The organism is Polaromonas sp. P1_F2 (genome assembly GCF_056405735.1).
On record NZ_JBFUBN010000019.1, the window covers coordinates 1 to 56,777 of the forward strand.

At 64.4% G+C, this 56,777-nt stretch carries 47 protein-coding genes (1 of these 47 running past the window's edge); 19 read left to right on the plus strand and 28 right to left on the minus strand.

The genetic code is table 11. The annotated features are described in order from the left end of the window. Positions 1–92 precede the first annotated feature (92 nt). From cheZ to AC1D0O_RS24250, 7 genes are all read right to left on the minus strand, one after another. Entirely contained in the window at positions 93–749 is a 657-nt protein-coding gene (gene cheZ / locus AC1D0O_RS24220) for a protein phosphatase CheZ (protein WP_477656036.1), read from the minus strand. A gap of 1 nt (position 750) precedes the next feature. Beyond that, on the minus strand, positions 751–1,149 hold the full coding sequence (gene cheY, locus AC1D0O_RS24225) for a chemotaxis response regulator CheY (RefSeq protein ID WP_436158038.1): 399 nt from the start codon (positions 1,147–1,149) through the stop codon (positions 751–753). Positions 1,150–1,245: 96 nt separating this feature from the next. After that, a complete protein-coding gene (locus tag AC1D0O_RS24230; RefSeq protein WP_477656037.1) occupies positions 1,246–2,325 on the minus strand; it encodes a protein-glutamate methylesterase/protein-glutamine glutaminase in 1,080 nt (359 codons plus the stop codon). Continuing rightward, positions 2,322–2,981: a chemoreceptor glutamine deamidase CheD gene (cheD, locus tag AC1D0O_RS24235; RefSeq protein WP_477656038.1), complete on the minus strand. Its 660-nt coding sequence runs from the start codon at positions 2,979–2,981 to the stop codon at positions 2,322–2,324. Before cheD ends, AC1D0O_RS24230 begins: the two co-directional genes overlap by 4 nt. Continuing rightward, on the minus strand, positions 2,978–3,880 hold the full coding sequence (locus AC1D0O_RS24240) for a CheR family methyltransferase (RefSeq protein WP_477656039.1): 903 nt from the start codon (positions 3,878–3,880) through the stop codon (positions 2,978–2,980). Before AC1D0O_RS24240 ends, cheD begins: the two co-directional genes overlap by 4 nt. Positions 3,881–4,562: 682 nt before the next feature. Continuing rightward, positions 4,563–5,753, minus strand: coding sequence for an EAL and HDOD domain-containing protein (locus AC1D0O_RS24245; protein WP_477656040.1), 1,191 nt, complete (start codon positions 5,751–5,753; stop codon positions 4,563–4,565). A 937-nt stretch (positions 5,754–6,690) separates the two neighbouring features. After that, the gene (locus AC1D0O_RS24250) at positions 6,691–7,524 is read right to left on the minus strand and encodes an IclR family transcriptional regulator (protein WP_477656041.1); all 834 of its coding nucleotides are present in this window, start codon (positions 7,522–7,524) and stop codon (positions 6,691–6,693) included. 154 nt (positions 7,525–7,678) lie between these two features. Between AC1D0O_RS24250 and AC1D0O_RS24255 the strand changes: the two genes are divergently transcribed. The 7 genes from AC1D0O_RS24255 (at position 7,679) to AC1D0O_RS24285 (ending at position 18,264) form a co-directional block, all read left to right on the plus strand. Beyond that, on the plus strand, positions 7,679–8,683 hold the full coding sequence (locus AC1D0O_RS24255) for a Bug family tripartite tricarboxylate transporter substrate binding protein (RefSeq protein ID WP_477656042.1): 1,005 nt from the start codon (positions 7,679–7,681) through the stop codon (positions 8,681–8,683). 23 nt (positions 8,684–8,706) lie between these two features. Further along, the gene (locus AC1D0O_RS24260; protein ID WP_477656043.1) at positions 8,707–10,233 is read left to right on the plus strand and encodes a class I adenylate-forming enzyme family protein; all 1,527 of its coding nucleotides are present in this window, start codon (positions 8,707–8,709) and stop codon (positions 10,231–10,233) included. Positions 10,234–10,249: 16 nt separating this feature from the next. Beyond that, on the plus strand, positions 10,250–11,056 hold the full coding sequence (locus tag AC1D0O_RS24265; protein WP_477656044.1) for a citryl-CoA lyase: 807 nt from the start codon (positions 10,250–10,252) through the stop codon (positions 11,054–11,056). Positions 11,057–11,157: 101 nt separating this feature from the next. Further along, positions 11,158–12,900: a type I restriction-modification system subunit M gene (locus tag AC1D0O_RS24270; RefSeq protein ID WP_477656045.1), complete on the plus strand. Its 1,743-nt coding sequence runs from the start codon at positions 11,158–11,160 to the stop codon at positions 12,898–12,900. Next, a complete protein-coding gene (locus tag AC1D0O_RS24275) occupies positions 12,897–14,258 on the plus strand; it encodes a restriction endonuclease subunit S (protein WP_477656046.1) in 1,362 nt (453 codons plus the stop codon). Before AC1D0O_RS24270 ends, AC1D0O_RS24275 begins: the two co-directional genes overlap by 4 nt. Positions 14,259–14,283: 25 nt before the next feature. Further along, entirely contained in the window at positions 14,284–15,099 is an 816-nt protein-coding gene (locus AC1D0O_RS24280; protein ID WP_477656047.1) for an NYN domain-containing protein, read from the plus strand. 54 nt (positions 15,100–15,153) lie between these two features. Further along, positions 15,154–18,264 (plus strand): type I restriction endonuclease subunit R, encoded by a 3,111-nt coding sequence (locus AC1D0O_RS24285; RefSeq protein ID WP_477656048.1) that lies wholly within the window; start codon positions 15,154–15,156, stop codon positions 18,262–18,264. A gap of 658 nt (positions 18,265–18,922) precedes the next feature. Here AC1D0O_RS24285 and paoC read toward each other — a convergent pair. From paoC to paoA, 3 genes are read right to left on the minus strand one after another with little or no spacing between them, the layout of a single operon-like run. Beyond that, the gene (gene paoC, locus AC1D0O_RS24290) at positions 18,923–21,133 is read right to left on the minus strand and encodes an aldehyde oxidoreductase molybdenum-binding subunit PaoC (protein WP_477656049.1); all 2,211 of its coding nucleotides are present in this window, start codon (positions 21,131–21,133) and stop codon (positions 18,923–18,925) included. Positions 21,134–21,138: 5 nt separating this feature from the next. Next, complete coding sequence (locus tag AC1D0O_RS24295) at positions 21,139–22,089, minus strand: FAD binding domain-containing protein (RefSeq protein WP_477656050.1); 951 nt, start codon at positions 22,087–22,089, stop codon at positions 21,139–21,141. Further along, on the minus strand, positions 22,086–22,733 hold the full coding sequence (paoA, locus tag AC1D0O_RS24300) for an aldehyde dehydrogenase iron-sulfur subunit PaoA (protein ID WP_477656051.1): 648 nt from the start codon (positions 22,731–22,733) through the stop codon (positions 22,086–22,088). Before paoA ends, AC1D0O_RS24295 begins: the two co-directional genes overlap by 4 nt. A gap of 891 nt (positions 22,734–23,624) precedes the next feature. Here paoA and AC1D0O_RS24305 point away from each other — a divergent pair. Then, complete coding sequence (locus AC1D0O_RS24305) at positions 23,625–24,632, plus strand: transporter (protein WP_477656052.1); 1,008 nt, start codon at positions 23,625–23,627, stop codon at positions 24,630–24,632. 25 nt (positions 24,633–24,657) lie between these two features. Here AC1D0O_RS24305 and AC1D0O_RS24310 read toward each other — a convergent pair whose 3' ends face one another. Beyond that, positions 24,658–25,362: a Crp/Fnr family transcriptional regulator gene (locus AC1D0O_RS24310; RefSeq protein WP_477656053.1), complete on the minus strand. Its 705-nt coding sequence runs from the start codon at positions 25,360–25,362 to the stop codon at positions 24,658–24,660. Positions 25,363–25,524: 162 nt separating this feature from the next. On the opposite strand from AC1D0O_RS24310, the gene AC1D0O_RS24315 reads away from it, so the two are divergent. Then, the gene (locus tag AC1D0O_RS24315) at positions 25,525–26,262 is read left to right on the plus strand and encodes a nitroreductase (RefSeq protein WP_477656054.1); all 738 of its coding nucleotides are present in this window, start codon (positions 25,525–25,527) and stop codon (positions 26,260–26,262) included. 153 nt (positions 26,263–26,415) lie between these two features. Then, positions 26,416–30,702, plus strand: a complete 4,287-nt coding sequence (locus AC1D0O_RS24320; protein WP_477656055.1) for a DEAD/DEAH box helicase — start codon at positions 26,416–26,418, stop codon at positions 30,700–30,702. A gap of 21 nt (positions 30,703–30,723) precedes the next feature. Here the strand turns inward: AC1D0O_RS24320 and AC1D0O_RS24325 are convergent, their stop codons facing one another. Beyond that, entirely contained in the window at positions 30,724–31,752 is a 1,029-nt protein-coding gene (locus tag AC1D0O_RS24325) for an alpha/beta hydrolase (RefSeq protein ID WP_477656056.1), read from the minus strand. Between the two features lie 191 nt (positions 31,753–31,943). Here AC1D0O_RS24325 and AC1D0O_RS24330 point away from each other — a divergent pair, with 191 nt between their 5' ends. Then, positions 31,944–32,885, plus strand: a complete 942-nt coding sequence (locus AC1D0O_RS24330; protein WP_477656057.1) for an AraC family transcriptional regulator — start codon at positions 31,944–31,946, stop codon at positions 32,883–32,885. An 11-nt stretch (positions 32,886–32,896) separates the two neighbouring features. Here the strand turns inward: AC1D0O_RS24330 and AC1D0O_RS24335 are convergent, their stop codons facing one another. Both AC1D0O_RS24335 and AC1D0O_RS24340 read right to left on the minus strand, forming a co-directional pair. Continuing rightward, on the minus strand, positions 32,897–33,133 hold the full coding sequence (locus AC1D0O_RS24335; protein ID WP_477656058.1) for a hypothetical protein: 237 nt from the start codon (positions 33,131–33,133) through the stop codon (positions 32,897–32,899). 26 nt (positions 33,134–33,159) lie between these two features. Next, positions 33,160–34,104, minus strand: coding sequence for a LysR family transcriptional regulator (locus AC1D0O_RS24340; RefSeq protein WP_477656059.1), 945 nt, complete (start codon positions 34,102–34,104; stop codon positions 33,160–33,162). A gap of 148 nt (positions 34,105–34,252) precedes the next feature. Between AC1D0O_RS24340 and AC1D0O_RS24345 the strand changes: the two genes are divergently transcribed. Then, complete coding sequence (locus tag AC1D0O_RS24345; protein WP_477656060.1) at positions 34,253–34,651, plus strand: RidA family protein; 399 nt, start codon at positions 34,253–34,255, stop codon at positions 34,649–34,651. Between the two features lie 30 nt (positions 34,652–34,681). On the opposite strand, the gene AC1D0O_RS24350 is transcribed toward AC1D0O_RS24345, so the two are convergent. The 3 genes from AC1D0O_RS24350 to AC1D0O_RS24360 all read right to left on the minus strand — a co-directional run bounded on the left by AC1D0O_RS24350 (position 34,682) and on the right by AC1D0O_RS24360 (position 36,691). Next, on the minus strand, positions 34,682–35,080 hold the full coding sequence (locus tag AC1D0O_RS24350; RefSeq protein WP_477656061.1) for a nuclear transport factor 2 family protein: 399 nt from the start codon (positions 35,078–35,080) through the stop codon (positions 34,682–34,684). A 4-nt stretch (positions 35,081–35,084) separates the two neighbouring features. Beyond that, positions 35,085–35,984 (minus strand): MBL fold metallo-hydrolase, encoded by a 900-nt coding sequence (locus AC1D0O_RS24355; protein ID WP_477656062.1) that lies wholly within the window; start codon positions 35,982–35,984, stop codon positions 35,085–35,087. A 68-nt stretch (positions 35,985–36,052) separates the two neighbouring features. Beyond that, on the minus strand, positions 36,053–36,691 hold the full coding sequence (locus tag AC1D0O_RS24360; RefSeq protein WP_477656063.1) for a DsbA family protein: 639 nt from the start codon (positions 36,689–36,691) through the stop codon (positions 36,053–36,055). A gap of 107 nt (positions 36,692–36,798) precedes the next feature. On the opposite strand from AC1D0O_RS24360, the gene AC1D0O_RS24365 reads away from it, so the two are divergent. Next, on the plus strand, positions 36,799–37,740 hold the full coding sequence (locus AC1D0O_RS24365) for a LysR family transcriptional regulator (protein ID WP_477656064.1): 942 nt from the start codon (positions 36,799–36,801) through the stop codon (positions 37,738–37,740). A gap of 20 nt (positions 37,741–37,760) precedes the next feature. On the opposite strand, the gene AC1D0O_RS24370 is transcribed toward AC1D0O_RS24365, so the two are convergent. After that, positions 37,761–38,333, minus strand: a complete 573-nt coding sequence (locus tag AC1D0O_RS24370; protein WP_477656065.1) for a TetR/AcrR family transcriptional regulator — start codon at positions 38,331–38,333, stop codon at positions 37,761–37,763. Positions 38,334–38,487: 154 nt separating this feature from the next. On the opposite strand from AC1D0O_RS24370, the gene AC1D0O_RS24375 reads away from it, so the two are divergent. The 4 genes from AC1D0O_RS24375 to AC1D0O_RS24390 all read left to right on the plus strand — a co-directional run bounded on the left by AC1D0O_RS24375 (position 38,488) and on the right by AC1D0O_RS24390 (position 44,293). Beyond that, positions 38,488–39,174 carry a glutathione S-transferase family protein gene (locus AC1D0O_RS24375; RefSeq protein ID WP_477656066.1) on the plus strand — a complete coding sequence of 229 codons (687 nt, stop codon included), beginning with the start codon at positions 38,488–38,490 and terminating at the stop codon, positions 39,172–39,174. Positions 39,175–39,219: 45 nt separating this feature from the next. Then, entirely contained in the window at positions 39,220–40,212 is a 993-nt protein-coding gene (locus tag AC1D0O_RS24380) for an alpha/beta fold hydrolase (protein ID WP_477656067.1), read from the plus strand. 291 nt (positions 40,213–40,503) lie between these two features. Beyond that, a complete protein-coding gene (nirK, locus tag AC1D0O_RS24385) occupies positions 40,504–41,976 on the plus strand; it encodes a copper-containing nitrite reductase (RefSeq protein ID WP_477656068.1) in 1,473 nt (490 codons plus the stop codon). A 34-nt stretch (positions 41,977–42,010) separates the two neighbouring features. Further along, positions 42,011–44,293 (plus strand): nitric-oxide reductase large subunit, encoded by a 2,283-nt coding sequence (locus AC1D0O_RS24390; RefSeq protein ID WP_477656069.1) that lies wholly within the window; start codon positions 42,011–42,013, stop codon positions 44,291–44,293. Positions 44,294–44,372: 79 nt separating this feature from the next. Here AC1D0O_RS24390 and AC1D0O_RS24395 read toward each other — a convergent pair whose 3' ends face one another. The 3 genes from AC1D0O_RS24395 to AC1D0O_RS24405 are packed head-to-tail and all read right to left on the minus strand — an operon-like array spanning position 44,373 to position 45,840. Then, positions 44,373–44,816: an ABC transporter substrate-binding protein gene (locus tag AC1D0O_RS24395; RefSeq protein ID WP_477656070.1), complete on the minus strand. Its 444-nt coding sequence runs from the start codon at positions 44,814–44,816 to the stop codon at positions 44,373–44,375. Between the two features lie 46 nt (positions 44,817–44,862). Beyond that, complete coding sequence (locus AC1D0O_RS24400; RefSeq protein ID WP_477656071.1) at positions 44,863–45,132, minus strand: TFIIB-type zinc ribbon-containing protein; 270 nt, start codon at positions 45,130–45,132, stop codon at positions 44,863–44,865. Positions 45,133–45,153: 21 nt separating this feature from the next. Next, entirely contained in the window at positions 45,154–45,840 is a 687-nt protein-coding gene (locus AC1D0O_RS24405; RefSeq protein ID WP_477656072.1) for a Bax inhibitor-1/YccA family protein, read from the minus strand. 112 nt (positions 45,841–45,952) lie between these two features. On the opposite strand from AC1D0O_RS24405, the gene AC1D0O_RS24410 reads away from it, so the two are divergent. Next, positions 45,953–46,834, plus strand: a complete 882-nt coding sequence (locus AC1D0O_RS24410; RefSeq protein WP_477656073.1) for a LysR family transcriptional regulator — start codon at positions 45,953–45,955, stop codon at positions 46,832–46,834. A gap of 429 nt (positions 46,835–47,263) precedes the next feature. After that, positions 47,264–47,686, plus strand: coding sequence for a GreA/GreB family elongation factor (locus tag AC1D0O_RS24415; protein WP_477656074.1), 423 nt, complete (start codon positions 47,264–47,266; stop codon positions 47,684–47,686). Positions 47,687–47,708: 22 nt separating this feature from the next. Here the strand turns inward: AC1D0O_RS24415 and AC1D0O_RS24420 are convergent, their stop codons facing one another. The 7 genes from AC1D0O_RS24420 to AC1D0O_RS24450 form a co-directional block, all read right to left on the minus strand. Then, a complete protein-coding gene (locus AC1D0O_RS24420; RefSeq protein ID WP_477656075.1) occupies positions 47,709–48,422 on the minus strand; it encodes an enoyl-CoA hydratase/isomerase family protein in 714 nt (237 codons plus the stop codon). 113 nt (positions 48,423–48,535) lie between these two features. Further along, the gene (locus tag AC1D0O_RS24425) at positions 48,536–49,834 is read right to left on the minus strand and encodes a D-amino acid dehydrogenase (RefSeq protein ID WP_477656076.1); all 1,299 of its coding nucleotides are present in this window, start codon (positions 49,832–49,834) and stop codon (positions 48,536–48,538) included. Then, positions 49,831–51,282 carry an NAD-dependent succinate-semialdehyde dehydrogenase gene (locus AC1D0O_RS24430; RefSeq protein WP_477656077.1) on the minus strand — a complete coding sequence of 484 codons (1,452 nt, stop codon included), beginning with the start codon at positions 51,280–51,282 and terminating at the stop codon, positions 49,831–49,833. Before AC1D0O_RS24430 ends, AC1D0O_RS24425 begins: the two co-directional genes overlap by 4 nt. Positions 51,283–51,379: 97 nt before the next feature. Next, positions 51,380–53,218 (minus strand): ABC transporter ATP-binding protein, encoded by a 1,839-nt coding sequence (locus AC1D0O_RS24435; protein ID WP_477656078.1) that lies wholly within the window; start codon positions 53,216–53,218, stop codon positions 51,380–51,382. Continuing rightward, a complete protein-coding gene (locus tag AC1D0O_RS24440) occupies positions 53,218–54,087 on the minus strand; it encodes an ABC transporter permease (protein WP_477656079.1) in 870 nt (289 codons plus the stop codon). The genes AC1D0O_RS24435 and AC1D0O_RS24440 overlap by 1 nt, the downstream gene beginning before the upstream one ends. A gap of 31 nt (positions 54,088–54,118) precedes the next feature. Then, positions 54,119–55,075, minus strand: coding sequence for an ABC transporter permease (locus AC1D0O_RS24445; protein WP_477656080.1), 957 nt, complete (start codon positions 55,073–55,075; stop codon positions 54,119–54,121). 100 nt (positions 55,076–55,175) lie between these two features. Further along, positions 55,176–56,777: the 3' portion of an ABC transporter substrate-binding protein gene (locus AC1D0O_RS24450; protein ID WP_477656081.1), read on the minus strand. Its footprint extends 24 nt past the window's final position; 1,602 of the gene's 1,626 nt are visible here — the last part of the coding sequence; its start codon lies beyond the right edge, outside the window; its stop codon occupies positions 55,176–55,178.

Below are 56,777 nucleotides of genomic sequence, written 5' to 3' on the forward strand. Positions count from 1 at the left end.
CAATGGGGGAGGGAGAAAGAGCGGCGCTGGCGGATTTGCTCCTTCCCCCGCTGGGGGAAGGTTGGGATGGGGGCCAGCGGCGCTTGAAGTGGCTAGAACCCGAGGCTGGCGAGCAGGTCGTCTACTTGCCCCTGTCCATCAACGGCATCCGCATTCCCAATCTTGATCTGCGGCCCATTCAGCAAGCCATGCCCCGCATCCTGCCGTTTCTCAGGCGGCGCGTTGTCGATCAGCAGCTGCAGCAGCTGCGTCTCCATGTCCTTGATCACGTCCATCATCTTCTTGATGACCTGGCCGGTCAGGTCCTGGAAGTCCTGGGCCATCATGATTTCCATGAGCTGGGCGTTGGTGGCGCTGGCCTGCGCCGGGGCCTCGGCCAGGTAGCCGCGCGTGTCCTTGACGAGTTCACGCGCGTCGTCGAGTTCCAGCGGGCTGTCGAACCAGACGTCCCAGCGCTTGCCCAGCGCCGTCGCCTGCTTGGACAGATTTTCCTGGATGGGCTGTGCCACATCGATGGCGTTGAGCGCCCTTTCGGCCGCGCGTTCGGTCATCTGCGCCACATAACTCAGCCGGTCACGCGCGTCGGGGATTGCTTCGGCGGCGCGGGCGATGCTTTTGTCCAGCCCGAGCTCGCGCATGCCCTCGCGCATCTGGCGCGTCAAATGGCCTATGCGGTTGACCAGCTGTTCGGCCGAATCGCTGGCCGCCGCCGCATGGAGCACGGGATGTTGATGTGCTTCTTGCGACATGTCAGGCGCCTTCCTTCTCGATCTTTTCAAAGATCTTGTTGATCTTCTCTTCGAGCGTGACGGCGGTGAAGGGCTTGACCACATAGCCGTTGGCGCCGGCCTGGGCCGCCGCGATGATGTTTTCCTTCTTCGCCTCGGCCGTCACCATGAGCACCGGCAGCTTCACGAACTGCGGGTCGGCGCGTATGGCCTGCAGCATGGCCAGGCCGTCCATGTTCGGCATGTTCCAGTCGGACACCACAAAGCCGTAGTTGCCGGCCTTGACCTTTTCCAGGCCCGCGGCGCCGTCCTCGGCTTCGTCGACGTTGACGAATTCCAGTTCCTTGAGCAGATTGCGGACAATCCGGCGCATGGTCGGGAAGTCATCCACGACCAGGATTTTGATGTTTTTATCAACCACTTCACTCACTCCAATATTCACGATCAACGCTCAAACACATGTCATCCGGACAGCACCCCGATCAAGGAAGCGCAAGCCGGAAGCCCCCAAAGACCACTACACCCGGTTCGCCCGCTCCCCGAAGGAGCGCAGGTGGGCCAGCACGCGCTGGCTCATCTCCTGCAGCGGCACCACCTCGTTCACCGCGCCCAGCGCGATCGCCTCGCGCGGCATGCCGAAGACCACGCAGCTGGCCTCGTCCTGCGCCAGCGTGTGCGCGCCGGCCTGGCGCATGCGCAGCAGGCCCTCGGCGCCGTCACGGCCCATGCCGGTCAGGATCACGCCGATGGCGTTCTTGCCGGCATGGCGCGCGGCCGAATCAAACAACACATCGACCGAAGGCCGGTGCCGGTTCACCGGCGGCTCCTGGTCGACCTGGGCCATGTAGTTGGCGCCGCTGCGCGTGAGCGACAGATGGAAACCGCCCGGCGCGATATAGGCATGGCCGGGCAGCACACGCTCGCCGTGCACCGCCTCGGACACCTTGATGCGGCACAGGCCGTTGAGGCGCTGCGCGAAGGAATTGGTAAACCCCGCCGGCATGTGCTGGGCGATCAGGATCGCCGGGCTGTCGGGTGGCAGAGGCTGCAAGACTTCGCGTATCGCCTCGGTGCCGCCGGTCGACGCGCCGATGATGATGAGTTTTTCGGTGCTCAGCAGCGGGCTGTGCAGCATGGGGGCATCGCCGCCCGCACCGTTGGCAGGCGCGGGGCGCCGGGCCGGCAGCAGCTTGGCGGCCGCCGCGATGCGGATCTTGCCGGCGATCAGGTCGGTATAGGACAGCAGGCCGTCGCGTATGCCCAGGCGTGGCTTGGTCACGAAGTCGATGGCGCCCAATTCGAGTGCGCGCAGCGCGGCTTCCGAGCCGCGCTCGGTCAGCGAGGACACCATGACCACCGGCATGGGCCGCAGGCGCATGAGCTTTTCCAGGAACTCCAGCCCGTCCATGCGCGGCATTTCCACGTCCAGCGTCATCACGTCGGGGTTGTGCTGCTTGACCAGGTCGCGCGCGACCAGTGGGTCCGAGGCCGTGGCCACCACCACCATGTCGGGCTGGCTGTTGATGATCTCGGTCATCAGGCTGCGGATCAGCGCCGAGTCGTCGACGCACAGCACCTTGATCTTGTTCACGCTCATAGGGCCCACGCATTCTTGTTGGCCACGTTACGGGCCAGGTCGGTGTTGAAGATTTCGACGTTGCTGCGGCGTGCCGGCCGGCTCAGGTTGGCGGCCAGCGCCTGCTCCTCGTCGCGCACCAGCGCCACGTCGTCCTGCTGGCGCAGCTTGCGCATGGTGACCTTGCCGCTCGCCGGGAAGTAGTTGATGCGGCGCGGATAGTTGCCGCGCAGGTCCTGGGCGGCCACGCGCACCTGCTCCATCTGCAAATAACGCAGCACGAAGTCGGCGTTGCGCTCACCGATGTTGAGCAAGGTCATATTGGCCAGCACCGCGCCGCCGCCGAAGACCTTGGCCTCCAGCCGCTCGCGCCGGGCACCGGCCTTAAAAAGTTCGTTGAGCAGCATCTCCATGGCGTAGGCGCCGTAGCGCATGGAGGCGGCCGCGCCGCGCGAGGACGGGTCGGCGTCTTCGGGCAGCATGAAATGGTTCATGCCGCCTATGCCGGCCGTGGTGTCGCGCACGCAGGCCGAGACGCAGGAGCCCAGCACCGTGGTCAGCACCATGTCGGTCGAGGTCACAAAGTATTCGCCGGGCAGCAGCTTGACCGCGGAGATGCCGAACTCGCGGTCGAAATAATGGTGGGTGGCCACCGTCTCCCGGTGCGCCGTGGTCATGGTGCGGCTTCCCTGGCTTTGTCGGCCTTGCCGGTTTTAGCGCCGGGCGCCACCAGCTCGTACACCGTCTGGCCCTTGAGGCGCAGGATGTCGCTGGCAAAAGAGAAGTTTTCCGAATGCCCGGCAAACAGCAGGCCGTGCGGCTTCATCAGCGGCGCAAAGCGCTGCAGGATGCGGCTCTGCGTGGGCTTGTCGAAATAAATCATCACGTTGCGGCAGAAGATCGCATCGAAAGGCTCGCGCAGCGCCCATTTGGCGTCCAGCAGGTTCAGCTGCTCGAACTTGACCATGGCCGCGACCTCGGGCCGTATCCGCACCTTGCCGGCCTGCGCGCCCGCGCCCTTGAGGAAAAAGCGCTTGAGCCGCGTCGGCGACAACTTGCTGACCTGCTCCATCGTGAAGATCCCGGCCTGCGCCTTGGCCAGCACCTGGGTGTCGATGTCGGTGGCCACCACGCTGGCGGCCGCGCCCGCGGCGCGATCGCCCAGCGCCTCGATCAAGGTCATGGCAATCGAATACGGCTCCTCGCCGGTGGAGGCGGCCGAGCACCAGACGCTCAGCGGCTTGGGACACTTCTTCGCATGCTCGGCCAGCACCGGGAAATGGTGGGCTTCGCGGAAGAAGGCCGTGAGGTTGGTGGTCAGCGCATTGGTGAACTGCTGCCATTCGTCACCGTTCGGGTCGGCCTCGAGGAAACGCAGGTAGGTCGCGAACTCCGTCAAGCGCAGCTCGCGCAGGCGCCGCGCCAGCCGGCTATAGACCATCTGCCGTTTCTGCGTGCTCAGGGCGATGCCGGCCCGCTGGTGGATCAGCGTGCGGATTTTCGAAAAATCATGGTCCGTCAGGAGGAAATCCGGACCGGCCGACGAGGCCGTTGCGCCATGCAGAGGTGTATTCATAGGTTTTCAGGTCATCGCACGCACGACGCGCGCGCCTGGGGCAGCAGGCAAATGACACATGGTCAATGTACAAAGACCCTGCCCTGCGTCATGGGTCGAAAAGCATGAGAAAACACCCGCTTCTCTGGGTATGGCTGGGCGGCGGGCTCGGGCAAGGGGCTCTCTTACTCCCTCCCCCTCTGGGGGAGGGCGGGGGCTGAGCGCTGCGGCTCCAGATGCGCCTGCGCGCATCTGGACAGCGCGAAGAAGCCCAGGCTCAGCCTGGGCTGCGGTCTGCAAGACGGGGCCAGCGGCCGTCAAAACACCTCCGGCGAAATATCAAACGCCGCGAGGCCCCCATCCCAACCTTCCCCCAGCGGGGGAAGGAGTAAACCCACCAGGGCCATAGCAGCGCACCGCTCTTACTCCCTCCCCCGCTGGGGGAGGGCGGGGGTAGGGGCCAGCGGCCTTCAAACCACCACCGGCGAAATATCAAGCGCCGCAAAGCCCCCATCCCAACCTTCCCCCAGCGGGGGAAGGAGTAAACCCACCAGGGCCATAGCAGCGCACCGCTCTTACTCCCTCCCCCTCTGGGGGAGGGCGGGGGTAGGGGCCAGCGGCCGTCAAACCACCACCAGCGAATATCAAACGCCGCGAGGCCCCCATCCCAACCTTCCCCCAGCGGGGGAAGGAGCACAGAGATCTAGATCGTGACCGTGTGCGCCCAGGCTAAAGCCGCCAGGTGCGCCTGATTGACGCGCGTAGACGTCATGAAAAGCGCCTCAGCCAATTCCACAATCCGCCCATTCCGTTGCTCACCCGCCTCCACCAGCTGCAGGAAAGGCCCATAAACCCCTTCGCGGCTGACCAGCGCCTGCACCACGGGCTCGGGCAGCAAAATCTGGCTCACCACTTTTTCGAGCGGAATGCCCAGCAGCTGGTCCAGCAGCGAGAACATGCCGACAAAAAACAGGTGCTCGGCCTCGGCGCGCGGCAGCAAGTCCTTGCCGAGCAGCTCGGCAAAACGCCCGCGCACGATGGCGGCCTGCAGCAGGGCGTGTGAATACCCCGCCGTGTTGGTCGTGGCCAGCAGCACCGACAGCCAGCGGAACAACGGGGTGTAGCCCAGCATGGTCACCGCGTGGCGCAGCGATTCGATCTCGACCTCGATGCCGAAGCCCGGCGAGTTGATGTAGCGGAAGAGCTTGTACGACAGCGCCGCGTCGCGCTTGAGCACGCCCTCGATATGCCGCACATCGGCGTTTTCCTGCACCATCTGCATCAGCTGCAGGATGAAGATCGCCTGCGGGCTCAAGGCACCCGCGTTGTTCTGGGGGCGCGGCGTGGTGCACAGCTGCTGGAAGAAGCCGCCCACGCCGTGCGCGGCCGACATGTCGAACTCGCGCCAGCCCGGGAAATCCTGCACCACCACGGACAGCGGCGGCTCGGCCTGCTTGGCCAGGTTGCTCAGCGCCGCAAAATCCGGGTGGCCCAGCGGCAGCTCGAGGTGCGTGGCCAAGGGAACCAGCGTCTCGGCATGCGTTTCCATAAAAGCCAGGTCCGCACCGCGCAACGCCAGGCGCAGGCCCTGTTCACGCATCGAGGCCATGCCAGGCTGGCAGTCTTCCGCCAGGTCGGCGCAGTCCAGCATCAGCACGGTATTCGCGGGCGCCTGGCCGACCGACAGGCCGCCCGGCGGCACGCCATGATCGGCATCCAGGAACAGCAAACCGAGTTCGGCCGCCTGGGCGCGCTCGCCCACAAAGTCCAGCAGCTGGCGCACGTCTTCCCGCGCGTCGGTAGGGGCCGAACTCTGCCAGGCCAGCCTGTAGCCGGCCACCTGTTGTTTGGGGTCCAGCAGCGGCGCTCTGACGAGGTATTTGTTTTCTGGCATGGCGATGGTCGATCCGGTTGTGGCTAGGGTTGTCTCGTGGGGCTCTGGTGGCGCCGGCCTGTCTTGCCCACCGGCCCTTCCCGCGGCTGCCGTTGGGCGGCGCCTGCTGGAAAGGCTGGCTGGCGGTCGCCGTGCAGGGGGCGGGCCGCTGGTCGTCGGCAAGACGGTCTTTGGGGAAAACTGTAAGGAGAAAGGTTGAAAGCGATTGACTCGAACAGGTGGGGATTCACCACTCTGTTTTCGGAATTGGGGTTGGGGGTTCTTTTGCTCTTGCTGAGGGCTGCTGGCCCGGGGGGTCTGTGGTCTTTGCTGAGGCTGCTGGCCGGGGGTAGCCCGGCGGCTACTCACTTTTCTTTTGCTTCGCCAAAAGAAAAGTAAGCAAAAGAAAAGGCGACCCTGGTTGCTGCGTCCCTCCGCTTCGCTGCGGGCAACCTGCGGTGCTCGGTCCAGCCGGGGTCTCGCTAAACTCGCTTCGCTCAAACAACGCGATCCCTGATCCGTCTGACCCTGCGCTCCTCGGCGCATCCACAAGGGGTGGGGAGGGAATACCAATACTCAAGAAACAAGGACTCGCCACGGCGAGTCCTTGTTTGTATTTGTCTTCTTTATCTTCTTTGTATTTCTGTCTTCTGTTCCCGCTCCCGATTGCCCCGTCCTGGCTGGGCCGAGGAGCGCAGAGACAAGCGGATCAGGGCCGGYGTTGTCTGAGCCGAAGGCGAGTTTAGCCGGACCCCGCTTGGCTCGAGCACCGCAGGTTGCCCGAAGCGAAGCGTAGGGACCCAGACTGCGGGTCGCCTTTCTTTTGCTTACTTTTCTTTGGCGAAGCAAAGAAAAGTGAGTTGCTGCCGGCAACCCCGGCCAGCAACCCTCAGAGGAGAGCGCAAAAGCCGGAGCAAGACCCGGCGTCAACACCGCATCGTAATGTTCAACGAGCGGCTTACAAGCCCTCAGGAAGCAAAGCCCCAAGCGCCTCCCGCATGGAGCGAACAATCAACCCCTGCCTAGCCCGAGGCATCCTCTCCATAGTAGAAGCCACACTGATCGCAGCAGCAGCCACCCCATCCCGCCCAGCCACAGCCATGCCAACCGCCAGCACCCCCTCAGTAGCGTGATTACCAATCACAGCCCACCCCCGTTCCCGCGTGGCGCGCACCAGAATCCCCATCCGTTCCGGTGTCATGCCGCCATACCGCCCCAGCACCGGCGCGTTGGCGGCGATGACGCCGGCCGCGTCTTCTTCAGGCAGCGCGGCCAGCAGGGCCAGGCCGGCTGCCCCCACGCCCAGGGGCTGGCGGGTGCCGACCTGGATCACCAGCATCTGCACCGGGTGGGTGCCGACCTGGCGGGCGATGCAGTGCGAGGCCGCGCCCTCGCGCACGATGGCGAAAGCCGCGTCGCCGCAGGCCTGGCTTACGCGCGCCAGCACCGGCTGCAGGCGTGCTGCGAAATCGGACGGTGAAGGCGGCGGCGCCTGCAGTTGCGCCAGGCGCGGCCCCGCGACATAACGGAAGCGGCCGCGCGGCGCGACATAGCCGGCCTCGAGCAGCGTGGCCAGCAGGCGGTACACCGTGGCGCGCTCCAGGCTTGCCGCGCGGCACAGGTCGACCACACGCAAACCTTCGCGGCCGCTTTGCAGCACGGCATCCAACAACTGCAGGCCGCGCCGCAGCGTGCGGCTGCCGCCGTCGTCGGCCGCCTCGACCGGTTCGGCTGCTTCGATGACATCAGAGGATGCGGAGAATGCAGGGGATTTTGAAGAACGGGGGGCCATGGCATGGGACTATAGAACGTCCGCTGGCCGGACGTTCGGGTTTGTCGCGCGGGACGGCCTGGTCAAGAATTTCCCCCTGTTGCCGGCTCAGGCCCGGTACAAGCACCGCACAAGCAGCGCATACCTACAACAGCTACAACAGGAGACATACACCATGAGTTTGCATCGCACCCCATTGCGCCGGCTGGCGCTTCGCGCCGCCTTCACCCTCTTCGCCACCCTCGCCTGCGCAGCCACCCTGCCCGCCCAGGCCCAGCCCGCCGCCTGGCCCAGCAAACCCATCAAGCTGGTCGTCGGCTACGCGGCCGGCGGCGCCACCGACGTGATCGCGCGCATTGTGGCGGTCGAGCTCGGCAAGCAGCTGGGCCAGCCCATCCTGGTCGACAACCGCGCGGGCGCCAACAGCAATGTGGGCGCCGAGGTCGTCGCGCGCGCGCCGGCCGACGGCTACACGCTGTACGTCTACACCATCGCCAACACCATCAATGCCTCGCTTTACGACAAGCTGGGCTACGACCCGCTGAAAGACTTCGAGCCCATGGGCCTGATCGCCAAGGTGCCCAACATCCTGGTGGTGAACCCGCAGTTGCCCATCAAAACCCTGGCCGACTACGTGAGCTTCGCCAAGTCCTCGCCCAACGGCATCACCTTCGCGTCGGCCGGCAGCGGCTCGTCCATCCACCTGTCGGGCGAGCTCTTCAAGATGGCGGCCAAGGTCCCCATGCTGCACGTGCCCTACCGCGGCAGCGCGCCCGCCGTGACCGACCTGCTGGGCGGCCAGGTGCAGTCCATGTTCGACAACGCGCCCTCGGCCCTGCCGCATGTGCGCGGCGGCAAGCTGCAGGCGATTGCCATCACCAGCCCCCAGCGCTCGCCGCTGCTGCCCGAGGTGCCCACCGTGGCCGAGTCGGGCTTCCCGGGCTTTGACGTGCAATCGTGGTTCGGCATCGCCGGGCCGGCCGGCACGCCGCAGGCCGTGGTGCAGCGCGTCAACACCGAGCTGCTCAAGGTGCTGGCCCTGCCCGAGGTGCGCCAGCGCCTGCTCAACCTCGCGGCCACGCCCGAGCCCGGCACGCCAGCGCAGATGCGCAGCTGGACGCTGTCGGAAGCCAAACGCTGGCGCGAGGTCGTCAAGCAATCCGGCGCCCGCGCTGAATAAAACAACCAGGAAGAACCGCCCGCATGAACCCGATTGATTTTTTCTGGCGCGCCGCCGAACGCTGGCCCGAACGCATCGCCATCGACGCCCCCGAAGGCACGCTGCGCTACGGCGCGCTGGCCGCCTGGGTCTCGGCCCTCGCGGCCGCGCTGGTCGAGTGTGACCCAGCCCCGCAAAGCCGCGTCGCCATCTGCGCCGGCAACAGTAGCGAACACATCGCCGCGTTGCTGGCCGTGCTGGCCTGCGGCAAGGTGTGGGTGCCGCTGAACCCCAAAAGCACACGCACCGAAGTCCGCCGCATCGTCGACGCGACCGAGCCCTCCATCCTCGTCATGGATGCCGATGGCGCCCCGCTGCTGGAAGGCGCGCCCGGCCGTCGCATCTGCTGCGGCGCGGCCGGCGATGACGGGGTGCCCAACATCGCCGCACTCAGCGCACGGCACGCGGGCGCGCCGCACCCTTCATTCATCCTGCCGCCCGAAGCCACGCAGGCCATCAAGTTCACCGGCGGCACCACCGGCGCGCCCAAGGGCGTGATGCAGACCTACCGCGCGTGGATGGCCAACATCACAAACCAGATCAACGCCTGGGGTTTTGACGAACATGAACGTTATGTGGTGGCCGCGCCCGTCACGCACGGCACCTCGACCTACCTCTTGCCCATACTGGCCCAGGGCGGCTGCCATGTGCTGCTGGCCGGCGCGGGCGCCGAGGCCGTGCGCACGGCTTTTCAAGAAAGAGGCGGCACCGTGAGCTTCATGCCGCCCACGCTGGTCTATATGCTGATGGCCTTGCCCGGCGCCTCCCGCGCCGACTTCCCGAATCTGCGCCGCCTGATCTACGGCGGCGCCCCCATGCCGCCTGAAAAAATCCGCGAAGTCCGCAACTTCTTCGGCCCCGTGCTGGGCACCACCTACGGCCAGACCGAAGCCCCGCAAATTTTGACGGTGATGCGGCCCGAAGATTTTGAGGACGAACGCAACTGGGCCGCCGTGGGCCGCGCCACCTGGTTCAGCGACGTCGCCATCATGGCGCCCGGCGGCAAGCTGCTGCCCACCGGCGAGGTCGGCGAAGTCGTGGCACGCGGCGACCTGCTGATGTCCGGCTACTGGCGCCTGCCCGGCCTGAGCGCCGAAACCATCGTCGACGGCTGGCTGCACACCGGCGACCGCGGCCTGATCGACGAACGCGGCTACCTCTACCTCAAGGACAGGCTCAAAGACCTGGTCATCACCGGCGGCTTTAACGTCTACCCCGTCGACGTCGAGAACGCGCTGGGCCAGCACCCGGCGGTGCATGAATGCGCCGTCTTCGGCGTCCCCGACGACAAATGGGGCGAAGCCGTGCACGCCGCGGTGCAGCTGCGCACCGGCCGGCAGGCCACGGCGGCCGAACTGATCGCCTTTGTGCGCGAACGCCTGGGCCCGGTGCAGACCCCCAAGCTGATCCACTTCCACGAGACCCTGCCGCGCTCGCCGGTCGGCAAGGTCCTCAAAAGCGCGGTGCGCGAACAAGCCCTGGCCGCCGGCGCGGCGACCGCTGCTGCCTGATGAAAGAAAGACCTTCATGACCAGCGCCAAAAAACCCCAAGCCAGACCCGTCACCAGCCTGTGCACCCACACGCTGACCAGCCTGCACTACCGCAACGCCGACCTGGTCGAAGACCTGATGGGCAAAAAAACGTTCACCGAAGTCATGCTCATGCAGATCCTGAACCGCCCACCGCGCGGCGTGGACCTGCGCATCACCGACGCGGTGCTGATTGTCTTGATGGAACACGGCTTGACGCCCAGCGCGATTGCCACGCGCCTGGTCTATATGAGCGCCCCCGAAAACCTGCAAGGGGCAGTGGCAGCCGGCCTGCTGGCCGTGGGCAGCTCCTTCGTCGGCACCATGGAAAACTGCTCAGGCCTGCTGGACCGCATTGCCTCAGCCGCAGACCCCGAAGCCGAAGCCTTGGCCATCGCCCAACATTACAAAACCCTCAAAAGCCCCATCCCCGGCTTCGGCCACCACCTGCACAAACCGGTAGACCCGCGCGCCTACAAGCTGTTAGAGCTGGCCCGCGCCGAACCCGAACTGGTGGGGGACAAGATACGTGCGCTGGAGCGGCTGTCAGCGGCGGTTGATAGCGTGGCGGGCCGGCCCATCACGATCAATGCGACGGGGGCTGTGTCGGCGCTGCTGGGGGAGATCGGGGTACCTACGGCTGTGATGCGTGGCTTTGCCGTGATTTCGCGAGCGGCCGGCCTGGTGGCGCACATCGTTGAGGAGCAGAGCAGTCCTTCGGGGCGGTTTATCTGGGAGACGGTGGAGGGGGCGGTTCCGTTTGTGGGGACGACCGACGAAGCAAAGGCGAAGCTCGCTTCCTAAATTTGCCGTAATGGCTTGCTTTCAGCCCGCCGCGCCGGCTGGGGTTAGATTTCAGCATCGAGCCCCCAATAATCACGGCGGAGGCCATAAACTTGCCTCCCATGGCAAATCCCAACCTCTCTTCCTTTATCTGGTCTGTCGCCGACCTCTTGCGTGGTGACTACAAACAGTCTGAATACGGCAAAGTCATCCTTCCCTTCACTGTGCTCCGCCGCCTCGATTGTGTGCTTGAACCCACCAAGAAGGCCGTATTGGCTGAGAAAGTTACCCGCGAGAAAGCCGGATTAAATCCGGAGTCGTTTCTACTGCGCAAATCAGGCCAGTTTTTCTACAACACCTCGTCGCTTGACCTGAAAAAGCTCATGGGCGACCAGGACCACATTGGAGAGAACCTGCGCGCCTATATCCAGGCCTTCTCGCCCGCCGTGCGAGACATCTTCGAGAGTTTCGAGTTCCACACCCAAATTGACAAACTCGCCAAGTCGGGCTTGCTCTACATGGTGACCGAGAAGTTCACGACCATTGACCTGCATCCTGAAACGGTCAGCAATGCCGAAATGGGGGCAGTGTTTGAAGAACTTATCCGCAAGTTCGCCGAGTTGTCCAACGAAACTGCCGGCGAGCATTTCACCCCTCGCGAGGTGATTCGCCTCATGGTCAACCTGCTATTCATCGAAGATGACAAGGCACTAACCAAGCCAGGCGTAGTGCGTTCTTTGTATGACCCCACAGCGGGGACGGGGGGCATGCTATCTGTAGCAGAAGAGCATCTGATTACTCTCAACCCCAAAGCCCGATTAGTAATGTACGGCCAGGAGTTAAATCCGGAGTCCTACGCGATCTGCAAGGCCGACATGCTGATCAAGGGGCAAGACGTCGCCAATATCAAATTTGGAAACACCTTATCCAATGACGGCCTGCTTGGTCAGCACTTCGACTATGCCCTCTCCAATCCACCGTTCGGCGTGGAGTGGAAAAAGATTGAGAAAGAGATCCGCAGGGAAGCCGAACAGCAGGGCTATAACGGCCGTTTCGGCCCTGGACTGCCGCGCGTAGGCGACGGCTCGCTGCTGTTCTTGCTACATCTGATTTCCAAAATGCGACCGGCTGTCGATGGCGGTAGCCGCTTCGGCATCGTGCTCAACGGATCACCGCTATTTACTGGTGGTGCCGGTAGTGGTGAGAGCGAGATTCGCCGCTACGTACTTGAGAACGACCTGGTCGAAGCCATCATCGCCCTGCCAACCGACATGTTTTACAACACCGGCATCGGTACCTATATATGGATTGTCAGTAACCGAAAACCAGCCGCGCGAAAAGGCAAGGTGCAGTTAATTGACGCGAGCAGTTTCTGGCAAAAGATGCGTAGAAGCCTGGGCTCTAAGCGCAAGGAACTCAATTCGACGCACATTGATGACATTACCCGCCTGTTTGGCCACTTTGAGGAAGCCGCGCGTGACGGAGTACCCGTCAGTCGCATCTTCAAGAACGAAGAGTTTGGGTATAGCACCATCACCGTCGAGCGGCCCGAGCGTGACGCGGCAGGCGAAGTGGTGCTTGCAACCAAAGGCAAAGACAAGGGGAAACCCGTAGCAGACAGTAGCTTGCGCGATACCGAGAACGTACCGCTCAGCGACAACATCAAAAGCTACTTCAAACGCGAGGTGCTGCCACATGCGGCCGACTCGTGGATTGATGAAGAAAAAACCAAGATTGGTTACGAAATTCCATTCAACCGGCACTTCTATGTGTTTAAACCACCGCGGCCCCTAAGGGAGATTGACGCCGAACTGAAAGGTGTGACCGACCGCATCCTGACCATGATTGGTAGGCTTTCCGTATGACCTTTCCGCGTTATTCGGCTTATAAAGACAGCGGCCTGGATTGGCTGGGCAAGGTTCCAGATCATTGGAAAGTGACGGCGCTAAAACGTGGCTTTGACGTGACTCTTGGGAAAATGCTTCAAACTGAATCAAGCGGCCCAGGTGACGAATTGCGACCGTATTTGAGAGCAGCAAATATCAAGTGGAATGGAATTGACTCCACTGAAATCAAACAAATGTGGCTTTCAGTACGTGATCGGTCGCAATTGAAATTGGATTACGGAGATTTACTGATTAGTGAAGGTGGGGATGTAGGTCGTTCATGTTTATGGAAATCTGAGATCGAAGAATGCTACTTTCAAAATTCCGTGAATCGTGTTCGGGCCCGTCATGACAACTCGAATAGATATCTCTACTACTGGATGTCGACTATCAAAAGCATGGGATACATCGATGTTCTCTGCAACAAGTCAACTATTGCTCACTTCACCGCAGAGAAAGTCGCAGCCGTACCGATCCCACTCCCCCCCCGCAACGAACAAGATCAGATCGCAACCTTCCTTGACCACGAAACCGCAAAGATAGATGCGCTGGTAATTGAGCAGCGGCGACTAATAGAGTTACTAAAGGAAAAGCGCCAAGCCATCATCTCCCGTACCATCACCCGAGGTCTGAATCCCAACGTTCGTATGAAACCGTCCGGCATCGAATGGTTGGGAAATGTACCAGCGCATTGGCAAATCAAACCCGTTAAATACCTACTGGAAACGCTCACTGACTTCACGGCCAATGGGTCGTTTGCATCGTTGGCTGAAAACGTCAACTATTTGAATAGTGGTTATTCACGGCTAGTGCGGCTTACGGATTTACGAGAAGCGCTTTCCAACGATGGTTTATATGTTGACGAGGCTGCCCATCGGTATCTTTCGAAGTCTGAGCTTTTTGGAGGTGAGGTATTGCTGGCAAACGTTGGTGCTTATGCCGGTTACGCCTGTTTGATGCCGAAGGTGAATCACAAATCGACGCTCGGACCCAATATGTATTTGATTAGATTTAACCCTCTGCTTCTAACAAATGACTATGGCTTACTCTGTTTAATGTCCATAAATGTTCAAGAACAACTCCGACTAGCATCCACTTCCACAGCTCAACCAAAACTGAACAAGGCGAACGTCAAAAATTGTGTTGTTGCACTACCTTCTTGTTTAGAAGAACAGGATGAAATACTGAAATACCTTGCAGCTAGCAACCGCGAATTTTCCAACCTAATTGCAGAAGCGAAACTCGCAATCGATCTTCTTCAAGAACGCCGAACGGCGCTTATCGCTGCAGCCGTCGCCGGTCAGATTGATGTACGTGAGCAGCCATCCTTCGCATAAGATCGACCCACAACAAGGAGTTGTTATGAGTCCCAATGCCCCCGGAGCCGAAACGCGCGTCGCGGTCCTTGTCGACTGCGACAACACAACGCCCGAAATTCTGGGATATGCATTAAAGGTAATTGCGCAGTTCGGTCGCGTTGTTTTACGCCGTGGCTATGGTAACTACACCACACTGGCCAATAAGTGGCAAGAAGCCTTGGTACGTCTCGCATTCACTCCTTGCCTTCAGTATCAATACGCAGCCGGAAAAAATACTGCGGATATTGCATTGGCGCTTGACGCGCTTGAGGCTATGTTTGATCACCGGGCAGATACGTTCTGCCTCGTCACCAGCGACTCAGATTTTGCTTACCTTTGCCGAAAGCTTCGTGAGCGTGGCGCCACCGTCTGCATCGTTGGAGAAACCAAGACACCAGATGCGCTTCGAAATGCCAGCGATCAGTTTTTTGAGTGGGTGCGGCCGGAACCGGCCATCGAACAGGTCGCGATTGTGGATGAAAAAACCATCGAGAAGATCGCGATAGCCAAGGAGGAGCCAGCGAAAGCAGAGGCGGCAAAGCCATTGCCCAAACGCAGGCCGCGGTTTGTGATTGAGGCCGTCACGCTACTGACCAGCGATACGTCAGAGGGTAAGGTGGGGCTCGGACCTCTGGGTCAGTATCTGAAACGGACAGACCCCGCGTTTTCACCGCAGACCTATGGCCATTCAGGTTTGCTGGATATGCTACGAACCTACGACTTGCTGGTGGTGGAGCAAGAGCCAGCTGGGCACTGGACAGTCCGGCTCGCGCCTACGCTGCATGACGAAGAGGGCGCCGCAAGCGGTGCCCACGATTAGAACCTCTCGATACGCTCAAAACGCCCACAACCTACAGCCAAGGCCAGACCCACCATGAGCGTTCATAAAGAAATCAGCTTCGAGACCGAAATCTGCGACTACCTCGCAGCAAATGGTTGGCTTTATGTCGCGCCGGGCGCCGAGGGTGATGCGGCAGGGTACGACAAGGCGCGAGCCCTGTTCCCCGCGGATGTTCTGACCTGGGTGCAAGGCACGCAGCCCAAAGCCTGGGAGACGCTACTCAAAAACCACGGTTCGCAAGCTGAAGAAACTTTGCTCACGCGTCTGCGTGACCAGCTTGACCAGCGCGGTACGCTGGACGTACTGCGCCACGGTATCGAGTTGCTGGGCCCGAAGACACCGCTCAAACTGGCCGAGTTCAAACCCGCACTGGCCATCAATCCTGACATCCTGGCGCGCTACGCAGCCAACCGCTTGCGTGTGGTACGGCAGGTTCGCTATTCACTGCACAACGAAAACAACATTGATCTGGTRCTGTTTTTGAACGGGCTGCCGGTTGCCACGGTTGAGTTGAAAACGGACTTCACCCAGAACATTGACGACGCGATCTGGCAGTACAAGACAGACCGGCTGCCTCGAGCCAAAGGCCAGGTGGCCGAGCCTTTGCTTTCTTTCCCCAACGGCGCATTGGTGCACTTTGCCGTAAGCAATAGCGAGGTGGCCATGGTCACCCGGCTGGATGGGTCAGCCACAAACTTCTTGCCTTTCAATTTGGGCAACAACGGCGCAGCGGGAAATCCGGCAAATGCTGCAGGTGGTCATCGCACGGCTTATCTCTGGGAACGGGTTTGGGCACGCGATAGCTGGCTTGAAATCCTGGGCCGCTACCTGATTGCGCAGCGCAACAAGAAGAAGCAAATAGAAAGCATCATCTTTCCGCGTTACCACCAGCTGGACGTGACACGCGAACTGCAGGCTGCCGTGGCGGCAGAGGGTCCGGGTGGCAAGTACCTGATACAGCACTCCGCTGGCTCCGGAAAAACCAATTCGATTGCCTGGACTGCTCACTTTCTGGCTGAACTGCACGACGCCAACAATGCCAAGGTATTCGACACCGTGCTGGTGGTATCTGACCGTAACGTGATTGACTCGCAACTGCAGGAGGCGCTGTTTGATTTTCAGCGCACCAGCGGCGTAGTGGCGACCATCAAGAATACCGAAGGCAGTAAAAGCGCAGCGCTGGCTGAAGCACTGTCGGGTGACAAGAAGATTGTGGTTTGCACGATTCAGACTTTCCCGCATGCACTCGATGAAGTGCGAAGGCTAGCTGCCACCCAGGGTAAACGGTTTGCGGTGGTCGCTGATGAAGCACATAGCTCCCAAACGGGCGAAGCTGCATCAAAGCTCAAAGCGGTGCTGACAACAGAGGAGCTTCAGGAACTAAACGACGGCGGTGAAGTGAGTACCGAAGATGTGCTGGCGGCCCAGATGGCCGCGCGGGCAGATGACAAGGGAATTACCTTTGTTGCTTTCACTGCCACGCCAAAAAATAAAACCATGGAGTTGTTCGGTACCTGCCCGGACCCGACACGCAAACCAGCGGCGGACAACCTGCCAGCGCCTTTTCATGTGTATTCGATGCGGCAGGCGATTGAAGAAGGCTTCATTCTGGACGTTCTTCAGAACTACACACCTTACGGTCTGGCCTTCAAGCTGGCCCATGAAGGCTCGGAACTTGATGACAAGCAGGTAGAACGAAGCGCTGCCATGAAGAGCATCATGCGCTGGGTACGCCTTCACCCCTACAACATTGCCCAAAAGGTTGAAGTGGTGATCGAGCACTACCGAGAATTTGTAGCTCCACTGCTGGGTGGCAAAGCCAAGGCTATGGTGGTGGTTGGTAGTCGCCTGGAGGCGGTGCGCTGGCAACGCGCCGTGCAGCACTACATCAAGGACCGAAACTATGTGATCGGCACGCTCGTGGCGTTTTCGGGCGAGGTGATGGACGCCGAATCAGGCCTAGATGGGTTTACTGAAAACAGTGCCGTTCTAAATCCCAACCTCAAAGGCCGCGACATCCGCGAAGCCTTTAAGGGCGGCGAATACCAGATTTTGCTGGTGGCTAACAAATTTCAGACTGGTTTTGACCAGCCTTTGTTGTGTGGCATGTATGTGGACAAGCGACTGGCAGGCATTCAGGCGGTACAAACATTAAGCCGTCTGAATCGTGCGTATCCGGGCAAAGATACAACCTATGTACTCGACTTTGTCAACGATACCGAAGAAGTCCTTGCATCCTTCAAGACGTATCACACGACGGCTGAGCTTTCGGCTACCACTGATCCGAACCTGGTTTTCAATCTGCGTGCCAAGCTGGATGCAGCAGGACACTACGACGATTTCGAAGTTCATCGGGTGGTCGAGGTAGAGTTGAATCCGAATGCCAAGCAGAGCGAGTTGGTCTTTGCATTGGAGCCAGTTAGTGACCGCATTTTGAAACGCTACAAGGCTGCGCAGGAAGATCAGCATGCCGCCAAGGCAAAGAACGAAGGCAAGGCGGCACAGGATGAAATGGATGCATTGATCTTGTTCAAACTGGACATGGGTACCTTCCTCCGGCTCTACACCTTTCTGTCGCAGATATTCGACTACGGTAATACGGCTATTGAGATGCGCGCCATCTTTTTCAAGCGCTTGCTCCCTTTGCTGGAGTTTGGCCGCGAAAAGGAAGGCATCGATCTGTCTAAGGTCGTCCTCACACACCATCACCTGAAAGACCTCGGCCAACGCAATCTGCCGCTGCACGTCGGGGAAACTCCGAAACTGGCGCCTATAACGGAAGCAGGTAGTGGCAGCTTGCAGGAACAGCAGAGGGTGTTTATGGCCGAACTGATCGCCAAGCTCAATGAACTGCTGGGGGCTGACACAACGGATCAAGACAAACTGAGTTGGGTGCAAGGTACATTGCTGGGCAAAGTGGCCGAATCGACGACGCTGCAGCAACAGGCACTGAACAATACCAAGATGCAGTTTGCAAATTCTCCAGACCTGAAACCAGAGCTGCAGAACGCCATCATGGCGTCGTATGACGCGCACACCTCGCTAAGCAAACAAGCACTCAATTCACCTGCCGTGCTTCACGGCCTGCTCGACATCCTGCTCAACAATTCGCAGCTCTACGAGACGTTACGCGCAAAGATTTAGGCGCGTTAGATGCCGTCGGTTCATCGCGGGGGTTATTGGGTTTAAGCTCTTTTCTTAAACATCCCAGAGGCCCCACCAGCCGCCGGAATCTCACCGGCCATCGCCTACAAAACGCCTCCGCCCCAGAGCCTGGGTAGCAACACGCGTCATGTTCATTTTTCAAGGTTTTTTCGACATGACAGGACACTTATGTCGATATTTCTCGATTTCATCGACACATTTCCTTGGTATGGCGATGACAGCGACACGTTTAGCGACCCAACGTGCAAAGAAAACGGCGATTTCTTATCTGATTGATCCGGATATGTATAGAAACCAGCAATTTCTATACAGGTCATATGGCCTTGGCCGTAAGGAGTCTTTGTGGTCTTGGATTGTTTCTTGGTATTTTGTCTCTGTCCCCGCTCCCGATTGCCCCGTCCTGGCTGGGCCGAGGAGCGCAGAGACAAGCGGATCAGGGCCGGCGTTGTCTGAGCGAAGCGAGTTTAGCCGGACCCCGCTTGGCTCGAGCACCGCAGGTTGCCCGAAGCGAAGCGCAGGGACCCAGACTGCGGGTCGCCTTTTCTTTGGTGACTTTCTTTTGGCGAAGCAAAAGAAAGTTACTTGCTGCCGGCAACCCCGGCCCCGGAACCCAAACCAACAACAAGCTTCAATATCGTCAAGCCACAGCCGGCAACCGATCAAGCAACTTATCCAGCGTAACCGGATAGTCCCTCACCCTCACCCCGGTAGCGTTGTAAACCGCATTCGCAACAGCCGCAGCAATCCCACAAATCCCAAGCTCCCCCACCCCCTTCGCCTTCATAGGCGAAGACATAGGATCAGTCTCATCCAGGAAGACCACCTCCTGATGCGGAATGTCGGCATGCACCGGCACCTCGTAACCCGCGAGGTCGTGGTTCACAAAAAAGCCGTGGCGCTTGTCGACCACGAGTTCTTCCATCAGTGCGGCGCCGACGCCCATGGTCATCGCGCCTATGACCTGGCTGCGGGCGGCCTTGGGGTTGAGGATGCGGCCAGCCGCGCAGACGGCGAGCATGCGGCGCACGCGGATCTCGCCGGTGGCGGCGTCGACACCCACTTCCACAAAATGCGCGCCAAAGGTCGACTGCTGGTATTTTTTGTCGAGGTCGCCGTATTCCATGAAGTCTTCGGCCACCAGGCCCTTGTCGCCGGCGATCTGCGCGAGCGGGATGGAACGGCCGCCGGCGTGCAGCATGCCGTCGGCAAAGACCGCGTCGGGCGCGGTGATGCCGGCGCTTTGCGCGACGGTTTCGCGCAGCTTCATGCAGGCGGCGTAGACGCCTGAGGTGGAACTGTTGGCGCCCCACTGCCCGCCGGAGCCACAAGAGACGGGGAAGGCCGAATCGCCCAGGCGCACCAGCACTTTTTCTAACGGCACGCCCATGATTTCGGCGGCGGTCTGCGCGATGACGGTGTAGCTGCCGGTGCCTATGTCGGTCATGTCGGTTTCCACCGTGACCACACCGTTCTTGTCGAGCCGCACGCGTGCGGCGGACTTCATGGTCAGGTTGTTGCGAAAAGCCGCGGCGACGCCCATGCCGACCAACCAGCGGCCTTCGCGCACCTGCGCGGGCTGCGGCTTGCGCCGGTTCCAGCCGAACTGCTCGGCGCCCAGGCGCAGGCATTCGATGAGGCGGCGCTGCGAAAAAGGCCGGCCGGCCTGCTCGGGGTCGACCTGGGTGTCGTTGCGGATGCGGAATTCGATCGGGTCCAGGCCCAGCTTCTCGGCCATCTCGTCCATGGCGATTTCGAGGGCCATCAGGCCGGGCGCCTCGCCGGGCGCGCGCATGGCGTTGCCCTCGGGCAGGTCGAGCACGGCCAGGCGCGTGGCGGTGAAGCGGTTGGCGCTGGCGTACAGCAGGCGCGACTGGTTGACCGCGGTTTCGGGCTGGCCCTCGGGCAGGTCGCCGGACCAGCCCTCATGCGCCATGGCGGTGAGCTTGCCGTCGCGGCCGGCGCCCAGGCGTATGCGCTGGATGGTGGCCGGCCTGTGCGTGGTGTTGTTCGCCATCAGCGGCCGCTGCAGCGCGACCTTGACGGGCCGCCCGGCCGCGCGCGCGCCTAGCGCGGCCAGCAAGGCATCGGCCCGCACCCAGAGCTTGCCGCCGAAGCCGCCGCCGATAAAGGGCGAGACCAGGCGCACGTTCTCCTTGGGGATGCCCAGGGTGGCGGCCATGTCGCCGACGCTCCAGTCGATCATCTGGTTGGCCGTCCAGAGCGTGAGCTTATCGCCCTGCCAGGCGGCCGTGGAGGCGTGCGGCTCCATCATGGCGTGCGACTGGTCGGGTGTGGTGTAGGTGGCGTCGAGCTGCACCGGCGCGGCGGCGAAGGCGCCCGCGAAGTCGCCGATTTTGGACTCGGGCGTGCCGCCGAAATCGGAGGGTTTGGCCAGCGGAGCGCTGGCTTTTGCGGCGGCCAGGTCGAACTTGCCGGGTGTGCGCTCGTACTGGATTTTCACCAGCTGCGCGGCGGCGCGTGCCTGCTCGAAGGTCTTGGCGACGACCACCGCGAGCGCCTGGTGGTAGTGGTCTATCTCGGGGCCGCCCAGCAGTTTGGCGGTGTTGAACTTGCCTTTGCCGAGCTTGCCGGCGTTGCGCGCGGTGACGATGGCCAGCACGCCTGGCGAGGCGCGCGCCGCGTCCAGGTCCATGGAGGCGATGCGGCCCTTGGCGATGCCGGCGCCGACGATGTAGCCATAGGCCGGGTCGGGCACGGCGTCGTGGCGCTCATAGGCATAGGGCGCGCCGCCGCTGGTCTTGAGCGGGCCGTCGATGCGGTCGGTGGGCTTGCCGATGACCTTGAGCTGGTCTATCGGGTTGGTGGTGGTGGGGGTGTCGAATTTCATGGTGCTCAGCTCCTGGCCTGGGCCAGCACGGCGGCGAGCGTGCGCTCGACCAGGGTCAGCTTGAAGGCGTTGTCGGGTGTGGGCTGGGCGCCGGCGAGCAGGCCCGCGGCCACGGCTTTCGCGCCTTGGGGCATCGCGGCTTCGGCGGCTTCGACGCGCCAGGGCTTGTGCGCCACGCCGCCCAGCGCGACGCGGCCGGCGCCGCCGGGCTGCACGATGGCGGCCACGGAGACCAGCGCGAAGGCGTAGGAGGCGCGGTCGCGCACCTTGCGGTAGATGTGGGTGCCGCCCACGGGCTTGGGCAGGCTCACCGAGGTGATGAGTTCGCCGGGCTCGAGCGCGGTTTCGATGTGCGGCGTGTCGCCGGGCAGGCGGTGGAAGTCGGCAATCGGGATGACGCGGGCCTGGCCGTTGGGCCGCACGGTTTCCACCGTGGCGTCGAGCGCGCGTAGGGCCACGGCCATGTCGCTCGGGTGGGTGGCGATGCAGGCCTGGCTGGCGCCGATAACCGCGTGCTGGCGCGTGTGGCCGCCGATGGCACTGCAGCCGCTGCCGGGCTGGCGCTTGTTGCAGGGCTGGTCGGTGTCGTAGAAATACGGGCAGCGCGTGCGCTGCAGCAGGTTGCCGGCGGTGGTGGCCTTGTTGCGCAGCTGGGCCGAGGCCCCGGCCAGCAGGGCGCGCGACAACACGCCGTAGTCGCGCCGCACACGCTCGTCGGCGGCCAGCGCGGTGTTGCGCACCAGCGCGCCTATGCGCAGCCCGCCTTCGGGCGTGGCTTCTATCTTGTCGAAGGCCAGGCCGTTGACATCCACCAGGTGGGCGGGCGCCTCGATCTGCAGTTTCATGAGGTCCAGCAGGTTGGTGCCGCCGGCGATGAACTTGGCGTTGGCATGGCGCATGACGGCTTTTGCGGCCTCGGCCGGGGTGCGCACGCGCTCATAAGTAAAAGGTTTCATGTCGCCACCCCCGCGACTTCGGTGATCGCCTCGGCGATGTTGGAATAGGCGCCGCAGCGGCAGAGGTTGCCGCTCATGCGCTCGCGCAGCTCGTCGGCGGACAGCACGGGGCGGATGTTGAGGTCGGCGCTGACGTGGCTGGGGACACCGCGCCGCACCTCGTCAAGCATGCCGACCGCCGAGCAGATCTGCCCCGGCGTGCAGTAGCCGCACTGGTAGCCGTCGTGCTTGACGAAGGCCGCCTGCATAGGGTGCAGCTGGCGCGGCGTGCCCAGGCCTTCGATGGTGGTGACCTTGGCGCCCTCGTGCATCACGGCCAGCGTGAGGCAGGAATTGATGCGCTGGCCGTCGACCAGCACGGTGCAGGCCCCGCACTGGCCGTGGTCGCAGCCTTTTTTGGTGCCGGTCAGGTGCAGGTGTTCGCGCAGGGTGTCGAGCAGCGTGGTGCGGGTGTCGAGGTTCAGCGTGTGCGCCTTGCCGTTCACTTCGAGCGTGACGCGGGCTGTCGGCACTGTGCCGGCGGTTGCGGAAGGGGGTTCAGTCGCGGCCATCGTGTCCTTGGGAAAAGAGCTGGCGGCCGCCGAGGCGGCGCCCGCAATCAGCAGGCCTCGACGGGAAACCGTGAGGGGGTCGGGATTGTTCATGGGGGGTCACCTTTGTGATTAGACCAGCTAGGGAAAGGTTGAGCATCCGCGTGGGTGGGGATCTCCTTTGTAGGACTGTGGCTTAGGGGGTCGTCGGTGGCTGTTACTTGGGGTCGGGCCGCCGGAGCCCGGGGTTGTGTTGAAGCCGGGTCTTGCTCCGGCCTTTGCGCTCTCTGCTGGGAGTTGCTGGCCGGGGGTAGCCCGGCGGCTACTCACTTTTCTTTTGCTTCGCCAAAAGAAAAGTAAGCAAAAGAAAAGGCGACCCTGGTTGCTGCGTCCCTCCGCTTCGCTGCGGGCAACCTGCGGTGCTCGGTCCAGACGGGGTCTCGCTAAACTCGCTTCGCTCAAACAACGCGATCCCTGATCCGTCTGGACCTCCGCTCCTCGGCGCATCCACAAGGGGTGGGGAGGGAATACCAATACTTAAGAAACAAGGACTCGCCAAGGCGAGTCCTTGTTGTATTTGGTTTTCTTTGTCTTTTGTCCCCGCTCCCGATTGCCCCGTCCTGGCTGGGCCGAGGAGCGCAGACGTAGGCGGATCAGGGATCGCGCTTGTTTGAGCCGCAGGCGAGTTTGCGCGAGACCCCGCCGTAGTCGAGCACCGCAGGTTGCCCGAAGCGAAGCGTAGGGACCCAGACTGCGGGTCGCCTTTTCTTTGGTGACTTTCTTTTGGCGAAGCAAAAGAAAGTTACTTGCCGCCGGGCAACCCCCGGCCAACAGACCTAAGAAGAGAGAACAGAGGAAGCGCGGACAGCCGGCGCAAGACCCGGCCAAAACCAGCCCCGCCACTGTTCGTCACGGAACCGTCACGAACAGGCGACACACTGTGGGACCTCTCCCGGAAGCTGTTCCCGCTCCGCCACTGACCTCAAGCCCCTCCCCTTCCCCCGAATGGACATCACTTACGGCGCCGACAAGACCGGCCTGCTCTGCGGCTACCGCTTTGAAAACGGCGCGGCCGGCGTGCCGGTGGACCTGATGGAGGCGGCGGCCTGGCTCAGGAGCGAGGCGCCCAAGGGGAAGTCCGATTTTGTCTGGCTGCACTTCAACCTCAGCGATGCGGCGGCCGAGGCCAGCATACGCAAGCACCTGAACGCGGTGCCGGAGTTTTTCGAGGCGCTGCATGAGGGCTCGCGCTCCACGCGCATCGAGGACGCCCACGACACGCTGATCGCGGTGGTCAACGACGTGGCCTACGAGTTCGCGTTCGACCCGGCCGAGATGGCCAGCCTGTGGCTCAACGTCGGGCCGCACATGGCGCTGAGCGCGCGCTCCCATCCGCTGCGCTCCATAGACCGCCTGCGCGACTCGGTCAAGAACGGCAAGAAGCCGCTGGAATCGTCGGTGTCATTCCTGAACCACCTGCTGCGCGAACAGGGCGACGTGCTGGTGCGCATCGTGCGCGACGCGACGGTGCAGGTGGACGTGGTGGAGGACAAATTCCTGGTGGGCCGGCTGCACAACCGCCGCGCCGACCTGGGCAAACTTCGCCGCGTGCTGGTGCGGCTGCAGCGGCTGCTGGCGCCCGAGCCCGGCGCCCTGTTCCGCCTGCTGCGCTTGCCGCCGCCCTGGGTCAGCGAGCGCGACCTTGAAGAGCTGCGCCAGGCCACCGAGGAGTTTTCATTGACCATACGCGACATGTCGGAGCTCAAGGAACGCATCAAGCTGCTGCAGGAAGAAATCGCCGCGCAGGTCAGCGAGGAAACCAACCGCAGCGTCTTCGTCCTGACCATGGTCACGGTGCTGGCCCTGCCGATCAACATCGTGGCCGGCCTGCTGGGCATGAACGTGGGCGGCGTGCCGCTGGCCGACTCTCCGCACGGCTTCATGGTGATCGTCGCGATCATCGGCGTCTTCACCGGCTTCGCGGCCTGGTACGTTTACCGGCAGAAGCAGTAGCTGGTAGCCCGGCCCCGCAGCGGCGTCAGGCCCCGAGCGCGAATTTTTTCAGGCCCTCGAGGTCCATCACCTCTATCGATCCGTATTGCACCTTGATCAGGCCGGCGCTTTCTAGTTCATGCAGCGCGCGGTAGGCGGTCTGCCTCACCATGCCGGTCAGCCGGCCTATCTCTTCCTGGGAAATGTCTATGCGCAGTTGCGTGTTCGGGTACAGCTGCGGGTTGAACAGTTCGGCCAGGCAGTAGGCCACCCGGGTGTTCACGTCCCCCAGGCGCAGGCCTTCGACCAGCGCCACGTAGTAGCCCAGGCGCGCGTTGAGCTGGTCTATCAGCCAGCGGCTGAAGGAATGGCTGTTGTCCAGCAGCCAGAGAAAAGTGGCCCGGGGCACAAAGGCCACCGTGCTGTCGCGGATGGCGACGACGGCATAGGGGCGCGGCTCGCCCTTGAGCACGGCGCCTTCGCCGAACCAGGCGCCGCCGGGAACGCCGGCAAAAGTCGTGGCCCGGCCGTCGGCCGACACCGTGTCGACCTTGACCAGGCCGTCGACGACGGCCAGCCAGTGCTCGGACGGGGATTCACGCAGGCAGACCGTCGCCCCGGCCGTGAACGTGCGGCTCACCGCGTCGCCGCAGACGCGGTCGAATTGGTCCTGGGTCAGCCCCTTGCGCCAGGGAGAAGATTCAAGGAAGTCGAGCAGCTTGCCGCGTTGGTCTGCCTGGTGCGCATTCATGTCGTGGGAACCCCTGGCAAGTGTGACAAGTAAGGATGGCAATACTAACCAGCAACGGCCGCGCCGCCAAATGTCATCCGGAGAACATTCATATCGCCTCGCTTCTTCGACAATTTTCTTTTGCCTGGACAGACGAGCATGACTATGGATACAAGCCGCCGAATGGCCTCACCGCCCAGCCTCCCGACCGAGGTGTTGCGCAGCGCCGTCGACTGGGCGCTGGTGACCCGCCGCGCCACGCGCGCCTTTCTGCCGACGCCGGTGCCGCGCGCCGAAGTGGAGGCCATCCTGGATGTGGCGCGGCACTGCGCTTCCGGGGTCAACACCCAGCCCTGGCATGTGCATGTGCTGATGGGCGATGCGAAGCAGCGGCTCAGCGACACGATCCTGCGCATCTACGACGACCCCTCGCTGGCGGCCCAGCTCGACGAGCCCTACGACTATTACCCGCAAGCGTGGGTTGCGCCCTATATCGACAGGCGGCGCAAAGTGGGTTGGGACCTGTACGGCCTGCTCGGAATCCAGAAAACCGACAAGCCGGGCATGCATGCCCAGCACGGCCGCAACTACCAATTCTTTGGCGCCCCGGTCGGGCTCATGTTCACCGTGGACAAAGGCATGGGACGCGGCAGCCTGATCGACTACGGCATGTTTCTGCAAAGCATCATGGTCGCGGCGCGGGCACGCGGGCTTGATACCTGCCCGCAGGCGGCCTTCACACCGTTTCATCGCGTCATTGCCAGGGAGCTGGCGATTCCGGAGCAACAGATGTTTGTCTGCGGCATGAGCCTGGGTTACGCCGACCCGAGCCGCATCGAGAACTCGCTGGTGACGGGGCGTGAAGCGGTCGGCAGTTTCACCACTTTTCATGACACCATCGACCAGGAGGCAGCGCCATGAGTGCAAACGCCTGCGCCTAGGCAGGCTGACCGGATAAGGCGGGATGTAAGGGATGTGCGGGGTGTTCCTTTCGCACGCGGCGTACCCCTGCTTCAGGGCAGGGCTCTGCGAAACCCGGCCCTGCGCCGGGCCGAAAACCCCGAAAATACCCGGGTGTCCCAGCTTCCGTTCCACCCGGCCGTTTCCGCCTGGCTAGAAGGCCGGTTTGGCCGCGCCACCGAGGTCCAGGCCCAGGCCTGGGCCGTGACCTCACAGCGCCGCCATGCGCTGATCGCCGCGCCCACGGGTTCGGGCAAGACGCTGGCGGCCTTTCTGTCGGCGATTGACGAGCTGGTGCGGGAAGGCCTGGACAAAGGGCTTTCGGACGAAGTCCATGTGCTGTATGTGTCGCCGCTGAAGGCGCTCTCCAACGACATCCGCAAGAACCTGGAAGAACCGCTGGCCGGCATCCAGGCCGGGCTGGCCGCGATGGGCCTGCCCGATCCCGGCATACGCGCGGCGGTGCGCACGGGCGACACGCCGGCGGCCGAGCGCGAGCGCATGCGCCGCGCGCCGCCGCACATCCTGGTGACCACGCCGGAGTCGCTGTACATCCTGCTGAGTTCGGACTCGGGCCGCGCGATGCTGAAGTCGGTGAAAAGCGTGATCGTCGACGAACTGCACGCGGTGGCCGGCGTCAAGCGCGGCTCGCACCTGATGCTGTCGCTGGAACGGCTGGAGGCGCTGTGCGAGAAGCCGCCGGTGCGCATAGGCCTGTCGGCCACCGTGAAGCCGCTGGACGAGATGGCGCGTTTCCTGGTCGGCCAACGCAGTGACCCTGTTGAAATCATTGACGCCGGCCACGTGCGCGAGCGCGACCTGGCGATCGAGATGCCGCGCTCGCCGCTGACTGCGGTGATGCCGATCGAGGTCTGGGACGAGCTGTACGACCGGCTCACCGAGCTGGTGGCGCAACACCGCACGACGCTGATCTTCGTCAACCAGCGCCGCATCGCCGAACGCGTGGCGCGCCACCTCGCCGAACGGCTCGGCGAGGAGCACGTCACGGCCCACCACGGCAGCCTGGCGCGCGAGCACCGCCTGAACGCCGAGCAGCGGCTCAAGCAGGGCGAACTCAAGGCGCTGGTGGCCACCAGTTCGCTGGAGCTCGGCATCGACATCGGCGACATCGACCTGGTGTGCCAGATCGGCTCACCGCGCGCCATCAATGCCTTGCTGCAGCGCGTGGGCCGCGCCGGACACGCCATAGGCGCGATCCCGAAGGGGCGGCTGTTTCCGCTGGCGCTGGACGACCTGCTGGAATGCACCGCCCTGCTGGCCGCGGTGGACCGCGGCGAGCTGGACCGCATCCGCGTGCCGGCCAAGCCGCTGGACGCGCTGGCGCAGCATGTCATTGCCGAGACCGCCTGCCGCGAATGGCCGCTGGACGCGCTCTACGACTGCCTGCGGCGCGCGCAGCCCTACCGCGAACTCACGCTGCATGAGTTTGAGCAGGTGGTGCAGATGCTGGCCGACGGCTACAGCACGCGCCGGGGCCGGCGCGGCGCCTACCTGCATTACGACGCCGTCAACCGCATGCTGCGCGCGCGCCGCGGTGCGCGCATGGCGGCCGTCACCAATGCGGGCGTGATCCCGGACCAGTTCGACTACGAGGTGGTGCTGCTGCCCGACGGGCACCGCGTGGGCACGCTCAACGAGGACTTCGCCTTCGAGAGCCTGCCGGGCGACATCTTCCAGCTCGGCAACGCGTCTTACCGCATCGCCAAGGTGGAGACCGGCAAGGTGTTGGTGGAAGACGCCCGGGGGCAGCCGCCGTCCATGCCCTTCTGGCTCGGCGAGAGCCTGGGCCGAACCGATGAACTCAGCGAGGCGGTGTCGCGCGTCTGCGAGACCGCCGACAGGCTGCTCGACGACGGCGTGCAGGCCTGCGAGCGTTGGCTGCGCGAAGACCTGCGCCTGCCCGCCGCCGCGGCGCAGCAGCTCGCGCTCTACCTGGCGGCCTCGAAGGCCGCGCTCGGCGTGTTGCCCAGCCGGCGCCACATCGTGTTCGAGCGCTTCTTCGACGAGGTGGGCGACACGCACCTGGTGATCCATTCGCCTTACGGTTCACGCATCAACAAGGCCTGGGGCCTGGCGCTGCGCAAACGCATGTGCCGCAAATTCAACTTCGAGCTGCAGGCCAGCGCGCTGGAGGACAGCATCGTGCTGTCGCTGGGGCCCACGCACAGCTTCGCGCTGGAAGAGCTGCGGCACTACCTGAAGACGGCCAGCGCGCGCGAGGTGCTGGTGCAGGCGCTGCTGGACGCGCCCATGTTCGGCACGCGCTGGCGCTGGAACGCCACTGCCTCGCTCGCGGTGCGCCGCATGAACGGCGGCCGCAAGGTGCCGCCGCAGTTCCAGCGTTCCGACGCGGAAGACCTGCTGACGGTGGTCTTCCCGGACCAGCTCGCCTGCGCCGAGAACCTGGCCGGTGAACGCGAGATTCCCGAGCATCCGCTGGTGGCGCAGACGCTGCACGACTGCCTGAACGAGACCATGGACGCCGACGGTTTTGTGCGGCTGCTGGCCGGCATCGAGGCCGGCGAGGTGCGCATCAGCACGCGCGACCTGGCCACGCCCTCCCCGCTGGCGCACGCCATCCTGAACGCCCGCCCCTATGCCTTCCTGGACGGCGGCGCGGCCGAGGAGCGGCGCACCAAGGCGGTCAGCACCCGGCCGCTGATGGACCCGCAGACGGCCGAGGACATGGGCAAGCTCGACCCGCAGGTGATCGCGCAGGTCTGCGAGGACGCCAGGCCCGACATCCGCAGCGCCGACGAACTGCACGACGCGCTGGTGGTGCATGGCTTCCTCACCATCGATGAAACACCGTTTCCCGAGTTCATTGCATCACTTGCACAGCAGCAGCGCATAGCCCGGCTCGGCCTGCCGGCGGGTGCAGAGATTTACGTGGCGGCGGAACGCCTGCATGAGTTCTGCGCCGTCTTCCCGGATGCGGCGCTGTCGCCAGCCATCACCCCGACATCCAGCGCGCGGCCCGACGCTGATGCGGCGCTGCGCGAGATTCTGCGCGGACGGCTGGACCTGCTGGGCCCGGTGACGGCTCAGGCGCTGGGCGCGCCGCTCGAGATGAGCGCTGACGCCGTACTGCCGGCCCTGCTGCAGCTTGAAGCCGAGGGCGCGGTGATGCGCGGCGCCTTCACCGCTGCCGGCGCGCAGGAGTGGTGCGACCGACGCCTGCTGGCGCGCATACACCGCGGCACACGCGAGAAACTGCGCGCCGAGTTCCAGCCGGTGCCGCCGGCGCAGTTCATGCGTTTCCTGTTCCGCTGGCATCAACTGGGCAGCAGCGAGGGTGGAGGAGAAGGCGACGAGCGCCGTGAAGGTGAAGGCGGGCTGGCCGAGGTGTTGCGCCAGCTTGAAGGTTATGCGGCGCCGGCCGCGGCCTGGGAAGAGGAGCTGCTGGCGGCGCGCGTCAGCCACTACCAGCCCGCCATGCTCGAGAAGCTCTGCGCCGTGGGCCGCGTGGCCTGGTGGCGGCCGGTGGACGCCGGCGATGCGGCGGGCCGCAAGACGGGGCCGGTGCGCGGCACGCCGGTGCTGCTGTGCGAGCGCGACGCCCTGCCCCACTGGCAGCAGGCGGCCGGCGCGGCGGCGGCAAGCGATGGCACGGCGGGCGCTGAACCGGTGCTGTCCAGCGCCGCGCGCCAGGTGCTCGAAGTGTTGCGCACACACGGGGCCAGCTTTTTTGCGGACCTGCGGCATGACGCGCGGCTGCTGGGCACCCAGGCCGAACAGGCGCTGGCCGAGCTGGTCGCGCACGGCCTGGCCACGTCCGATTCATTCGCCGGGCTGCGCGCGCTGGTGATGCCGGAAGACAGACGCAACAAGCTGCGGCGCAGGCCCGGCGCGCTGGACCCGATGGAAGACGCGGGCCGCTGGTCGCTGACGCGGCGGCCGCGGCCGCTGGAGCCCGCGCCGGGCGCTCTGGCCGAACCGCACGTGGAGCACATCGCGCGCGTGCTGCTGCGCCGCTATGGTGTGGTGTTCCGCAAGCTGCTGGAACGCGAAGACGGGCTGCCACCGTGGCGCGAGCTGTTTTATGTGCTGCGCCGGCTTGAGGCGCGCGGCGAAGTGCGCGGCGGCCGGTTTGTCAGCGGCTTTTCGGGCGAGCAGTTCGCACTGCCGGAAGCCGCCACGGCCCTGCGCAGGATCGCCAAAACGCCGGGGGATGAGCGGGTCGCCATCTCGGCCGTCGACCCCTTGAACCTCGCCGGCATCCTGACGCCGGGTGACAAGGTGCCGCGGCTACCCGGCAACCGCCTGCTCTTCGAAGCCGGCGTGCCGGTGGCCGTGCAGTGCGGCGGCGAGATCCGCTACCTGCGGGAACTTGATGCGGGCGCGCAGTGGGAGATGAAGAAGCTGCTGGTTCGCCGCTAGAAGAGTGGGGCCGCGACCGGCTTACTTGAGATGGGCCTTGTAGAAAGCAGCCAGCTTGTCAAACGGAATCAGATTCACGCGGTCATACAGGTCCACGTGGCCGGCGCCGGGAACAATGAACAGTTCCTTGGGTTGGCCCGCAAGCTTGTAGGCCTCTTCGCTGAACTCCCGGGAGTGAGCTTCGGCACCGGCGATGAACAGCATGGGACGCGGCGAGATCGTCTCGATGTCGTTAAAGGGATAGAAGTTGACGAACTTGACCTCGGTCGAAATGGCGCGGTTCTGCGTCAGCTCAAGGGTCCGGCCTTCGGGGATGGCCCAGCCGCGCGGCGTGCGGTAAAAATCGTGGAACTCACGCGTGATGGGATCGGCGTCCTTGGGAAGCTCCACCGGCAGATAGTTGCCCCACCGGGTTTCACCGCCCATGAATTCCACATAGCGCTGTTCCGCGGCTTTGGCGATCATTTCCTTGCGCTGTTCGACTGACTGCGAATGCTTGAGGCCGTTGCGGGTTACTCCGCCCATGTCATACATGCTGACGGTTGCGATGGCTTTCAGGCGCGGGTCGATCTTCGCCGCACTGACGGCAAAGCTGCCGCTGCCGCAGATCCCGAGCACGCCAATCCGCTTGCGGTCCACAAAAGTCCGCGTGCCCAGAAAGTCCACCGCGGCGCTGAAATCTTCGGAATACATTTCCGGCGCGACGGCGTTGCGGGGAAACCCTTCGCTTTCGCCCCAGAAAGACAGGTCTATGGCCAGCGTCACAAAACCCTGTTCGGCGAGCTTCTGCGCGTACAGATTGGAGCTTTGCTCCTTGACCGCGCCCATGGGGTGGCCGACGACGATCGCGGGATTTCTGGCATTGCGGTCCATGCCCTTGGGGACAAAAAGATTCCCCACGACGTCCATGTGGTACTGGTTTTTGAAGCTGACCTTTTGCAGGGTCACCTTGTCGCTTGTGTAGAAGTTGTCGGCACCGGTGGGCATATTGGCTCCTGTTGCAGTGAATGAACTGGCGAGAAGCGCCAGGATGAGGATCAGTTTTTTCATTGAATATTTCTCAAGGTTCAGAGTCGACACCCGGCGCGGCCCTGTCGATGACTGCGCTCAAACGGCGTACAGGTATTTTTTGCGTTTCACACCACCATGCGGTAGCGCATTCCGGTGGTTTTCTTGCCTGATCCTCTGGCGGCACGGCGTTTTTGTGGACATCGCCCGGACGCTGGGGATACAGTGCCTCCATGAAACTGAAAGACGATACGGGACCGCACCGCCCCGCGCCACCGGGCTCTGTGCACGAGGCGCTGGCACGCAGCATCTCGGCATGGTCGGGCGGCAAGAGGGATTGCGCGACGCCCATCGCCAACCTGGGCTTCTTTCGCCGTGAAGCGCCTTCGCCACCCGTGGTTTGCCTGATCGAGCCCAGCATTGTTCTGGTCGCACAAGGCGCCAAGCAGCTGGTGGTCGGCAGCGAGGCCTATCCCTACAACGCCGACCGCTTTCTGCTCACCTCGCTGGACTTGCCCGCGAATTCGGCGGTGATCTCGGCCAGCGCGAAACACCCTTGCCTGGGATTGGCGCTGAAGCTGGACCTGCGCATGCTGGCGGAACTGATCGCGCAGGGCGGCTTGCCGCCCGTAAAGGATCGCTCCGCGGGAAAAAGTGTGGGCATAGGCACTGTGACGCCGGCCCTGCTTGAACCGTTCAAGCGCCTGGTGGACCTGCTGGAGGAACCCGCGGCCCTGCCGGTTCTTGCGCCGCTGGTGCAGCGGGAGATCCACTACCGGCTGTTGCTGAGCGACCAGGCGGCACTCTTGAGGCAGATCGCCTCGGTGGACAGCCAGGGCCACAGGATTGCCAGGGCCATTGACTGGCTCAAGCTGAACTACGCCTCGCCGCTGCGTGTTGAAGAACTTGCAGGACGCGTGCACATGAGCGCGCCGACCTTTCACCACCACTTTCGCCAGCTCACCACGATGAGCCCCTTGCAGTACCAGAAGTGGCTGCGGCTCAACGAAGCCAGGCGGTTGATGCTCAACGAGCACCTGGACGCGGCAAGCGCCTCATTCCAGGTGGGCTACGAAAGCCCGTCGCAGTTCAGCCGTGAGTACGGCCGGCTGTTTGGCACGCCGCCCAAACGCGACATCGCGGAGCTGCGCCGCCAGGCCGCCGTCAGTGCCTGAGGGCGAAGCGCTTATCGGAGCAGCCCGGCCTCAAAGCGATCCAGTTCTTCCTCAAGCGTGCCGCGGCTGCTGAAATCCCGCTTTGCCTGGCCATACCAGTATTCGGCGTTTCCCAGGTCGCCTTCCTGGACATGCAGGATGCCGTGCAGCCAGGCGGCCGTCTGTGATTCATCACTTTGCACGAGGGTATGCGCCTCGTCCCAGCGCCCTGCGCGGATATGCAGCAGGGCTTGGCGAAGAATGTCCATCGAAAGCTCCTTGAATAAATGATTGTTTAACGAGGTGTGCGTGTCTTGCCAACCGGCGGACCGGCGACGGGCGCATGCCGCGCCATCAGTTCGGCCACCCACTCGATAAACACCCGCAGCTTGGCGCTGACATGCCGGTTGGGTGGAAAGGCCACGTACAGCGGCATGGGATCAAGACGCCAGTCGCTGAACAAGGGCAGCAACTCGCGGCGAATGACATGCTCCCTGGCCATATAGTCCGGCAACCACAGGATGCCCAGGCCCGCCAGGCCGGCCGCGAGGTAGGCATTGCCGTCGTCGAAGGCGAACAAGTGGCGGCCCTGCACCTTGAGGCTCTCGCCGCCCTTGTGCATGGCGTAGGGAAAGGCCTTGCCGGTGCGCGCCCACAGAAAGCCGACGATGCGGTGCTCCGTGTCCTCAAGCTCCCGCGGGTGCGCGGGCGTGCCGGCGCGCGCGAGGTAGTCCGGTGCGGCATACACCCCGAGCTGCAGGTCGCCCACCTTGCGGGCCGCCAGCGACTGGTCGCTCAGTTCGCCGCCGCGCACCACGCAGTCCACGTTGTCGGCGATCACGTCCACCATGCGGTCGCTGACGCCCATGTCGAGCTGGATCTCGGGGTAACGTGCATGGAAGGCCGGCAGGGCCGGTACCAGGATCATGCGGGCCAGGGGGCTGGGCACGTCGACCCGCAGCCGGCCCCGGGGCGAGGCCGACGCGCCGGACAGGCTGGTCTCGGCATCGTCCACGTCGGCCAGCACGCGCAACACACGCTCGTAGTAGGCCGCGCCGTCGGCCGTGACCTTGACCTGGCGTGTGGTCCGGTTGAGCAGCTTCACGCGCAGCCGTGCCTCCAGCTGCTGCACCAGCTGCGTGACGCTGGTCTTGCTCATGTGCAGCGTCTCGGCCGCCTTGGTGAAGCTGCCCGCTTCCACGACGCGGGCGAAGGCCTGCATGGCATCGAAACGGTCCATCTCTGCCCCATAGTTGTCGATTGTTTGGATTCTACGAACAGTGATGGACAGGCTTGCCTGTTTATCTGAAAGACCCGGCGGCCTACAGTATCTTCATCGTTAACCACGGGCCGATTCAGGCCTGATTTTTTGAATGAAGGAGATTGAGATGGCACAACGTGACATCGTTTTCCCGCCCGGGCGCCGGGCGCTTTATGAACGCAACCGGTATTCACCGGCGCTGAAGTCCAAGGGTTTCCTGTTCGTGTCGGGCCAGGTCGGCAGCCGCGAGGACGGCTCGCCCGAGCCCGATCTGCAGGCGCAGGTCCGGCTCGCCTTCGACAATCTGAACGCCATCCTGAAAGCCGCGGGATCCAGCTTCGACGACGTGGTGGACGTCACCGTGTTCATGGTGGACCCGCAGTCGACCTTCGAGACTATCTGGAAGGTGGTGCCGGAATACTGGGGTCAGGCGCCGCATCCCACGCTGACCGCCGTCGGCGTGACCTGGCTGTATGGCTTCCAGTTCGAGATCAAGGTGATTGCGAAGCTGCCGGAAGGCCGATGAGGATTGGCCTGGGGAGCAGCCGGGAATCGCTCAGCCCGCGTCACCCATCGCCCGATGAACCAGCAGCGTGTCCGTGAACTGCTCGAAGGCCACGACCTTGCCGTCTTGCAAATGCCAGACATGGGCCACACGGGCCTGCATGTCTTTTCCGGTGGCGCGGTAAGTGCCGTGGTAGCTGCCCACGCCGATGATGTGTTCACCAGCGCCGATGAGGCTTTGCAGCTCGAAGCGATAGCCGGTCCAGTCCCGGCCCAGCACGGCAAAGACGTTGTCGGCCACTGCTTGCGGCCCGACCCAGGTGCCGGCGCAGGGAAAGCCCGCCATCTCGGTCCAGCGCACCTGGGGCGAGACATGGGCCATCATCTCGTCGATGTTTCCCTGGGCCGAGGCCGCGTAGTGGGCGCTGACGATGTCGAGATTCGACATCATGGTTTCAGCCCCACTTCATCTCGCCCTTGGCGACCTTGGCGCCGATTTGCAGCGCCACGCCCATGCCGGCGTTCGGGTAGCGCCGGGTCATGGCCGCGATGAGAGCGCCGCTGTCGGCGGTCTTGGCCAGCACTTCCTCGAAAGCCACGAGGTAGTCGCGCGTGTATTGGATCGCGCTTGCGTCCACCGCCGCCGTGACCGCCATGTGGCCGGGAACCACCACGGCGGGTTTGCGCGCGGCCATGGCGTCAAGCGTCTTCACCCATGCGGCGCGGGCCTCGGCACCCTGCGTGTCGGCGGTCCACACATGGACGCCGGAGAACAGCAGCACGCCGCCAAAGATGGCGTTCAGCGAAGGCACCCAGATGTAGCGGCGATTGGCCAGGCCGTCGGCATCGACGATCTCGATGGCCTGGCCTTCCAGGGTGAGGCTGCGGCCGTCAAAGGCGTCAGGCATCACGATGTCCGCCAGCGCCTGCGGGCCGTTTTCCTTGAGCTGCGGGCCCCAGGTGGCCAGCTTCTTTTCCACGTTGCCCTTGATGGCCGCGATGGTGGCCGGTGCGGCGATCACCTTGGCGTCGGGAAACGCCGCCTTGATGGGCGCAAGGCTGAAATAGTAGTCGGGATCGCTCTGGCTGATGTAGATGGTCGTCAGCTTTTTGCCGGTGGCCTTGATGGCTTCGGCCAGCGCCTTGCCGTCGGGAAGCGTGAAGCCCCCGTCGATCAGGACGGCCTCGCGTTCGCCGGAGATCAGCACCGGGGCACGGAAGAACCCGTGTTCGCCGGCGGGGAAATGTTTCCAGGTCAGGTTGGTATTTGCAGCCATAGCGTCTTTCACTCCTAGGATGGCCGTCGCGACAGCCGCGCCGGCTACAGTTTTGATTGCTTCTCTTCGTGTTGTCATGGTTTTTTCCTTCTTTCTTCTCTAACAGTTAACTCAAAAGGGATTGCGGGGATGGGGCAGCGCTGGACTCAGGCCGCCTCGAGTTCGCCGGCCAGAGCGCTCGGGTTGGAATAGAAGGCCGCGTGGTTCACGATCCAGCGTTTCGCGCCGGATTCGGCCACCAGGGTGGGCACGCCACGCGCGCCGAACTCCCGCATCAAGGCCTGCCCACGATCCATGCGGGACTGGTTGGCCGAGAGAAGATCCTCATCGGGTCGCGCCACCAGTACGGCGGCCTGTTCAAGGCCGAGCCCGCGCAGAACGCCGGCCAGCGTTTCCAGCGAGGTCGTGTCCTGGCCATCCACATAGCGCGCACTCTGGATCGCCTTGAGGGCTTCCAGCTCCCGGGCCGGCGCCGTCAAAAACACGGCCGTGAGCGCCATCGTGGCGGGGCCGCTGTCAAACAAGCGCTGGCGGTCACCGAGAACCTGCTCGCGGTACTGCTCGCTGAAGCGCTGCCCCGTCAGGCCTTCGATGCGCTGGTCGTTGGACCAGGCATAGGCGGCGAAGTCGGCATTCATGGGCCTTGCGCCCTCGCCGGCGAAAAGCCCGGTGGGCAGCAATTCAATATTGACAGAGGGAACTTCGCTCAAGGCCGACAGCGCCGGCATGGCGCCGTAGCACCAGCCGCACAGCGGGTCGAACAGGTAATAGAGGGTCTTGGTCATGGATTCTTTGGAGTTTTTGCCGGGTGTTCTTTGCGCTCTTTGCTCACTGGCTGTGATCGTAGGCACTAAGCATTGACTGTTAAAGACATCTCTGATAAACACAATGTATGTTTAAAGCAAACAATCAAGACGAAGGCGGCCTCGGCGGGCTGGGCAACCTGAGGCGCCTGGCCTACTTCGCGGCGGTCGTGGAAACCGGCTCCTTCACGGCGGCGGCGGATCGCCTGGGGATCACCAAGGCGGTGGTCAGCCAGCAGGTGGCCCGGCTGGAGCGTGAGTTCCGCACATCGCTGCTGGTCCGCACCACGCGCAAGGTGCAGACCACCGAACTGGGCCAGGCTTTTTACCTGCGCTGCGCGCTGATCCTGCGCGAGGCCGGCGATGCCTTCGACGACCTGGCCGAAACCTCGGCGGAGCCCTCCGGCATGCTGCGGCTCACCGCGCCCTTCGACTATGGCGTCGGCATCGTGGTGCCCGCCATCGCCGCCTTTACCCAGCGCTATCCGGCGTGCAAGGTCGATGCCGTCCTGAGCGACCAGACGCTGGACCTGATGTCGGGCAACTTCGAACTGGCGATCCGCGTCGGCTGGCTGGCCGAGACCAGCCTGCAGGCACGGAAAATCGGCTCCTTCCGGCAATTGCTGGTCGCGTCGCCGGCCATGAAGCCGCAAGTGGCGCGGCTCACCGACCCGCAAGACATCGCCGGCCTGCCCTTCATCGCCAACACCGCCTTGCGCGACCACCTGACCTGGAATTTCTCGCTCAACGAGACCAAGCGCCAGGCCGTGCACGTGCAGGCCTCGATTTTTCTCGACGCCACACTCGCCGTGCGCGAAGCCGTGTGCCAGGGCGCGGGGCTTTCAGTGCTGCCGGACTACGCGGTGGCAAACGACCTGGCGACGGGCCGCCTCATCCAGGTGCTGCCGCAATGGCTTCTGCCTTCGGGCGGCATCCATGCGGTGTTTCCGGCCGCGCGCTTTCGCCCCGCAAAGGTCCGCGCTTTTGTCGACCTGCTGGCGGAGAGGGAGCAACAGCGGCAGGGCGGTTGACGTGTGAATGCCGGCGCCCCTCAAGGCATCAAGCCTGCGGACCGGTAAGCGTCGACGGTTCTGTCGTAGACGCGCACATCACCGCAACCACGTGCGACCAGTTGCGCGCCCTCCACCGCGGACAGGATGGCAAACGCCCGACGTTCTATCGAGTCGGGGCTCTGTAGCGGATCGTGGGCCGCCAGTACCTCGGACAGCCAGGCAACATTGGCCGCGTTGAACTTCTCGACCTCCGCCTGTACTTCAGGCGAGAGGTCGTCACGCTCGGCGGCCAGCATCCCGCACAAACACATCCGGTTGCTTTTAAGCAGGGCGCCCCGAAAAACTTCAGCGTATCCCGTCATCCGCTCGTGGGTGTCTTTGCTCTTGCTCGCCAGGCTCTGCAGGTGCAGGACGAGGTCTTCGGTGTAACGCCGGGCGAGGGCCACGGCCAGGTCGTCCTTGGTCGGAAAGTGGTAGTGGATGCTGGCGCTCTTGATGCCGACCTCTTTGGCCAGCTCACGGAAGCTCAGGGCGTTGTATCCCCTGGCCTGCACCATCAGGCGGGCGGCCGCCATGATGCCTTCCTTGGTGTCGATCGCTGAAGAAGCCATATCCCGTTCCTTTTAAAAAAAGCTTGACGCCAAAGACGGCGAGATTCTAAAATTCTACCTATCGATAGGTAGATAACATCTCATTCAAGATTATCTCTATCGGTAAATCCGTCATTTTAACCTATCTACCACTTGGTAGTTATTGAAAGCTCACATGAAATTATTCGACAACCCTGGCACCCCCAATCCCGCGCGTATCCGCATCGTTCTGGCCGAAAAGCAATTGGACGGCCAGCTTGAATTTGAAAAAGTCAGCCTCATCAGCGCCGAACACAAGCAGGAAAGTTTTCTGGCCAAAAATCCGCTCGGCGTCCTCCCGGTACTCCAGCTCGATGACGGCCTGTACCTGTCCGAAAGCACCGCGATCACGGAGTACCTCGACAACCTCGACGGCGCCCCGACGCTCACGGGCAGGACGCCCCGGGAAAAGGGCGTGATCCACATGATGCAACGGCGCGCGGAGGCCATGGTGCTCGATCCGATCGGCATCTATTTCCACTATGGGACGCCCGGCCTTGGCGCCGGCCTCCTTCCGTTCAAGAGCCCGGACTGGGCGCATCGCGGCGAATGGGCCGGGCGCGAGCGCGCCAAAGCGGAGTCGGGCCTGGCGTATTTCGACCAGGTGCTCGCGGCCACGCCCTATGTCGCCGGCGAGGACTTCTCGATGGCCGACATCACGCTGTTCGCGGGCCTGCTTTTTGCCGATGTCGCCGGGATTCCCGTTTCCAGGGACCACATAGCACTCCAGGCATGGCGCGCCAGGGTGGCGGACCGCCCCAGCGTCAGGAACCGCAGCGGCCAGTCGCTTGACGCGGACGACCTTCGCCGCCTCGGCTTTTAAGCGCCACGCCTTTTCCCTTCCATCCCCATCTCACAGATCGAAAAAATGACCAGCAACTTTCCTCATCAAAACCAGGCCGCGGAGCCCACACGTGTTGCGCGCCGCAGTCTCATGCTCGGTGCCGCTGGCGTAGCCGCCGCCGGCCTGGCGGCTGTGCCGACCCTGGCTGAAGCCAAGGCCAAAGCTCAAGCTCGCACCGCCGGAGCAAAGCTCGGCTCCAACACCTTCACCACCCAGGACGGCACGATCCTCTATTACAAGGACTGGGGGAGCGGCCCGGCCGTGGTTTTCAGCCACGGCTATCCGCTGTCCTCGGATGCCTGGGAAAACCAGATGATGTTCCTGCTGCACAAGGGATTTCGCGTCATCGCGCTGGACCGACGGGGTTTCGGCCGTTCGAGCCAGCCCGGCAAGGGCTATGACTTCGACACGTTCGCCGACGACCTGGCGACCCTGGTTGAACTGCTGGACCTCCGGCAAGCGACCTTCGTCGGGCATTCGATGGGCGGCGGTGAAGTCGCCCGCTACATCGGCCGCCATGGCGAGAAGCGTGTCGCGAAAGCGGCGCTGATCGCCGCGGTCACGCCCTTCCTGCTGAGAACGCAGACCAATCCCCACGGCGCACCGGTGGAGGTCTTCGACGGCTTCCGCGCCGCTGTCCAGGCAGACCGCTCCCAGTGGAACAAGGACGTGTCCATGCCCTACTACAGCTACAACCGCCCGGGCGCAAAGGTATCGGAGGGCGTCAGAGAAGAATACTGGCGCCAGGGACAAGCCACGGGAATGCTCGCCGCCTATCACGCGATCGGCGCATTTTCCGAGACCGACTTCCGGGAGGACCTGAAGAAGATCAGCGTTCCGACGCTGATCGTGCACGGCAGCGACGACCAGATCGTGCCGCTCGAAATTTCAGGCGCGCTGTCGAAGGCCCTGGTCAAAAATTCCGAACTGATCGTCTACGAAGGCGGCTCGCACGGCTTGGTCGTCACGCAAAAAGACAGGCTCAACGCGGACCTGCTGGCCTTCCTGAAAGCGTAGCGCCGGCGTGGCGACCCCATCGCACCGGTTTCAGTGCAAGGCGCTTTTTTTCTGAGTACCGGGCACGCAGTCCGGGCATCGCGCAGGCGTGTCGATGCCCGGATTGCCCGACGGCTATACCCCTTCAACCGGGCCGGATATATCGGTGCGGCAAGCCGCCGACGATCGGCGCCTGTTCAGGCCGCAAAGCTCCTCTATTTGGCAAGGTGTTGATCCAAGACAAGCTTTCCGTGGAATGCCGCCCGCATAGTCAGAACTGCCGAACCGGCACAAAAGACCAAGGAAAGCCACATGAAACGGACCCTCCCCCCAGGCGCCATCGCCGCTGCCACCTGCATCCTCGCCGCGGCTTTGTCCGTGCAGGCGCAGCCCGCGGCGCACCCGGCACATGCCGCTGCCGCATCCGGCGCCACGTCAAGTGCTGCGACACCCGCCGGGACCAGGCGCTACGAACTGCACACCAACATCGTCGACGGAAAAATGGTGTTCGTCGGCGACAAGGGGCAGGTGAACCCGACCCTCACGGCCAACGCGGGCGACACGATCGAGATCGTGCTGGAAAGCGGGGAAGGCGCGGAGCACGACCTGGTGATCCCCGAACTGAACGTCGCCTCGCCGAAGTTCAGCGGCAGTAGCGGCAAGGCCACGCTGCGCTTCAAGGTCCCGCGCTCCGGCACTTTCACTTACTACTGCTCCATCCCCGGCCACCGGCAGATCGGTATGGAAGGCCGGCTGCAGGTCAGCGGCCCCGCCGTCGCCCAAGGCACGGCGCCGGCCGGCAGCGACTCCAGCCAGGCCGCGCTTGCGCTCTACACCCCGGCCCCCGTGCCGCAGCGCGCGGCCGATCCGTCCGCGGTCAGCGTGGCCGCCAACCCGGCCGCGGTGCCTCCCGCCATAGGGGCCCGGGCGCCCAGGACCCTGAAGTACCGCATGGAAACGGTCGAGCTGCCCGGCAAGCTCGACGACGGCACCAGCTTTACCTACTGGACTTTCAACCGCCAGGTGCCCGGCCCGATGCTGCGCGCCCGCGTCGGCGACACCATCGAGCTGACGCTGGCCAATGCCCGCGACAGCAAGATGATCCATTCGATCGACCTGCACGCGGTGACGGGCGGCCACGGCGGCGGCGAACACACGCAGGTCGCTCCGGGCCAGGAGAAGGCCTTCACCTTCAAGGCGCTCAACCCGGGCCTGTACGTGTACCACTGCGCCACGCCTTTGGTGCCGCAGCACATCGCGGCCGGCATGTACGGCATGATCCTGGTCGAGCCCGTGGACGGTTTGCCCAAAGTGGACCGCGAGTACTACGTGATGCAGGGCGAGATGTACACAGGCCGCCCGCACGGCGCCAAGGGGCACCAGGAGGCCGACCTCGAGAAGATGGCCAATGAGCTGCCAGACTACTACGTCTTCAACGGCGAAGTCGGCGCGCTGAACAAGACCCACAAGCTGCAGGCCAAGGTGGGTGAAACCGTGCGCATCTACTTCGGCGTCGGCGGCCCCAACAAGATCTCGTCTTTCCACGTCATCGGCGAGATCTTCGACACCGTGTACAGCGAAGGCTCCTTCACGGGCCTCAAGCACGACGTGCAGACCACGCTGGTGGCGCCCGGCGGCGCGACCATCGTCGAGATCAAGGTCCAGCACCCCGGAAGCTACCTGCTGGTGGACCACGCCTTGTCGCGCGCCGGCAAGGGCGCGGTGGGCGTGCTCGAAGTCACCGGCGAGCCGGTTCCCGGCGTCTACAAGGCCGGCGTGCTGTAAGCACGTCCCCTCACCTTCGACCTAGGAGAATCCCATGGGCTCATACAAAAAACTCTGGTTCACGCTGATCGGCGTGCTGATCGTCACCTTCTCGCTGCTGGGCTACTACGGCACCGAGGTCTACCGCCAGGCGCCACCCATCCCCGCGCAGGTGACCGCACCGGACGGCAAGGTCCTGTTCGACCGCGAGGGCATCCTCGACGGCCAGACGGCCTGGCAGTCGGTGGGCGGCATGCAGCTGGGCTCCATCTGGGGCCACGGGGCCTACCAGGCGCCGGACTGGACCGCCGACTGGCTGCACCGCGAATTGACCTCATGGCTGGAGCTGGCCGCGCAACAGTTGCACGGCAAGCCCTATGCCGCGCTCGACGGACCGGCGCAAGCCGCGCTGCGCGAGCAGCTCAAGGCCGAGTACCGCGGCAACCGTGTCGACCAGGCGGAGGTGCTGAAGCTGTCGGAACGCCGCGTCCAGGCCATCGCCCAGACCGCCGGGTACTACGACAAGTTGTTCTCCGACGCGCCCTCGCTCCAGAAAAGCCGCGAGCACTTCGCGATGAAGGAGAACACGCTGCCGAGCGCCGAGCGGCGCCGGCAGATGACGCAATTTTTCTTCTGGACCGCCTGGGCCGCCGCGACCGAGCGTCCCGGCCAGAAAGTCACCTACACCAACAACTGGCCCCACGAGCCGCTGATCGGCAACCGGCCGAGCAGCGAGAACATTGTCTGGTCGATCGCCAGCATTGTGGTGCTGCTGGCCGGCGTGGGGTTTCTGGTCTGGGCCTGGGCCTTCCTGCGCGACCACGACGAGCCGCTGCCGGCACCCGCCGCGCGCGATCCCCTGACCACCTTTGCGCTCACGCCCTCGCAGCGAGGCCTGGGCAAGTACCTGTTCCTGGTCGTGGCCTTGTTCATCTTCCAGGTGTTCGTCGGCGGGTTCACCGCGCACTACACCGTCGAAGGGCAACAGTTCTACGGCATCGACGTCTCGCAGTGGTTTCCGTATTCGCTGACCCGCACCTGGCACATCCAGGCCGCGTTGTTCTGGATCGCCACCGGCTTCCTGGCCGCGGGCCTGTTCCTCGCGCCGCTGATCAACGGCGGCAAGGACCCGAAGTTCCAGAAGGCCGGCGTGGATGTGCTGTTCTGGGCGCTGGTCGTCGTCGTTGTGGGTTCCTTCACCGGCAATTACCTGGCGATCGCGCAAGTGATGCCGCCCGAATGGAATTTCTGGCTCGGGCACCAGGGCTACGAGTACGTGGACCTGGGACGCCTGTGGCAGATCGGCAAGTTCACCGGCATCCTGCTGTGGCTGGTGCTGATGCTGCGCGGCGTCATCCCGGCGCTTCTGAAGAAAGGCGGCGACAAGAACCTGCTCGCGCTGCTCACCGCCTCGGTGGGCGCCATCGGCCTGTTCTACGGCGCCGGCCTTTTCTACGGCGAGCGCACCCACCTGTCGGTCATGGAGTACTGGCGCTGGTGGGTGGTCCACCTCTGGGTGGAAGGCTTCTTCGAGGTCTTCGCCACCACGGCACTGGCTTTCATCTTCTCCACGCTCGGCCTGGTGTCGATACGCATGGCCACGGCCGCGAGCCTGGCATCGGCGTCCCTGTTCATGCTGGGCGGCATTCCCGGAACCTTCCACCACATGTACTTCGCCGGCACCACCACGCCGGTGATGGCGGTGGGCGCGAGTTTCAGCGCGCTTGAGGTGGTGCCGCTGATCGTGCTGGGCCACGAAGCCTGGGAGAACTGGCGGCTCAAGGCGCGCGCCGCCTGGATGGAAAACCTCAAGTGGCCGATGATGTGCTTCGTCGCCGTCGCCTTCTGGAACATGCTGGGCGCCGGTGTCTTCGGCTTCATGATCAACCCGCCGATGTCGCTGTACTACATCCAGGGGCTGAACACCACGCCGGTGCACGCGCATGCCGCGCTGTTCGGGGTCTACGGATTCCTGGCGCTGGGTTTCACGCTGCTGGTGCTGCGCTACCTGCGCCCGGACTACCGGTTCAGCGCACCGTTGATGAAAACCGCGTTCTGGGGCCTCAACGCCGGCCTGGTGCTGATGATCTTCACGAGCCTGCTGCCCATCGGGATCATCCAGTTCCACGCCAGCGTCAGCGAAGGCCTGTGGTATGCGCGCAGCGAGGAATTCATGCAGCAGCCCCTGCTGCAGAACCTGCGCTGGGCGCGCACCTTCGGCGACATCGTGTTCATCGTCGGCGCGATGGCGATGGCGCTGCAGGTGGTGCTGGGCCTGCTGGACAAGGCCCCCAAGCTGCCGCAACCCGAGCGGCGCCTGGGCGAGGCACGCGGTTGAGCAGGGGCATCCGCCGGTCAGGCTCTTGCAGGATTGCGCAAGACCTGCAGCCGCGAGGACGGCGCGCGCAGGCCACGCATCACTTCACCGCGGCGCGAGCGGCTTCGGCCTTGCGTTTGGCTTCGTCGGCCTTGTGTTGCAAGTCCTGAGCTTCCTTCTCCGCGTCCTTGGCCTTGGCTTCCTTGTCGGACGCGGGGCTGCCGGCCAGCGCATTGCCGGCGAGAGTGCCGGCAGCCGCGCCCACGGCGACCGCGCCCATGGTGCCCATCAAGCCAGGCCCGCGGGCAACGGGGGCGGCCGCGGCTGCCGGCGCTGCGGTGACTGCGGGAGCGGCGGCGGGAGCAGCCGCGGGTGCCTGGGCCTTAGCCGCTACTGGAGCGGTTGGCGCATTGCCGGTCCGGGTGGCCGGCATCGACCGGCCCCCGCTGCCGATTCGTTTGGCGAATGCCAGCGAGGGAACGGTCATTGAAGCGATGGTCACGGCGATCACGGTAGCGGCGGTGGCGCGAAAAGAAGTGTTCATGGTGTTCCTGAAATAAAAATGGATGAGAAAGAGAGGGCTGCCTGGCTCAGTCGAATATTTCGCTGAGCCATGACTTGGGCTTGCGCCTGCCATACCCGCTGTGGTGGCGATAGTCCGAATCCTCGAAATCAGGACGGCGGGCGGGCTGCTGATAGGCCGGCTGCGGAGCGGATGCGGCGGCCGTGTCGCGCGCGATGAGCTTGTCCAGCTCACCGCGGTCCAGCCACACGCCGCGGCATTGAGGGCAGTAGTCGATCTCGACGCTTTGGCGCTCCGTCATGACCAGGGTGACGTCATTGCAATGAGGGCATTTCATAAGTTTCTCCTTGACCTTGAATTAGTCGTTGCTGCCGCCGAAGCCGAAGAGGCTCAGCAGGCTGGTGAAAAGGTTGAACAGCGAGACGAAGAGGCTGACGGTGGCCAGCACGTAGTTGGTCTCGCCGCCGTTCACGATGCGGCTGGTTTCAAACAGGATCATTCCCGCCGAAAGCAAGGCCACCACGGCCGACACGGCCAGCGCCAGCGCGGGCAGTTGCAGGAAGATCGCGGCCAGGCCGGCCAGGATCGCGATCACCATGCCGGCGAACAGGAAGCCGCCCATAAAGCTGAAGTCACGGCGTGTGGCCAACACCCAGCCGGACAAGGCCAGGAAGGTCACGCCCGTCGTGCCAAGCGCCAGCGTCATCGCCTGCGCGCCACCCGGCAGGGCCAGGTGCATGGCCAGCACGGGCCCCAGCGTGTAGCCCATGAAGCCGGTGAGGGCAAAAACCGCCGGGACAGCCCAGCCGCTGTTCTGCACCTTGTGGATGAGGAACAGCAAGCCGAAATACCCGGCCAGCGTGATGATCAGCCCCGGGGGCGGCAGCTTGAAGACGACGCCCAGTGCGGCCATGGCGGCGCTGAACAGCAGCGTCATGGACAACAAGGCATAGGTGTTACGGAGCACCTTGTGCTTTGCGATGCCGGCAACCCAGCCTGAGGCGGGACGCGTGGTTTGAGATGGGAAAGCTAAGGGTCGGTTCATGGTTTTCCTTTCGTGGATGCAGACAATCTGCGGAGGGTCATTACAGAATAGGACTCTCATGCACAAAGAAAAAGCAGACAATTGTTGAATAACGATCCCGTGAAACCTGAAGATGAGCCTCGCATTCAACTACCGGCACCTGTACTATTTCTGGGTGGTTGCCAAGGAAGGCGGCATGTCGCACGCCGCGGCGCGGCTGGACATGGCGGTCCAGACCATCAGTGCGCAAGTGCGCGAACTGGAACGGGACCTGGGATGCCAGCTGCTCAAACCCGCCGGGCGGGGCCTGGCCCTGACCGAAGCCGGCGACCTGGCGCTGCGCCAGGCCGAGCAGATTTTTCAGTTGGGCGAAGCGCTACCCGAACTGGTGCGCAGCGCCGCCCAGGCGAAATCGGTCCGGCTGACGGTAGGCATTGCGGACGGCCTGCCCAAGTTGGTGGTGCAGCGCCTGCTACAGCCGCTGCTGGGCACACCCGGGCTGCGGCTCGTCTGCCACGAAGGTGAGATGGCCGACCTCCTGGCCGACCTGGCCATGCACCGGCTGGATGTGGTGCTGTCCGACCACCCCGCACCCTTCAATCCGCACCTCAAGGTGCACAACCATTCGCTGGGCACTTCAGGCATGGGCTGGTATGCGTCGCAGCACTGGTGGAAGCTGGCCCGGAAAGATTTCCCCGCGTCACTGGGCAAGGTACCCGTCCTGCTGCCCACGTCCCATTCCACTGTTCGCGGGCCGCTGGACCAGTGGCTGCTACAGCACGGGCTGCGCCCGCGCGTGGTCGGGGAGTTTGAGGACAGCGCCCTGCTGGAAACCTTTGGCGGCAGCGGCCTGGGCGTTTTCCCCGCGGCGCTGTCGGTACAGGACGACCTCATGAAGCGCCACCAGGTCCGCTTGCTGGGTCCTTGCGAGGGGGTGGATGAGCACTACTACGCGATCAGCACCGAGCGCAAGGTGAAGCACATGCTGGTCCAGCACCTGTTCACCCGCGCCTGATCTGCAACGCAGCCCCCGTATTACGACGACCCCGGTTGGCCCTGCGTACCTTCGCAGTCCGGTGTGCGGAGGGGCAAGGCGTCGTATGGAATCAAGAGAGCCAAGAGTGCGCTCGCAATACCCCCATGCGAAGTGCGACATGCGTTGGCCGATTGCATCGGCAAAGCCACGACGATAGACTTCATCGCATGTGTTCCACCCCTATCAAGGTCGCGTCCAGCGAGACATTCCGCGCCGCGCTTGCTTGCCATGCGCGCCGCTTGATCGTGAGGATGGGTGTACACGTTTGTCAGCCGGCCGCACATCACTAAGCCCGGCGATCCACCCCTACTCTTTTCGCGCAAACTTCAGATCGCCGGGCGCCAAGTCTGCGCTTTGACGCGTGTCTTCTCTATACAGACCAGCGTCCGCACACTGAAGGAACGCTTCGTGAAAACTTCCCTTGTTGACCGTACGCTCACAGAACTGGACCATGTCCGGATCCTCAATCTTTTGCGCCGCGATGCAGGTGGCAATGGATTCCCGTCACTGCGGCGAGCCGTCGAGGAAATGCTCGACACCTCCGCTTTCGTACCATCAAAGCAGGTACAGCCTGATGTGGTGACGATGAACTCAGAGATCCTGCTGCGTGATCTGCAGACCAGCCAGCTCAACACGCTGACACTGTGCTATCCCCAGAACGCCGATCCGGCGATGGGTTTTGTGTCCGTACTGTCGCCGGTGGGCATCAGCCTGCTTGGGCTACGGGTGGGCAGCGTCGCACGCTGGGCCACACCCGGGGGCGACGAAAGGGCAGCCGAGATTCTGGCGGTGCCTTTTCAGCCGGAGTCCAGAGGCGACTACACGACTTAGAAGGCGCGCGGCCGGGCATGCCTTAGCCTGAAGCTCCGCGACCGCCCAAGATCCGCTGCGCATCGTTCTCAAGCGTGATGGCATCGTCGAAGTGGCCAAGGCCGATGTCATTGAGGACCCGTTTGAAGCTGGCCGCAACCGCGGGTTGAAGCGACGCCAGCCTGGCGCCGATTTGCCGGGCCGCCGATTCGAGTTCCCCGTCGGGGACCACTTTCCAGACCAGGCCCCAGGCCTGCGCCTGCGCGGGTGAGAACTCCTCGCCCAGCAGCATCAGCGCCTTGGCGCGCGCAAGGCCTGCATAGGCGGGCAGTGTTGCGCTTAATCCGCCCGTCACAAACACCCCGAGCGACGCCTCCGGCAGTTTGAAGCGGGTGCTTTCCCCCGCGACCACAATGTCCGCATTGAGCATCCACTCGAAGCCGGCGCCGACAGTCCAGCCATGAACTGACGCGACCACCGGCTTGGGCAAGGTCACCAGCGCTTTGGATACAGCCTGCACCAATACCAAATCGTCTTCGGTGGGGGGCGCACCAACGTCCCTTCCCGCACAGAACGCCCGGCCCTTGCCGCGCAGCAGCAGCACCCGGACGCTATCGTCGCGCGAGGCCTGGTCGATGGCGGCAAGAAGCGCGCGGGCCAGCTCGTTGTCAATCGCATTGAGTTTGTCCGGGCGGTTCAGGGACACGGTCATGATGCCGTCCGCGGACTCGACCAGCAGCTTGGGAGTTGTTGTCATGGGTGTGATTCTGGACCGGGAAGCCATTAGCGAACGGATAAATTTCCGGCTCAATGGTTTTCTCCCGGGCCGTACACACACCGGCCGGGAGCGGCGGCTTTACCGCGCCGGCTTCAGGTCCGCAGCCCAGGCTCGGTCAGGGGGTCGGTCGATGGCCGCGGTTTGGCCTGCGCATAGCGCTCTACCGACAGGTCGTCGGCGCGGATCTCGGGTGCACGGCCGCTCATGACGTCAGCCAGTGCGCGCGCCGAGCCGCAGGCCATGGTCCAGCCCAGCGTGCCATGGCCGGTGTTCAGGTACAGATTGGGCAGCGGCGTGCGGCCCACGAGCGGTGTGCCGTCCGGGGTCATGGGCCGCAGGCCGGTCCAGAAGGTAGCGGCCTCGGCGTGGCCCGCGCCGGGGAACAGCTCGTTCAGGCACAGTTCCAGCGTTTCGCGGCGCCGCGGGTTCAGGCGCAGGTCAAAGCCGCGCAGCTCCGCCATGCCGCCCACGCGGATGCGGTGCTCAAAGCGCGTGATGGCGATCTTGTAGCTCTCGTCCAGCACGGTCGACACCGGCGCGCGGCCCGCGTCGGCGATGGGTACGGTGATCGAATAGCCCTTGACCGGATAAACGGGAATCTTCACCGCTTCGGCCAGCATGGCCGTGGAATACGAGCCCAGCGCCATCACATAGGCATCGGCCGTGAGCAGGCGACCGCCCTGAAGTACGCCGGCCACGCGGCCCGCGCTCAGCTCCACGCGATCAATGGCCTCGCCAAAGGAGAAACGCACGCCCATGGACTGGGCCAGATGCCCCAGCCGGGTGGTGAACAAATGGCAATCCCCGGTTTCGTCGCCGGGCAGGCGCAGGCCGCCGGCCAGCGGCCCTGTGGCGATGGCGGGTTCCGCGCGCGTCAACTCGTCAGGCCCCAGCAGTTCGTAGGGCACGCCCGCGGCGCGCAGCACGGCCACGTCCTTGCCGACGGCGTCGAGCTGCGCCTGGGTGCGGAACACCTGCAGCGTGCCGCCCTCGCGGCCTTCGTAGCGCAGGCCGGTGTCTTCGCGCAGCCGCGCCAGGCAGTCGCGGCTGTATTCGGCCAGCCGCAGCATGCGCTCCTTGTTGACCGCATAGCGCCGCGGGCTGCAGTTGCGCAGCATCTGCCACATCCAGCGCAACTGGTCCATGGAGCCATCCAGGCCGATGGCAAGAGGCGCGTGCTTCTGGAACATCCAGCGCAGCGCCTTGAGCGGCACGCCGGGCGCGGCCCACGGCGCCGCGTAGCCCGGCGACACCTGGCCGGCGTTGGCGTAGCTGGTCTCCAACGCCGGGCCGGGCTGGCGGTCGACCACCGTCACTTCGTGGCCCGCCTCGGCCAGGTAGTAGGCCGTGGTGGTGCCGATGACGCCGGCACCCAGGACCAGCACCTTCATGTCAAATTGCCTTGGCAAACGTATTTTGTGTGCAGGTATTCGTCCAGGCCCCAGTGCGAACCTTCGCGGCCGTAGCCCGATTCCTTGACGCCGCCGAAGGGCGCGGCCTGCGCCGCGATGGCGCCTTCGTTGATGCCGACCAGACCGGTCTCCAGCGCGGAGGCCACGCGCCAGACGCGCTTGATGTTGTTGGAGAAGAAGTAGCCGGCCAGGCCGAAAGGCGTGTCGTTCGCCTGCGCGATCACCTCGTCTTCGCTGCTGAACCGGAAGATGGGCACCACCGGGCCGAAAGTCTCCTCGCAGGACAGCTCCATGTCGGTCGTCGCGCCGGTCAGTACCGTGGGCGCATAGTAGTTCGGGCCGTTGGCAACTTCCGTGCGCACGCGGCTTCCGCCCACCACCGCCTTCGCGCCCTTGGCCACGGCGTCGTTCACGTGGCGCTCTATCTTGTCCACCGCGCGGCCGTTGATCATCGGGCCGATCTCGGCCTCCGCCCAGCTGGCTGGGCCGACCCGCAAGGCGCCCACGCGGGCCGCCAGCTTGTCGACGAAGCGGTCATGCACGGCCTCGTGCGCGAACACGCGATTCGGGCTCACGCAGGTCTGGCCGCCGTTGCGGAACTTGGCGGCCATCAGGCCCTCAACGGCGGCGTCCAGGTCGGCATCCTCGAACACGATGAAGGGCGCGTTGCCGCCGAGCTCGAGCGACAGCTTCTTGACCGTGCCGGCCGACTCGCGCGCGAGCACCTTGCCCACGGCCGTGCTGCCGGTGAAGCTGACCTTGCGCACGCGGCCGTCGCGCAGCCACTCGCCCACCACCTCCGGCGTGCGCTCGCGCGAGGCGGGCACGATGTTCAGCACGCCGGCGGGCACGCCGGCTTCCTCGGCCAGCTTCACGAGGGCCAGGGACGTGAGGGGCGTGTCTTCAGCGGGCTTGGCCACCACCGTGCAACCCGCCGCCAGCGCGGGGGCGATCTTGCGCGCGATCATCGCCGCGGGAAAATTCCAGGGCGTGACCACGGCGACGACGCCAACGGCCTCTCGCAGCACCAGGAAGCGCTTGCTGGACACCGGCGCGGCGATGATCTCGCCATGGGCGCGCACGCCCTCTTCAGCGAACCACTCCACATAGCCGGCGCTGTAGGCGATTTCGCCGCGCGACTCCGCGAGCGGCTTGCCCTGCTCGCGCGAAATCAGTTCGGCCAGCGGCTCCACGTCGCGCTCGATCAGCGCCTGCCATTTTTTGAGGATCAGGCAGCGCTCGCGCGGCGGGCGTGCCTTCCAGGCGGGCAGCGCCTGCGCCGCCGCGTCGGCGGCCAGCCGCGCGTCCGCCGCGCCGCCGTCGGCCGCCAGGGTGATCAGGCTGTCGTCGGCGGGATTGCGCACCTCGAATTGGCGGCCGTCCTGGGCCGCCTGCCAGCGGCCCGCGATGTAGTTCAGTGTTTGCATGTCAGTTCAATCAAGTTCAGTTCAGAAAAAATTCACGCTGGCGCCCAGGCGCCGATCTCCAGGCGCGCGCGGCGCTCACGGGACCGGGCCTTAGGGATCAGGCCGTGCACTCGCGCGGTTGCACCTGGGTCTGCTGCAGCTTCAGCAATTCGTCGGCGCTGCGGTGGCAGAAGACTTCCACGCCGCCTTCGAGCTCATGCCGCGGCGGCGTCTTGCTGTCGCACAGGCCGGCCACGCGCAGGGGGCAACGGTCCAGGAAGCTGCAGATGCCCGCGCGGTCGACCGGCGCCTGCACCAGCGGCAGGGCCGCGCGCTGCGCCGCCCCGACCTCGTCCAGCCATCCCGGGCGCAACTCCGGAACGGAGTTGGCCAGCAGGTGGAAATACGGATGGCGCGGCGCATGCGCGAAAGCCGAGCGCGTGAGCGACTCCACCTTCTGGCCGGCGTACAGCACCACGATCTCGTCGCACACCGCGCGCACGGTGTTCATGTCGTGGCTGATGAACATGTACGACACCCCGAGGTCCTTGCGCAGCTGCGCCAGCAGGTCCAGGATGGCAGCGCCCACCACCGTGTCCAGCGCGGAGGTGACTTCGTCGCACAGGATCAGGTCGGGGTCGGCGGCCAGCGCGCGCGCCAGGTTGACGCGCTGCTTCTGCCCGCCGGAAAGCCCCGCAGGCAGGCGCCGGGCGCACGCCTGCGGCAGCTGCACGAGGTCGAGCAGCTGCGCGATCCGCTTGTCCAGCGCCTCGCCTTTCAGGCCGCGGTACAGCTGCAGCGGCCGCGCGAGGATGTCGGCGATGGTGTGCGAAGGATTGAGCGCCGTGTCCGCCATCTGGAACACGATCTGGATGCGGCGCAGCTCCTCGGGCGAGCGCTGCGACACCAGGCGCGGCAGCGGCTTTCCGTCGAACATGATCTGGCCGCCGGCGGGGCCTATCAGGCCGGCGACGGCGCGGGCCAGCGTGGTCTTGCCGGAGCCGGACTCGCCGATGACGCCGATGGCCTGGCCGCGGTACAGGGTCAGGCTCACATCGTCGAGCACCGGCGAGGCGGGCCGGCCGTGCTTGTCCAGGGGCCCATAGCCGGCGACCAGGTTGCGCACCTGCAGCAGCGGCGTGGCGCCCTCGGCCACCGTCTCGCCGCTGCGCGCCTTGGGATTCGCCGCGGCGATGAGGCTGCGCGTGTAGTCGTCCTTCGGCGTGTTGATGATCTGCGCCGTCGTGCCGATCTCGCGCTCGGCGCCGTCGCGCAGCACCAGGATGCGGCCGGCCATCTGGGCCACCACCGCCAGGTCGTGCGTGACGTAGACCGCCGTGGTCCGGCGCTCGCGCACCACGCGGCGGAAGGCGTGCAGCACCTCGATCTGGGTGGTGACGTCCAGCGCCGTGGTGGGTTCGTCGAAAATCACCAGGTCCGGGTCGCTCATCAGCGCCATCGCGGCCATCAGGCGCTGCAGCTGCCCGCCCGAGACCTGGTGCGGGTAGCGCTGGCCGATGCTGTCGGGCTGCGGCAGCGCCAGCTCGCGGAACAGCGTCACGGCTTTTTTCTCGGCCTCGGCGCGCGGCATCAGCGAATGGATGTGGGCGGTTTCCACCACCTGGTCCATGATGGTGCGCGACGGGTTGAAGGAAGCGGCGGCGCTCTGCGCGATGTAAGAGACACGGCGGCCGCGCAGGCGGCGCCGTTCGGATTCAGACAGGCCCAGCACATCGGTGTCGCCGATACGCACGCTGCCGCCGGCGATGCGGCAGCCGTGCCGCGCATAGCCCATGAGCGCCAGGCCTATGGTGGTCTTGCCGGAGCCGGATTCGCCGATCAGCGCCAGCACCTCGCCGGGCTCGATGCGGAAGGAAACGCCTTTGACGATCTCGGTTTCGCCGCCGGCGGCCTGCGCCACGACGCGCAAGTCGTTTACGAGGACAGTGGCACCCATTAATGTTTCTCCCGGTCTGCGTCGGTATGTCCCGGCAGGTTGTCGATCACCAGGTTGACCGCGATGGTCAGCACGGCGATCGCGAAGGCCGGGGCGAGCACGGAGACACCGCCCACCGGCAAGGCACCGAGGTTCTCGCGCACCAGGGAACCCCAGTCGGCCATCGGAGGCTGCACACCCAGGCCCAGGAAGCTCAGGCTCGCCAGCAGGCGCAGGGCGTAGACGAAGCGCAGGCCCATGTCGGCCAGCAGCGGGCCGGTGATGTTGGGCAGAATCTCACGGCGCATGATGTAGGCCCGGCGTTCGCCGCGGGCACGCGCCACCAGCACGTAGTCCATGGCGTTGATGTTCACGGCCAGCGAGCGGATGATGCGGTAGGCACCCGGCGCGTAGACGACGGCCGTCACCGCGATCAGCAGCGGGACCGAAGAGCCAAAACCGGCGATCACCACCAGCGCGAACATCTTGCTCGGGATGGACACCAGCGTGTCCAGCACGCGGCTGAGCACCGCGTCGACCGCGCCGCCCGCCACGGCGGCCAGCAGGCCGAGCACCGCCCCCACGCCGCAGGCGATCAGCGTGGCGACAAAGGCCACGCCGATGGTGTAGGGTGTGCCGACAACGATGCGCGTGAGCATGTCGCGGCCCAGGTAGTCGGTGCCCAGCCAGTGCTGCGCGCTCATGCCCTGGAACACGCCGGCGTCGGACATCTCGCCCAGCGCGCTGTCTGGCACGAAGCAGGCGAAAATCCCCACGGCCACCCAGAACGCCAATACGGCCAGCCCGAGTTTGCCGGCACGCGACCAGCCCGCGAGCCAGGCGCGGCGCCGGGTGGCGGCCGCCGAAGGAACAAGTGTTGCAATATTCATAGGAAAGCCTTCGCGCTGCGCGCTGCGGTGCTCATTGATGCCTCAATCGCGGGTTGGCGACGATGCCGCACACGTCGGCGAGCATCACCAGGACCAGGTAGGCCGAGCAGAAGATCATGGCGCAGGCCTGCACCAGCGGCATGTCCCGCTGCGCGACGCCGTCCACCATGAGCTTGGCGATGCCCGGGTAATTGAAGATCACCTCGACGATGATCACGCCGCCCAGCAGGTAGGACAGGCTCAGAGCCACCGCGTTGGCGATGGGGCCGATGGCGTTGGGCAGCGCGTGGAACAGCACGGTGCGCGCGGCGCTCGCGCCTTTGAGCCGCACCATCTCGATATAGGCCGCGGCCAGCTGGTCGATGACGGCCGCGCGCGTCATGCGCAGCATCTGGGCCACGATCACGCTGCCCAGGCTGAGCACCGGCAACGCGAAGGAACGCAGCATCTCGCCCGGCGACGAAACGTCGACCGCGTACGAAAGCGCGGGGAGCCATTTCAGCTGCACCGCGAACACCAGCACGGCCAGCGTGGCCACCAGGAATTCCGGCACCGACACGACGGCCACCGTCGCCATGCTGGTGAAACGGTCGAAAGCCGAGCCGCGCCGCAAGGCGCACAAAATGCCCAGGCCGAGAGCCAGCGGGACGGAAAACACCGTCGTCACCGCGGCCAGCTGCAGCGAAGCCGGCAGGCGGCTGGCGACGGCCTCACCCACAGGCATGCCGGTGACCACGGACTTGCCCATGTCGCCCTTGGCCATGCCGCCCAGCCAGTCGAAGTAGCGCAGCATCGCGCTGCGGTCCAGTCCCATCTCCTTGCGCAGCGCCGCCACCGCCTGGGGCGTGGCGTCCTGCCCCAGCGTCTCTTCGGCCGCGTCGCCGGGCAGCACGGAGGTGATGGCGAACACCACCGCCGACACCGCCAGCAGCGAGCCCAGGCCCGCGAGGATGCGGCCGCCGACCAATCGCAAGATCGTCATGTTCATACGAGGCTCTTCCATCCAAGTGCCGGCGCGGAACCGGCTTTGCCGGGCCGCAGAGGGCGCCCCCTCGAGGGGGAAGCGCCGAAGGCGCTACGGGGGGGAGTCACGCTTCTATCCACACGTGTTCGGCGAAGCTCGAGCCCATCATTCCGCCCAGCGGGATGGGACTGAGGCCCTTGAGCTTCTTGCTGTGGCCGTCCAGGCTGGAGAGGAACATCGGAATGCCGATGCCGCCTTCGTTGTGGATCATGACCTGCATGTCGGCGTACATCTGGGCGCGCTTGGCCTGGTCGGTTTCGCCGCGGGCGGCCACCAGCAACTGGTCGAACTTCTCGTTCTTCCAGCCGGACTCGTTGGTGGGGGAGTCGGACTTGAAGAACAGGGTCAGGGCCAGGTCGGCCGTGGGACGCGTGTTGATGTTGCCGAAATTGACCGGGTGCTTCATCCAGTGCTGCGACCAGTAGCCGTCGGCCGGCATGTTGCGCACGTCCAGGTTCAGGCCGGCCTGCCGCGCCGCATGCTGCAGCACCAGGGCCATCTCCACCGAGCTGGTGGCGGCCGTCGAGGCCACCACAGGGATCGTGGCGCTGCCCAGATTGGCCTTTTTCAAGTGCCACTTCGCCTTCTCGGGATCGTAGGGGCGCTGCTTCAGGCCTTTGAAGAAGAAGCGGTTGCCCGGATCGATGGGCTGATCGTTTGCCACGACGCCACGGCCCAGCTGGATGGACTTGAGCATCTGCTCGCGGTTGAACAGCAGCTTCATGGCCTGCACGAAGTCCGGGTTGCTGCCCGGGCCGCTGTCGCGCCGCATGATCAGATCGGTATACGAAACGCCCTTGGTCTCGAAGATGGCTGCCTTACCGCTGGCGTTGACGCGGTCGATCGAGCGCGGGTTGACCCGGCCGATCAGATCAAGTTCACCCGCCAGCAGCGCGTTCACGCGCGCCGTTTCGTCGCTGATGCCCACGTGCTCGATCTCGTCCAGGTAAGGCCGGTTGGACTTCCAGTAGTTGTCGTTGCGCACGGCGATCGCGCGCACGCCGGGTTTGAACTCCTTGACCTTGTACGGCCCCGTGCCGATGCCCGCGTTGAAGTCGGTCGTGCCATCCTTGACGATGTGGAAGTGGTAGGTGCCCAGGATGGCCGGCAGGTCGGCGTTGGGGGCCACCAGGCGGATGGTGACTTCATTGGGGCCGGTGGCCGTCACGTCCTCGATCTGGTCAGCCAGCACCTTGGCCTTGGAGCCGATGGCCGGGTTCTTGTGGCGCATGATGGAGAACACCACGTCGGCCGGCGTGAGCGGCTTCCCGTCGTGGAAGGTCACGCCCTTGCGCAGCTTGAATATCCAGGTCTTGGCGTCCTTGGTGCTGAACTCCTCGGCCAGCTGGGGCTGCGGTGTCAGGCTCGCGTCCAGGTAGGTCAATCCGTTGTAGAACATGAAGCCGCGGGAATAGTCGGTGCCGTTGCCCTGCTTGGCCGGGTCCAGGGTGTCGCTCACCCCGGAAGTGGCTTCGGCGACCCTGATGCGGCCGCCCTTGCGCGGCGTTGGCGTTTGTGCCTGTGCATTCGCGGCAAAGCCCGCGATGCTGCCGGCCAGGGCCGCCTGCATGCCGCCGGCCGTCAACATGGCCAATACATCGCGCCGGCTCGCGCCGCGTTGCAACGCACCCAGGATGCGTGTGCTCTCTTCGGGGCCGATGAGGCC

Bases quoted from the DNA above. Each gene is read 5' to 3' on its own strand.
- AC1D0O_RS24250 (WP_477656041.1), bottom strand. From the start codon at position 7,524: ATGGCCCCCCGTTCTTCAAAATCCCCTGCATTCTCCGCATCCTCTGAT.
- nirK (WP_477656068.1), top strand. From the start codon at position 40,504: ATGAAACGGACCCTCCCCCCAGGCGCCATCGCCGCTGCCACCTGCATC.
- AC1D0O_RS24365 (WP_477656064.1), top strand. From the start codon at position 36,799: ATGTTTAAAGCAAACAATCAAGACGAAGGCGGCCTCGGCGGGCTGGGC.
- AC1D0O_RS24380 (WP_477656067.1), top strand. From the start codon at position 39,220: ATGACCAGCAACTTTCCTCATCAAAACCAGGCCGCGGAGCCCACACGT.
- AC1D0O_RS24260 (WP_477656043.1), top strand. From the start codon at position 8,707: ATGAACCCGATTGATTTTTTCTGGCGCGCCGCCGAACGCTGGCCCGAA.
- AC1D0O_RS24420 (WP_477656075.1), bottom strand. From the start codon at position 48,422: ATGACAACAACTCCCAAGCTGCTGGTCGAGTCCGCGGACGGCATCATG.
- AC1D0O_RS24305 (WP_477656052.1), top strand. From the start codon at position 23,625: ATGGACATCACTTACGGCGCCGACAAGACCGGCCTGCTCTGCGGCTAC.
- AC1D0O_RS24280 (WP_477656047.1), top strand. From the start codon at position 14,284: ATGAGTCCCAATGCCCCCGGAGCCGAAACGCGCGTCGCGGTCCTTGTC.
- AC1D0O_RS24330 (WP_477656057.1), top strand. From the start codon at position 31,944: ATGAAACTGAAAGACGATACGGGACCGCACCGCCCCGCGCCACCGGGC.
- AC1D0O_RS24310 (WP_477656053.1), bottom strand. From the start codon at position 25,362: ATGAATGCGCACCAGGCAGACCAACGCGGCAAGCTGCTCGACTTCCTT.
- AC1D0O_RS24345 (WP_477656060.1), top strand. From the start codon at position 34,253: ATGGCACAACGTGACATCGTTTTCCCGCCCGGGCGCCGGGCGCTTTAT.
- AC1D0O_RS24445 (WP_477656080.1), bottom strand. From the start codon at position 55,075: ATGAACATGACGATCTTGCGATTGGTCGGCGGCCGCATCCTCGCGGGC.
- cheD (WP_477656038.1), bottom strand. From the start codon at position 2,981: ATGACCACGGCGCACCGGGAGACGGTGGCCACCCACCATTATTTCGAC.
- AC1D0O_RS24340 (WP_477656059.1), bottom strand. From the start codon at position 34,104: ATGGACCGTTTCGATGCCATGCAGGCCTTCGCCCGCGTCGTGGAAGCG.
- AC1D0O_RS24360 (WP_477656063.1), bottom strand. From the start codon at position 36,691: ATGACCAAGACCCTCTATTACCTGTTCGACCCGCTGTGCGGCTGGTGC.
- AC1D0O_RS24405 (WP_477656072.1), bottom strand. From the start codon at position 45,840: ATGAACCGACCCTTAGCTTTCCCATCTCAAACCACGCGTCCCGCCTCA.
- AC1D0O_RS24375 (WP_477656066.1), top strand. From the start codon at position 38,488: ATGAAATTATTCGACAACCCTGGCACCCCCAATCCCGCGCGTATCCGC.
- AC1D0O_RS24355 (WP_477656062.1), bottom strand. From the start codon at position 35,984: ATGACAACACGAAGAGAAGCAATCAAAACTGTAGCCGGCGCGGCTGTC.
- AC1D0O_RS24315 (WP_477656054.1), top strand. From the start codon at position 25,525: ATGGCCTCACCGCCCAGCCTCCCGACCGAGGTGTTGCGCAGCGCCGTC.
- cheZ (WP_477656036.1), bottom strand. From the start codon at position 749: ATGTCGCAAGAAGCACATCAACATCCCGTGCTCCATGCGGCGGCGGCC.
- AC1D0O_RS24240 (WP_477656039.1), bottom strand. From the start codon at position 3,880: ATGAATACACCTCTGCATGGCGCAACGGCCTCGTCGGCCGGTCCGGAT.
- AC1D0O_RS24245 (WP_477656040.1), bottom strand. From the start codon at position 5,753: ATGCCAGAAAACAAATACCTCGTCAGAGCGCCGCTGCTGGACCCCAAA.
- AC1D0O_RS24325 (WP_477656056.1), bottom strand. From the start codon at position 31,752: ATGAAAAAACTGATCCTCATCCTGGCGCTTCTCGCCAGTTCATTCACT.
- AC1D0O_RS24430 (WP_477656077.1), bottom strand. From the start codon at position 51,282: ATGCAAACACTGAACTACATCGCGGGCCGCTGGCAGGCGGCCCAGGAC.
- AC1D0O_RS24335 (WP_477656058.1), bottom strand. From the start codon at position 33,133: ATGGACATTCTTCGCCAAGCCCTGCTGCATATCCGCGCAGGGCGCTGG.
- AC1D0O_RS24270 (WP_477656045.1), top strand. From the start codon at position 11,158: ATGGCAAATCCCAACCTCTCTTCCTTTATCTGGTCTGTCGCCGACCTC.
- AC1D0O_RS24395 (WP_477656070.1), bottom strand. From the start codon at position 44,816: ATGAACACTTCTTTTCGCGCCACCGCCGCTACCGTGATCGCCGTGACC.
- AC1D0O_RS24440 (WP_477656079.1), bottom strand. From the start codon at position 54,087: ATGAATATTGCAACACTTGTTCCTTCGGCGGCCGCCACCCGGCGCCGC.
- AC1D0O_RS24425 (WP_477656076.1), bottom strand. From the start codon at position 49,834: ATGAAGGTGCTGGTCCTGGGTGCCGGCGTCATCGGCACCACCACGGCC.
- AC1D0O_RS24390 (WP_477656069.1), top strand. From the start codon at position 42,011: ATGGGCTCATACAAAAAACTCTGGTTCACGCTGATCGGCGTGCTGATC.
- paoA (WP_477656051.1), bottom strand. From the start codon at position 22,733: ATGAACAATCCCGACCCCCTCACGGTTTCCCGTCGAGGCCTGCTGATT.
- paoC (WP_477656049.1), bottom strand. From the start codon at position 21,133: ATGAAATTCGACACCCCCACCACCACCAACCCGATAGACCAGCTCAAG.
- AC1D0O_RS24370 (WP_477656065.1), bottom strand. From the start codon at position 38,333: ATGGCTTCTTCAGCGATCGACACCAAGGAAGGCATCATGGCGGCCGCC.
- AC1D0O_RS24230 (WP_477656037.1), bottom strand. From the start codon at position 2,325: ATGAGCGTGAACAAGATCAAGGTGCTGTGCGTCGACGACTCGGCGCTG.
- AC1D0O_RS24295 (WP_477656050.1), bottom strand. From the start codon at position 22,089: ATGAAACCTTTTACTTATGAGCGCGTGCGCACCCCGGCCGAGGCCGCA.
- AC1D0O_RS24410 (WP_477656073.1), top strand. From the start codon at position 45,953: ATGAGCCTCGCATTCAACTACCGGCACCTGTACTATTTCTGGGTGGTT.
- AC1D0O_RS24435 (WP_477656078.1), bottom strand. From the start codon at position 53,218: ATGGGTGCCACTGTCCTCGTAAACGACTTGCGCGTCGTGGCGCAGGCC.
- AC1D0O_RS24350 (WP_477656061.1), bottom strand. From the start codon at position 35,080: ATGATGTCGAATCTCGACATCGTCAGCGCCCACTACGCGGCCTCGGCC.
- AC1D0O_RS24275 (WP_477656046.1), top strand. From the start codon at position 12,897: ATGACCTTTCCGCGTTATTCGGCTTATAAAGACAGCGGCCTGGATTGG.
- AC1D0O_RS24255 (WP_477656042.1), top strand. From the start codon at position 7,679: ATGAGTTTGCATCGCACCCCATTGCGCCGGCTGGCGCTTCGCGCCGCC.
- AC1D0O_RS24400 (WP_477656071.1), bottom strand. From the start codon at position 45,132: ATGAAATGCCCTCATTGCAATGACGTCACCCTGGTCATGACGGAGCGC.
- AC1D0O_RS24265 (WP_477656044.1), top strand. From the start codon at position 10,250: ATGACCAGCGCCAAAAAACCCCAAGCCAGACCCGTCACCAGCCTGTGC.